This is a genomic window from Nonomuraea sp. NPDC003804, from assembly GCF_040610675.1.
Taxonomy (GTDB): domain Bacteria; phylum Actinomycetota; class Actinomycetes; order Streptosporangiales; family Streptosporangiaceae; genus Nonomuraea.
The window spans coordinates 1-54,763 of the sequence record NZ_JBEXMT010000012.1; the positions used below are offsets into that span (position 1 = coordinate 1).

The window sequence follows — 54,763 nt, forward strand, 5'->3', positions numbered from 1 at the left end:
GGTGACGGCGGCCAGCCGCTCGGCCCAGTACTCGCCGCGCTCGACGGTGTAGCGGGCCACCAGGCCGTCGAGGATCTCGTCCTTGTTGCGGAAGAACTGGTACAGCGAGCCGGGCGACATGCCCGCCCGCGCCGCCACCTGGTTCGTCGTGAGGTCGGGGTAGCCCACCTCGGCGATGACCAGCTCCGCCGCGTCGAGGATCTCGGCCATGCGCTTGAGGCCCCGCGCTTGGCGGCGTACCGGACGGTCGGCCATGCGAGCAGTTTACCGAGTTTCGTCGGCGACCAGCAGCGCCTCGGCGCCCACGGGCGTGAACCCCGCCGCCAGGAAGGCGCGCAGGCTGGCCGCGTTGCCCGGGGCGACCTGCGCCCACAGCGGCTCGTCGCACAGCGCGCGGGCCGCCGCGGCCAGCCTCCTGCCCACGCCGCGCCCTCGGTGGGCGGGATCGACCTCCACCGCGACCTCCCATCGCCCCGCCACGCCCCTGCCGATCACCAGCACGCCCTCCTCGCCGGCCCACACCCGTACGGCGTCGCGGTGCCGCATGGCGCGCGCCACGCGGGGATGGCCGTCGTCGGTGATCTCGGTGAGCCCGGCGGGTGGCGGCCCTGCCAGCGGCCGGGCGAGCAGGAGCGCGTCGAGGTTGTCGACCGTCCTGCCGGTCTCCAGCTCCAGCGCCCGCAGGAACGGCGGGTTCAGCGGCGCGGACAGGTCGCCGTCGGGCAGCCTGTCGCGCAGCCAGCCGTGGTCGAGGTCGGCGAAGACCACGCTGTGCGCGGTGAAGGCGATCACGCCCATGTCGCGGTGGCTGGGCTGCGGCACGATCGTCACCGTGCCGTCGGCGGGGGGAAGCCTGCCCGCCGCCACGCCGGACAGCAGCTCGGCCAGTGTCATCAAGGGTCCTGTCGTCGGGGACGCGGCATCCCCTCCTGATCTACCGCAATCCGCCGGCCGGGGAGTGCGGGCCGGCTTCAGAGGTCGAGGGACCAGACCTGCTCGACGACGTCCACCCCGTTCTCGACCGACGTCTCCTCCGAGTCCAGCCTGAAGCCCGCCGCCTGGTAGATCCGGCGCGCGCTCACCAGTGAGTCCCTGGTCCACAGCACGATCCGCTTGTACCCCGACTCCCGCGCGTGCCGCAGGCACTCCTCCACCAGCCGCCGCCCCAGGCCGAGCCCGCGCGCCGCGGGCTCCACCAGCAGCATCCGCAGCTGCGCGGTGGTGTCGTCCTTGTGCACGCAGAACACCGAGCCGACCGGCTCCCCGTCGATCTCGGCGATCCAGCCCGTGTCCCTGGCCGGGTCGTACTCGCTGACGATGCGCGCGACGACCTTCTCGAACTCGAGGCCCCAGCCGTACTCCTTGCCGTACAGCGCCGCGTGCCGCCAGACGGCCCATCCGAGGTCGCCCGTGCGCGGCGGCCTGATGACGTACGGCACGCGCGAGGCGGGCGCCTCCCGGCCGAGCGTCTTCCTGATCGACGACATCGCCGCGACGAGCCGTGCCTGCTCCTCCTCGCCGAGCCCGTCGAGCAACTGGCTGATCCGCTCGCTCTGGCGCCGGTCGAGCCCGGCGAAGGTGGTCGTGCCGGCCTCGGTGAGCCGGACGACCTGCTTGCGGGCGTCGCTCGAGGACCGCTCCCTGACGAGCAGGCCGTCAGCCTCGAACCTGGCCAGGATCCTGCTCAGGTATCCGGCGTCGAGGTCGAGCATGCGCCGCAGCTCGCCCGCCTCCAGCGCCGGCCCCTCGGCGCTGGCGAGCTCGAACAGCACCCTCACCTCGGTCAGGGAGTAGGGCGAATCGAGCATGCCGAGCTGCAGGACGCCGATCACCTTGGTGTAGAAGCGATTGAAGGCCCTGATCTCGGCGATCCTTGCCTCGGTCAATGAGTTCATTGACACAGTCAAGCATGAGAGGATGTCTGTTGTGAAGCACCTGTTCATTGGTGGATACGGTCCCGACATCGTGGTCGTAGGCAAGGACCTGGCCGTGCTCGCGCGCGCCGCGGCCCACAAGGCCTCCTTCCTGGCCTTCCATCCCGCGATGCCGGTGCTGTACGCCGTGGGCGAGGACGACCGCGGCACCGTGAGCGCCTACTCGGTGGCCGCCGACCGGCCGGCTCCGCTCGGCGAGCGCTCCAGCGAGGGCGGCCAGCCGTGCCATGTGGCCGTGCATCCGGGCGGGCGGTTGCTGGCGGTGGCCAACTACGGCGACGGCGTCGTCAGCCTGCACGAGCTCGACGAGAACGGCGCCTTCGCCGGTGAACCCGTCGTGCTCACCCACCACGGTTCAGGTCCGGTGTGGGAACGGCAGGAGCGGCCCCACGCCCACCAGACCGTCTTCCATCAGGACGTGCTGCACGTGTGCGATCTCGGCACCGACGAGATCCGCCGCTACGCGCTCGACGGCCGCGCGCTGGAGTCCGTGAAGCTGCCCGCCGGGATGGGCCCCCGCCACCTGGTGTTCGACGGCGACCGCTGCCACGTGGCCGGCGAGCTCGACGCCATGGTGCGCAGCTACGACAGCCACTGGAACGAGGTGGCGGCCGTCCCTGCCAGCCAGGCGCCGGGCACGAACTATCCCTCGCACATCGAGGCGGCCGACGACTACGTCTATGTCGCCAACCGCGGCCCCGACACGATCGCGGTCCTGCGCAGGACCGATCTGGCGCCGGTGACGGAGGTGTCCAGCGGCGGCGCCTGGCCCCGGCACTTCGCCATCGACGGCGCCGCCATGTACGTGGCCAACCAGACCGACGACGCGGTCTCCGTGCTGTCACTGCACGGCGGCCTGCCCCGGCCGACGGGCGGGCGCATCGAGGTGGTCGCGCCCGCCTGCGTGCTGCCCCGCTAGTCAGGCCTTGCCGAGGAACGCGCTCAGCAGCCGCCTGATCTCCGGCTCCACCGCCTCCTTGGTCACGCCCAGGCCGGTCAGCGCCGCCGTCGCGGGGCCCTCCTCCAGCGACAGGACGCCCAGCAGGATGTGCTCGGTGCCCACGTAGTTGTGGCCGAGCCGTAGCGCCTCGCGCAGGGTGAGTTCGAGCGCCTTGGTGGCCTGGGCGGAGAAGGCGACCATGTCGGGCGCGCCTGACCCGGCCGGCGGCGTCACCGCCTCCCGCACGGCCGTGGGGCTCGCCCCGAGCGTGACCATGATCTTGGCGGCGATGCCCTCGGGCTCGTGCAGGAGGCCGAGCACGAGGTGGCCGACCTCGATCTGGTCGTGCCCGCCGTCGCGTGCCTCCGCCTGGGCCTGGACGACCACGTGGCGGGCGCGCTCGGTGAAGCGGGCGTAGTTGCGCAGGTCCTCGGCCAGGGTGGGGCCGTCCTTCGACACGAACCGCTTCTGCGCGGCCTGCTTGCTCACGCCCATGCTGCGGCCGATCTCCGTCCAGGAGGCGCCCGAATGCCGCGCCTGGTCCACGAAGTGGCCGATGAGGTGGTCGGCGACGTCGCCGAGGTGTTCGCCGAGCGTGACCGCGTCGGACAGCTGGTCGAGCGGATCGCCGCCGCGGGTCTTGATCGCTGAGATCAGGTCGTCGAGCCTGACGGTGTTCTCCATGCGTCAACCATAGGTTGACGATAAAGGGTCGTCAACCGTTGGTTGACGCTCGGCTCGCCGCTTGCCGGTGAGCCCGCCGATACCCGTCCTGGAGCGGCACGCCGCGCCGCGGGCGCCGTCGGATGATCTCCTCCGGTGCGTGTTCGATCCGGCCAGGATGGGCAGGGAACTCCTCGTGACCACGCGACCCGATCCGCCCCTCCCCGGTGACGGCCGGCGCGGTCACGCCTGTCGTGCCCGCGTCCGGCGTCGGACCGCGCACGGCACCCGCCTTTTGGTCTAGACCATTGCCGGTACCAAAGGGCACAATGCGTTGCATCGGCGATACGTCGAAGGCACCGCCCCAGCAGTTTGGCCGTGAACCCCATCGGGAGGAACTTGCCATGCGTATTGGAGTGCTCACCGGAGGCGGCGACTGCCCCGGTCTCAATGCTGTGATCAGGGCTGTTGTTCGCAAGGGTGTCAGCGTTTACGGGCACGAGTTCGTCGGCTTCAGGGACGGCTGGCGCGGCCCCCTTGAAGGCGACACCATGCCGCTCGACATCCAGGCCGTGCGAGGGATCCTGCCGCGGGGCGGCACGATTCTGGGTTCGTCCCGCACGAACCCGATCAAGATCGAGGGTGGCGTCGACCGGATCAAGGACAACCTCACCGCGAGCGGGATCGACGCCTTGATCGCCATCGGCGGCGAGGACACCCTCGGTGTCGCCCGCCAGTTGTCCGACCGTGAGGTCAAGGTGGTCGGCGTGCCCAAGACCATCGACAACGACCTGTCCGGCACCGACTACACCTTCGGCTTCGACACCGCCGTCAACATCGCCACCGAGGCCATCGACCGGCTCCACACCACCGCCGAGTCCCACCACAGGGCGCTGATCTGCGAGGTCATGGGCCGTCACGCGGGCTGGATCGCGCTGCACGCGGGCATGGCCGGCGGTGCCAACGTCATCCTCATCCCCGAGAAGCCGTTCGACATCGACCGTGTCTGCGAGTACGTCGAGTCGCGCTTCCGCACGCGCTACTCACCGATCATCGTGGTCGCCGAGGGCGCCCACCCCCTCGAAGGCCAGATGACACTGCAGGCGAGCGAGCTCGACGCCTTCGGCCACGTACGGCTCGGCGGCATCGGCGAGATGCTGGCCAAGGAGATCGAGAAGCGCACCGGCAAGGAGGCCCGCACGACCGTGCTCGGCCACATCCAGCGCGGCGGCACGCCAACCGCCTTCGACAGGGTGCTGGCCACCCGGTTCGGGCTGCAGGCCATCGACGCGGTCCACGCCGGTGACTTCGGCACGATGGTGGCGCTGCGCGGCACCGACATCGTGCGCGTGGGGCTCGACGAGGCCACTTCGGAGCTGAAGACCGTCCCGGTCGAGCGCTACGAGGAGGCCGAGGTCTTCTTCGGTTAAGCGGATTGCAAGTGGCGGGCCGTACCGTGAGGGCAGAGCGGGAGACCGCTCCATTCCCTCCGGGTACGGCTCGCCCCCGATTGTCGCGGCCCATGATGAAGGGGGCGGGCCGTACCCGACGGATGCTGTCGCTCTCGCCGTCCCCGCAGGCCGGAGGGCCGGGAGAAACGCCGCGAGGGCCGCGGCGGATCCGGGATCGCCCCGGCCGCCGCGGCCCTCGCGTGCGGATGTCTCAACCCCGTGGGTGCTGCTGGGGCCGGCCGTAGGGCGCCTGCGTCCTCCTGGGGAGGGGGCCGCCCGTCTGTGGGGCGGCGCCGTACTCGGGTCTGCCGTACTCCGGCCGTCCCTGCTCGTTCAGCCCCTGCGCGGCCCGGCCGCGCTCCTGCCGCCCGTGCGCGGGCCGCCCCTGCTCGGGCAGGCCCTGCGGGGGACGGCCGCGCTGCGACCGGCCCTGCGCGGGCGGGCCCGCGGGCACGGGCGCGCGAAGGGTCTGGGCGCTCTCGGCCGCCTGGCGGCGCATCTCGAGGCGGGCCATCAGCTCGGCGTCCTCCTGCATCTCCGCCTGCGACGGAGACAGGATGACCATCAGCAGCATGGTCAGCGTGATGAGGCTGACCACCGTCATCAACGGCACGAGGAAGGACAGCGCGTCCGCGCCGGCCACGTGCCCGGATGCGGTGTGGAGCTGGACGCTCATCCCGAACATGCCCGTGTAGTGCATGCCGGCGACGGCGACACCCATGATCAGCGCGGCGCCGGTGATCGCCAGGGCCCGCCTGACGCGCAGGGTGAACCACAGGGCGACCGTCGCGGCGACGACCGCGATGACGACGGAGGCGCCCACGAACACCGGGTCGTAGGTGACGTGGGCCGACATGTTCATGGCGTACATGCCCATGTAGTGCATGGCGGCCACGCCGAGCCCGGTCAGCAGGCCGCCGCCGAGCAGGGCGAGCGCCTTGGCGCGGCCGAAGGAGACCAGAAACAGTCCCGCGCCGACCACGACGACGGCCACCAGCGCCGAGGCGACGGTGAGCGGGACGTCGTACCTGATCTCGGTGCCCTCGACGTCGAAGCCCATCATGGCGATGAAGTGCATGACCCAGATGCCGGTGCCGCCGATGGAGATGGCCGCGCCGATGAGCCATCGCGCACGCGAGGAGCCGGTCGAGGCGTTGGCCTGGGCGGTGAGCCGTAGGCCGAGCATCGAGCCCATACACGACATCACGTACGCGAGGATCGGCGTGAGCGGACCCTGGGTGAAATGATTCATGTTGTGACAATCCTTGCCATAGGGATCTTCCGGATTGTCGCAGCGCGTCTATCCCATTTGCATGGATAGCTCAACTATCTGTCAATCTCCTCTGTCGGAAACGTGAGAACCTCTCATGGGCGATGCCTTCTGGCGGGCGATCGCGGTCTTCAGGGTCGCGTCGCTGATCTACGCGGCGATGCTGATGCTCCAGCACGAGGGCTTCGCCCACCCGGTCGCCGGCTGGACGGTCATCGCGATCATGGCGCTGTGGACCGCGGCCGCCACCGTCTGCTACTCCGTCGAGGCCCTGCGCGGCTGGCCGCTGCTGACCGTCGACATGCTGGTGGCGCTGGGCTGCCTGCTGGCCACGCCGTACGTGCAGGGTTCCTTCCAGGGGCAGCTCGGCAGCATGCCGGTCCCCGCGATCTGGATCGCCGGCCCCGTTCTGGCCTGGGCCGTGTACGGCGGGCGCCGCCTGGGCGGGGTGGCGGCGGCGATCGTGGCGGGCACCGACCTCTGGGTGCGGATGGCGGGGCCCGGCTCCCCGATCCTGATCAACGGGGCGGTCCTGCTGTTCATGGCGGGAGTCGTCGTCGGGCACGTGGCGCGCCTCGCGGTACGGGCCGAGGAGCACATGCAGCGCGCCGTCGAGATGGAGGCCGCCCAGCGCGAACGCGAACGGCTGGCCCGCGGCATCCACGACTCGGTGCTGCAGGTGCTGGCGCTGGTCAAGCGCCGCGGTCAGGAGCTCGGCGGCGAGGCGGCCGAGCTGGGCAGGCTGGCAGGGGAGCAGGAGGCCGCGCTGCGCGAACTGGTCGCGGTGCGGCCCGCGCCGACGGGGTCGGCGGATCTGCGGGCGCTGCTCATGAGGTTCGGCTCGGCCCAGGTGACGATCTCCACGCCGGCCACGCCGCTGGTCCTGCCCACCGGCGTGGCCGAGGAGACAGCGGCCGCCGTACGGGCGGCGCTGGACAACGTGCGGGCCCACTGCGGCGAGCGGGCGCGGGCCTGGGTGTTCGCCGAGGAGGGTGACGGCGAGGTGACGGTCAGCGTGCGCGACGAGGGCCCCGGCATCGCCGCAGGACGGCTGGAGCAGGCGCGCGCCGACGGGAGGCTCGGCGTCGCCCAGTCGATCAAGGGTCGGGTGGCCGATCTGGGCGGCAGGGTGTCGATCCTGTCCACGCCCGGCGAGGGCACCGAGGTGGAGATCACCGTGCCCGCGCCGCTTCGCCGGCGGTCCTGAAGGTGACGGCCCTTAGAGTGACGGCATGGTGCGGGTGATGGTGGTCGACGACCATCCCATGTGGCGCGACGCGGTGGCCAGGGACCTGGCCGAGGCGGGGTACGAGGTGGTCGCCGCCGTGGGCGAGGGACGGCAGGCGCTCCGGGTGGCCGAGGCGGTCAGGCCCGACGTGGTCGTCCTCGACCTGCAGTTGCCCGACCTGTCGGGGGCGCAGGTGGCCAGAGGGCTGCCCGGGGTGAAGATCCTGGTGCTGTCGGCGAGCGCCGAGCAGGAGGACGTGCTGGAGGCGGTGAAAGCCGGCGCCTGCGGCTACCTGGTCAAGTCGGCCGGCCGGGAGGAGTTCCTCGACGCGGTGGCGCGGACCGCCGTGGGCGACGCGGTCTTCACGCCCGGGCTCGCGGGGCTGGTGCTGGGGGAGTACCGCCGGCTGGCCGCCGAGTCGCGCACGCGGCCGGAGGGTCCCCGGCTGACCGACCGGGAGACCGAGGTGCTGCGCCTGGTGGCCAAGGGGCTGTCCTACAGGCAGATCGCCGACCGGCTCGTGCTCAGCCATCGCACGGTGCAGAACCACGTCCAGAACACGCTCAACAAGCTCCAGCTCCACAACCGCGTCGAGCTGGTCCGTTACGCGATCGAGCAGGGGCTCGACGAGGACCTCTGACGGACGACCGCACGCCGGGCGGGTCTCGCCGCCGCGCGGCGGACTAAACTCGAGACGTCGCGGCGTTGCAGATGGGGCCGCGTTCCCACATTCCTCCCGGAGGTTCCCGCCATGACGATGTCCGCCCTGGGCGAGCCGTGCGTGCTGCTCAAGCTGGGGGAGATCGTCCTGAAAGGCAAGAACCGCGAGCTGTTCGAGCGCAGGCTCGTCGGCAACATCCGCGCCGCCCTGAAGGACTTCGACCTCAAGACCGATGTGCGCCAGCGCCACGGCGTCATCGCGATCTTCCTGCCCGAGGGCACCGGCGTCGAGGTCGCCGACCAGGTGGCCCAGCGCGTGACCGACGTGCCGGGCCTGGTGTGGATCCACCGCGCGTGGCGGGTCGCCAAGGACCCCGACACGGTCGTCAAGGCCGCGCTGGAGCTGATCAGGGACCGCGAGGAGGTCAGGCGGGGCGCCAGGTTCGCGGTGCGCTCGCGCCGCCGCGACAAGCGCTTCCCGCTGCGCTCCAACGAGCTCGACCGGCTGGTCGGCGGCACCATCAACGACACCTACGGCCTGCCCGTCGACCTGAAGAACCCCGAGCTGACCGTCTACATCGAGGTCGACCGCGACGAGGTCTTCGTCTTCACCGACGGGCTGCCCGGGCAGGGCGGCCTGCCGGTGGGCAGCAGCGGCAGGGCCCTGGTGCTGATGTCCGGCGGCATCGACTCGCCCGTGGCCGCCTACCGCATGATGCGCCGCGGGCTCCACGTCGACTTCCTGCACTTCTCCGGCATCCCCTTCACCACCTCCGAGTCGATCTACAAGGCGTACGCGCTGGTGCGCCGGCTCGACCGCTTCCAGGGCAAGTCGCGGCTGTGGGTCGTGCCGTTCGGCAAGGCGCAGCAGTCGATCAGGACCTCAGGGCAGGACCGGCTGGCCGTGATCGCCCAGCGCAGGCTCATGCTGAAGACGGCCGAGGAGGTCGCCCACCGCATCAGGGCGGGCGCGCTCGTCACCGGCGACGCGCTCGGCCAGGTCTCCTCCCAGACGCTGCAGAACATCACCGCCCAGGACAACGCGGTCGACCTGCCGATCCTGCGACCGCTGATCGGCTGGGACAAGACCGAGATCATGGCCGAGGCCCGGCGGATCGGCACGCTGGAGATCTCCGAGCTGCCCGACGAGGACTGCTGCAGCCTGCTGGCGCCCAAGCGCGCCGAGACCCGCGCCAAGATCGAGGACCTCAAGCTGATCGAGAAGCGCCTCGACGCGGAGGAGCTCGTGGTGCAGCTCGCCGACTCGATCCAGGAATACACCCTCTGACGGGGCCACCGGCCGCGGCGACGCCCATGCCCACGGGCATGGGCGAAGTCCGGGCCGCCCAGGGGTCAGTCCGTCAGAGGTCCGTCCCATCAGGGGGCGTCGCGCTCAGGGGGTGTCGACCTTGAAGGGATCGTGCTCGGCGAGGAGCTTGTCGAGGCGCGCCTGGTCGACCCGGTTGGTCATCGCGCTCAGCTCCTGCCGGTCGCGTACCACCTTGGCCAGCGTGAACGCCGACGTGATCACGTAAAGGACGCCGACGGTCAGGAACGCCCTGATCCATCCGGAGACCGGCAGGTAGGCCACGCCGATCGCCACGGCGGCGAGCGACGCGCCGAAGGACAGGACCGCCTGCACGTAGTAGGCGGTGGTCTGGGAGGGCTGGATCGGTTTGCTCATGGCTCGATGATGAGACGCCACGAGCGCCCGACACATGCGGAGAAATACTTAGTTACTCATGAGTACGGCAGGCGGTTCGTGGCGCGCCGGCCGTACCAGCCCTGAGCCCCCTGCCTGGTCAGACCGTGACCGCGTCGCCGGTCAGGCCCTTGCCCAGCAGGGCGGGGAAGGTCCGCATGGTCGCGGCCAGCTCGCGCAGGTCGCCGTCGACCAGGGCCTGCGGGCCGTCGCACAGCGCCTGCTCGGGGTGCGGGTGCACGTCCACGATGACGCCGTCGGCGCCGACCGCGATCGCCGCGCGGGTCAGCGGCAGCACCAGGTCGCGGCGGCCGCCCGAGTGGGACGGGTCGATGATGACCGGCAGGTGCGAGAGCCGCTGGGCGACCGGGACGGCGGAGACGTCCAGGGTGTTGCGGGTGGCGGTCTCGAAGGTGCGGATGCCGCGCTCGCACAGCACGATGTCGAGGTTGCCGCGCTGGGCGATGTACTCGGCGGCCATGAGCCACTCCTCGATGGTGGCGTTCATGCCGCGCTTCAGCATGACCGGCTTGCCCGCCGCGCCGACCGCCTGCAGCAGCGCGAAGTTCTGCGCGTTGCGCGTGCCGACCTGCAGCATGTCGGCGTAGGAGGCGACGAGGTCGACGTCGTGGGCGTCCACGACCTCGGTCACGACCGGCAGCCCCGTCTCCTCGCGCACGTCGGCGAGGATGCGCAGCCCCTTCTCCCCGAGCCCCTGGAAGGCGTACGGGGAGGTGCGCGGCTTGTAGGCGCCGCCCCGCAGCAGTGTCGCGCCCGCCGCCTTGGCCATCTGGGCGGCCTCGAGCGTCTGCTGCGGCGTCTCCACCGCGCAGGGCCCCGCGATGAGCGTCACGGTGTCGGGGCCGATCGGCACCCCGCCGACGTGCACGGTGGACCTGTCCGGGTGGTTCTCCCTGCTCACCAGCTTGTACGGCGTCGACACCCGCATGACGTCGCGCACCCCGCTCATGCCGCGTAGGTTGACGGCGCTGAGCTGCGTGACGTCGCCTACCAGCCCGATGATCGTGCGCTGCACCCCCCTGCTGACGAACGCCTCCACGCCTGCCGCCTGCACGAGGCCGACCACCGCCTCGACGTCGCCCTGCGTCGCCTCGGAGCCCATCACGATGACCATGTTCTCTCCTCGAAAATGACGAAGGCCCCGGGTCCTCATGGACCCGGGGCCTTCGTTCGCCTGTGTGCTAGCGCATCACCAGATGGCGAACGGTCCGATCGGGTCCGTCGCCATACCAAAACAGGAAGGTGATCCGCATAGTCCGGCAATAGTAGCGCATGCCGGAGACCTGACAAGCCAGGCACCGCGTCCGGGACGCCGCACCCGGGATGGGAGGATGGCCTGGAACACAGTCGGTGAGGGAGTGATCGTGGAGGAGTCGCGCCTGCCCCCAGGCCAGTACGTCCCACGCGGCCGACCCGTCATTCACTACGGCCGGGTGCCCCGCTTCAAGCCGGACACCTGGGACTTCCGGGTCTTCGGCGCGACGGCGTCGGGCGAGGAGCACCGCTTCACCTGGACGGACTTCGGGCGACTGCCCCGGACGTCGGTTCTGGCCGACTTCCACTGCGTGACCAAGTTCTCACTCATGGGCAACGAGTGGTCGGGCGTCACCCCGCAGACGATCATCGCGGCCGCGCCGCCGGCCGCCGGCGTCCGCCACGTGATGATCTGGGCGGAGTACGGCTACAGCGCCAACCTCAGGATGTCCGACCTGACCGCACCCGGCACGCTGTTCGCCACGGAGCTGGACGAGAAGCCGCTGGCGCCCGAGCGGGGCTTCCCGTTGCGCATCGTCGTCCCGCACCTGTACGCGTGGAAGAGCGTCAAGTGGGTGCGCGCGGTGGAGTACCTGGTCGAGGACAGGCGCGGCTTCTGGGAGGAACGCGGCTACCACAACGTGGCCGACCCGTGGAAGGAGCAGCGCTACTCCTACCAGGAGGAGCCGGGCGAGGGTCCGCCGCCCTAGCTCTCGCTCTGTTCCCGCCCGGACACGGTGCGTTGTTGGCTACCGTTACGCGCATGTCGACCACGGCTTGCGCGGTTCTGGCCGCCTTCGCGTTCGTCGCGGGGTTCGCCCTGGCCAGAAGGCGTCCCGTGCTCCCCGAGGGCCGCTGGAAGGGTGCGGCCACCTTCACCACGCTGCACGTGGCGGCGCTGGCGGCACCCGCGCTGCGGACCGGGCTGACACGGGAGTCGGCGCGCAGGGCCGTACGGCATCTGCGGGCGCTGCTCGGCACCTCGGCCGTCGCGATCACTTCCACGGACGCGGCGCTCGCCTGCGACGGGGCCTGCCCCGAGGAGGTGCTGGCGCACGCGCGCGCCTCGCTGGCCTCCGGGCGTCCGCACGTGTTCGCGGGCGAGCCGAACGGCGCGGTCGTGGTGCCGCTGACGGTCGAGGGCACGGTGGTGGGCGCGCTGGCCGCCTACGACCGGCAGGTGAGCGCGGCGCTGGTGCGCACGGTCACCGAAGTGGGCAGGTGGGTGTCGGGGCAGCTGGAGCTGGCCGAGCTCGACTCCTCCAGGCGGCGGGCGATGGAGGCGGAGCTGCGCGCGCTGCGCGCCCAGATCTCCCCGCACTTCGTCTACAACGCGCTGACCACGATCGCCTCGTTCGTCAGGACCGACCCGTGCCGGGCCCGCGAGCTCATCCTGGACTTCGCCGACTTCTCCCGCTACGCGCTGCGCAGGGCCCGCGACTTCACCACCCTGGCCGACGAGCTGACCTGCGTGGACCGCTACCTGCTGCTGGAGCGGGCCCGCTTCGGCGACCGGCTGCGCTTCAGCGTGCAGGTCGCGCCCGAGGTGCTGCCGGTGCCGGTGCCGTTCCTGTGCCTGCAGCCGCTGGTGGAGAACGCCATCAAGCACGGCATGGGCGGCCGTGACGGCACCGGCGAGGTCAGGATCGTGGTCCGCGACGCCGGCCCCGAGGCGCACATCACGGTCGAGGACGACGGCACGGGCATGGAACCCGAGACCGCCCGCCGGCTGCTGGACGACGACCCGCACCGCGGGGGCGGCGGCATCGGCCTGGCGAACGTGGACGTCAGGATGCGGCAGATCTACGGCGAGGACTACGGCCTGGTCGTGGAGACCGGCGTCGGCGCCGGCACCAAGGTGAGGCTCCGCGTCCCCAAGAGCCACCATAGCTCTTTGTAGTCAAATCTTTACGCAAAGCTGGCGTGTCACTTGTGACGTGCGCGTTCTTGAGGCAGCGTAAAGGTCATGCTACGCGTGCTGGCCGTCGACGACGAGGTCCCCGCCTTGGCGGAGCTGGCCTACCTGCTCCGTCAGGACGCCAGGGTCGAGCATGTCGCGACGGCCTCGGACGGTGTCACGGCGCTGCAGGACATGGTGCAGATGATCGGGGCGGGAGAGCGGCTCGACGGCGTCTTCCTCGACATCCGCATGCCGGGGCTCGACGGGCTCGACCTGGCCCGGCTGATCGGCGGTTTCCCCAGTCCGCCCCGGCTGGTGTTCGTGACCGCCCACGACGACTGCGCGGTGCAGGCCTTCGAGCTCGAGGCGGTCGACTACCTCCTCAAGCCGGTGCGCGCCGAACGCCTCGCCGAGACGGTGCGCAGGCTCGAGGCGGCCGCCGCCCCCGCCGCCGACCACGGCTGTGACGACGTCATTCCGGTCGAGCTCGGCGGGGTCACCAGGTTCGTGCCGCAGCAGGCGGTTTGGTACGCCGAGGCCAAGGGCGACTACGTGCGCCTGCACACGCCGGACGGCGGCTACCTGGTGCGCATGTCGCTGGCCGCGCTGGAGCGCCGGTGGGCGGGCGCGGGCTTCATCAGGGTGCACCGCAGCACGCTGGTGTCCGCCCGCCATGTCAGCGAGCTGCGGTTCGACGGCGGCCGGGTGACGCTGACCGTCGGCAGGGAGACGCTGCCCGTCAGCCGCCGCCACACCAGGCAGGTCAGGGAGCAGCTGGTGCGGCAGTATAAGGCGTTCACGTGAGCGGCAGGCGGGTGCTCGTGGTCAGGCGGCCCACTCGTCGGCGCGGTCCCCGGCGGCGTGCCCTCGTGCCGCGGGCCCCCGTGCCGCTCGCCTCGGACGGCCCCGTCAGCGACGCGCGGGTCAGGGCGCTCATGGGCAGGCAGGCCAGGATCGCGCTGGCCACGGTCGCGGCGGTGCTCGCCGCGCTGGTCGCCCTGCCGCTGCTGACGGCGCGGGGCGACTGGCTGGTGGTGACGATGGCCGTCCAGCCGCTGTGGGTGGTGCTGGCCGTGCTCCAGCTCAGACGAGCGGAACGCGCGGAACGCGACAGGTGAGCGGCGGCAGCGTCGCCGCGTCGGCGGTCGGCATCGCGTTCGTGGTGGTCATCTCGGTGGTCGTCGGCGTGGTACGGCCGCGGCGCTACACCAGCGCCGCGGAGTTCTACGTGGCGGCGCGGACCGTCCGGCCGTGGTGGAACGGGGCGGCGATCAGCGCGGAGTTCACCTCGGCCGCGGCCTGCCTGGGGCTGGCCGGCCTGATCGCCCTGCACGGCGCGTCGGCGCTGTGGTACCCGGTGGGCGCGGCGGCGGGCTACGTCGTCGTCATCGCCCTGGTGGTGGCGCCGCTGCGCCGTTCGGGCACCTTCACGCTGCCCGACTTCGCCCAGTGGCGGCTCGGGTCGGTCGCCCTGCGCAGGTTCGCCACCTGGCATGTGCTGGCGATCGGCCTGCTCTACCTCGTCGCCCAGCTCCACTCGGCGGGGGTGGTGCTGCGCGTGCTGACCGGGATGCCGACGTGGACGGGCTGGGTCTCGGTCACGCTCGTCTCGGTCGTCGTCACGCTGGCCGGAGGCATGGGCAGCGTGACCAGCGTGCAGGCGGTGCAGTACTGGCTCAAGCTGGTCGTCTTCACCGGGGTCGCGCTGGTGCTGTGGTGCGCCTGGCGGTGCGGGGGGCGGGGCGGGGCGCGGGCGACGGCGGGGTTGGAGGGGTTCGAGGGGTTGGCGGCGCCGTACGGGGAGGCGCTGGCGGGGGCGGGCGAGCCCTCGCTGCCGGGTGTGCTGGCCGTGCTGCTGGTGTGCGCGCTCGGCACCATGGGGCTGCCGCACATCATCGTGCGCGTCTACGCCAACGGCGACGCGCGCGCCGCGCGGCGCTCGATCGTGGCCACCCAGGTGCTGCTCGGCGTCTTCTTCCTGGTGCCGCCGCTGTACGGCATCCTCGGCCGGGTGCACGTGCCCGGCGCCCGCGAGGAGGAGGTCGTGCTGCTGCTGCCCGGGGCGCTGCTGCCGGGGACGGCCGGAGACGTGCTGACCGGGCTGCTGGCCGCCGGGGCCTTCGCCGCCTTCCTGGCCACCTCCTGCGGCGTGCTGGCCGCCGTGAGCGGCGCCGTGTCGGCCTGCGTGACGCGAGCGGGCGTGGGCGCCTTCCGCTTCGCCACGGCCGCCGTGGCGCTGGCGGCGCTGACCCTCACCTCGCTCACCACCCCCGCCACCTCCGTGATCGGCGTGCTGTTCGGGTTCTGCCTGTCGGCGGCGACCTTCTGCCCGTTGCTGGTGCTCGGCATCTGGTGGCGGCGGCTGACCGCCGCGGGCGCCGCAGCCGGGCTGGTGGTGGGCGGCGGGCTCACCGCGGCCCTCGCCGCCGGCGACCTGGCAGGCGTGAAACTGGGGGCGGTGTCCGTGTATCACATGGCGTTCACCGTGCCGCTCGCCTTCGTCGCGATGGTGGTGATTTCCCTGGTCACACCAGGTCGGGTACCTATGGGGGTGGATCGGATGATGGCCAGGATGCATCTGCCCGAACAGATCGCGGGCCCCGCCGAGGACCACTCGTCGCCCGGGACCGACCGCTCGTCGCGGCAACACTCTCCGTACATCGATGACTACTAACCGTTTACCGAGCTGTCGCCCAACGGGGTTTCAGCTGCAAGATCGCGACCGTAGTGTTTCCGCATCGGAGAGCCACTCCGCCGCATCAGAGAGACGAGCCACCCGGCTCATACGGGCCTGATGCGCGGATCCCTCCGGTGACCTGCCGGTCACCGAACGGTGGTCGGGCCCTTTACCGGGGGGTAGGGCCCGCACGCCGTAGACGTGAAGGGGCGCCCGCTGTGGCCGCGTGCTGAACCGCGATCCGGCCATACGGGGGCGGCCGGATCGCGCGAGCGGCGCGCCCCTTTACGTCTCCACAGGCCCGGCGGAGCTCAGGAGTCGCGCAGCTTCTTCAGCAGCTCGATGTCGTCGCGGTGCTTGTCGGCCTTGCCCGGCGTCTCGATGCAGATCGGCACACCCGCCACCGCCGGGTGCCGCATCAGGTCGGCGAACGGCTGCGCGCCGATGTGGCCCGCGCCGATGTTCTCGTGGCGGTCCTTCTTCGACCCGCACACGTCCTTGGAGTCGTTGGCGTGGATCAGCTTCAGCCGTCCCGGCGCGATCCGGTGGAGGGCGTCGAAGGTCTGCGTGACCCCGTCGGTGGCGGCCAGGTCGTGGCCCGCCGCGAAGGCGTGGCAGGTGTCGAGGCAGACGCCGGCCTTGGGATGCCAGTCGAGCGCCGCCAGGTAGGGCTCCAGGTCCTGGACGGTGGCGCACAGCATCGCGCCCTGGCCCGCCATCGGCTCCAGCAGCAGGTCGGGGCCGTCGTCGGGGATCTCCTCCAGCAGCGGCAGCAGGTGCTCGCGCAACTGGCGCAGCGCGTCGTCGCGGGACTGGCTGACCGCCGAGCCCGTGTGGACGACCACGCCCCTGGAGCCGGTCTCGACCCCGCGCCGCAGCGTGTGGCGGGTGACGGCGATCGAGTTGGCCAGCGTCTCGGGGCTCGGCGAGCCGAAGTTGACCAGGTAGGGCGTGTGGATGAAGGACAGGACGCCGGACTCGGCCAGCTTGGCGTCCTCCTCGGGTCTGCCCGCCGCCAGGGCCCAGCCGCGCGGGTTGGTGACGAACACCTGGACCATCTCGGCGCCGATCTCGGCCATGTACTTCAGGCCGCCCGTGGCCAGGCCGCCGGTGACGGAGACGTGTCCGCCGATGAGAGATGTAGCGCTCATGATGGGGCCAGTCTAGGCGCACGCGGTGACATCCCAGGTGGGAGTCAGTGCCAGGGCACCTCGGGGGAGCGGTAGAAGGTCACCGACTGCGCCTGCCAGCGGGGCGCCTGGGCGGCCAGCCGTCCCCGGTAGTCCTCCCAGGAGCGGGCGGCGGCGGGCGACCAGCCGATCTCGGCGATGCCGGGCAGGCGCGGGTAGGCCATGTACTCCAGCGCGTCGGGCGTCTCCAGTGTCTCCGTCCACAGCGGGGCCTCGACGCCCAGGATGTCCTTCTCGGTCACGCCCTCGACGAGGGTGGCCGGATCCCACGCGTAGCTGTCGCCGACCTCGACCAGGCCCGCCCAGTCCAGGCCGTAGCCGGTACCGGCGGTGTACTTCATGTCCAGGTAGGAGCGGTCGGCGGGCGACATGATCAGCTTGGCCCCCCTGGCCACGGCCGCCACGGCGCGGTCGGGCTCGCGGGGGTTCCAGTGCTGGGCCACCTCGCCCGAGGTCATCTCCGCCCAGCCGGTCAGGCGCTTGCCGTACGTGTCGACGATCTGGTGGGCGCGCGTGACGAACTTCTCGTAGTCCTCGGGGTCGGTGCTGTGCGCCTCGTCGCCGCCCAGGTTCAGGTACGGCCCCGGCGTCAGCGCGGCCACCTCGCGCACGACGTCGTCGAGGAAGCGGTAGGTGACCTCCTTGCTCGTGCACAGCGAGCTGAAACCCACCTCCCTCCCCCTGTACGGCTCCCGCGCCCTGCCGTCGCAGTTGAGCTCGGCGTAGGCGGCCAGGGCCGCGTTGGTGTGCCCGGGCGTGTCGATCTCGGGCACGACGGTGACGAACCGCTCGGCGGCGTAGCGCACGATCTCGCGGTAGTCGTCCTGGGTGTAGAAGCCGTCGGCCGCCAGGCGGGGCCAGCTCTTGATCTCGATGCGCCAGCCCTGGTCGTCGGTGAGGTGCAGGTGCAGGTGGTTGACCTTGTAGGCGACGGCCAGGTCGATGTAGCGCTTGACCTGCTCGACGGTGAAGAAGTGGCGGGCGACGTCGAGCATGACGCCGCGGTAGGGAAAGCGCGGCCGGTCCTCGACGCGGACGCCGTCGATCGTCCACGGCCCCGGCTGCGGGCCGGTGCTCTCGACCTTCGGGGGCAGCAGCTGGCGGAGCGTCTGCACGCCGCGGAACAGGCCCTCGGGGGTGGCGGCGGCCAGCCGTACCCGCTCGGGGGTGACGTCGAGGGTGTAGCCCTCCTGGCCGAGACCGCCCGCCGGGGGCCGGCTCGTCACCTCCAGGGTGATCTCCGCCTCCTGCCGTACGACGGGCAGCGCGTAGCCGGTGGCCCTGCGCAGCAGCCGGGCCAGCCCTTCGGCGACGGGCACCCCGCCCGCCTCGCGCACCCCGATCCGCGCGCCGGCGTCCAGGGTGAAGCCGCCCTCGCTCGCCCGCACGGAGACGGGCAGCGGGACCAGGGCCGGGCTCGTCGGGTCCGGCGCGTCGGCCGTGCACCCGGCGGCGAGGGCGGAGGCCGTCATGAGCGCGGCGAGTCGGCGGTGTGGCAACGGGCCCTCCCAAATTGTAAGGTTTCTTTACATATATCACCTACTGCAGGCGGAGGGCGAGGAAGAAGTCCACCCGGTCCTCCAGGCGCGACAGGTCCCTTCCGGTCAGGTCCTGGATGCGCTGGATGCGGTAGCGCAGGGTGTTGACGTGGACGTGCAGCAACTCCGAGCACCTGGTCCACGAACCCGAGCACTGCAGGAAGGCCTCCAGCGTGCCGACCAGGTCGGCCTTGTGCACCTGGTCGTAGGAGCGCAACGGGTCGAGCAGGCGCACCCTGAACATGTGGCGGACCTCGTCCGGCACCGACGCCAGCAGCAGGACGTGCGTCGCCAGCTCGTCCTGGCCCACGACGGCGTCGGGTCCGGGCTTGCCCTCGGCCATCCGGCGGGCGTACCTGGCCTCCTCGACCGCGCCGCGCAGGCCCTCGACCGGGGCCGTGCCGCTGACGCCCACGGTCAGGCGGGCCCCGGCCAGCCCAGGGGCCAGCTCGCGCACGGCGGCGCGGACCCGCTCGGTGAGGCCGGGATCGTCGCAGGGCACGAGCGCGAGCGCCTCCTCGCCGACGATGCCGATCGCCAGCGGAGTCAGGCGGTCGCCCGGCGGCGGGCCGGTGCCCCCGGGCGTGGCCGCGTAGAGGATCTCCTTGACGACGGCGCGCAGCTCGGCGGGGCGCAGCGCGCCGTGCGCGGCGGCGGCCAGGGCGACGTAGCCCGGCGCCCCCGCCAGGCCGGTGACCTCCAGCCGGGGCAGGATGTCGCTGGGCCTGCCCTCGGTGACCACCAGGCGCACCAGTTCCTGGGCGATGCGCCCCTCCGGGCTGAGCCGGTCGTCCAGCCTGACCCGCTCCAGGGCGGCGACGGCGGCCAGCTCGCCCGCCAGCGCCTGACGCTCCTCCGGCCAGTCGGTGAAGCAGCCCTCGACCGCGACGAACCAGTCGGCCACCCTGGAGGTGGTCTGCTCGTCCACGGGGAAGATCGAGTACCCGTTCCGCGAGCAGGGCAGCCGCTTGACGGTCAGGAAGGTCCTGGCCATGGCGGCGGCCGTGTCGCGGTCCAGCGGGCTCGAGCCCGACACCAGGCGCCCCGACGAGGTGAGGACCCAGCACCGCATGCCGAGGTCACGCCCGATCATCTCCAGGACGGGGTCGAGCCCCGCCCCCGAGACGAGCTGGCGGTGCCGGTCGAGGACCGCGGTCACGTCGGAGGCCCTGGCCGTGGACAGGTGCCGCACGATGTGCTCGGTCACCTCGGCGAACGACAGCGCCTGCGGCACGTGGAAGAGCGGCATCCGATGCCGGCGGCAGGCGTCGACCAGGTCGGCGGGCAGATCGCCGCTGCGCGCCTCGCAGGCGCCGAGCCCCGAGGCGCCGGCTCTGGCCAGCGCCCTGACGAAGGTTTCGCTGTCGGCGGGCGCGCGCCGCCAGATCAGCCCGGTGAGGACCAGCTCGCCGCCGCTGAGATAGCGGCCCGGATCGAGCAGGTCGGTGGTGACGACCCACCTGATGGGCCGCTCCAGATCGTCGTGACCTGCCACGACGGACAGGCCCAGCTCGGTCATGCCGAGCAACGCGTTGAGCCGCATGCACTCGGAGGGTAACCGATGGGTGAACGGGACGTGCATTGGAGCATGACACGAAAAGACCTGGCCAACCCCCCGCGCACTTCGGAGTTCTTGCTGCTGGACCGGGGACATCAGCGCTGTGTGTACTCGTGACATGTCCAACCTCAACGCCCTCAGCGCCGGCGAGGCGGAGGCGGAGCTGCTGACCTGCTGCGCCTCCCGCGCCTTCGCCCGCGAGGTGGCGGCCCGGCGTCCCTACGCGGACCTGGCCGAGCTGACCGCCGCCGCCGACGCCGCCGTCCGTGCCCTGGGCTGGCCGGACGTCGAGGAGGCGCTCGCCGCCCACCCGAGGATCGGGGAGCGGGTCCAGGGCGCCGGCCGCGAGTCCGCCTGGAGCAGGCAGGAGCAGTCGGGAGTCGAGGACGACCTGCGCGAGGCGCTGGCCGAGGGCAACCGCGCCTACGAGGACAGGTTCGGCCACGTCTACCTGGTGTGCGCCACCGGCCTGTCCGGGCAGGAGATGCTCGCCCGGTTGAAGGAGCGCCTGGTCCACGACCCCGCCACCGAGCGCGAGGTCGTGCGGGACGAGCTGGCCAAGATCACCAAGCTGAGGGTGGCGCGGATATGAGCTTCTCGACGCACGTGCTCGACGCGGTCACGGGACGACCCGCCGCGGGCGTCCACGTACGGCTGGAGCACCAGGGGCAGGTGGTGGCGCAGGGCCGTACGGACGACGACGGCCGGATCAAGGGCTGGAACCCCGGAGCGGGCGTGCACCGCGTGGTCTTCGACACCGGCTCCTACCTCCAGGACACCTTCTACCCCGAGGTGGTCATCACCTTCACGATCGCCGACCCGGCCGAGCACTACCACGTCCCCCTCCTGCTCAGCCCGTTCGCCTACTCCACCTACAGAGGGAGCTAGATGTCAGTCATCCTCGGACCCAACCGGTACGGCAAGGCCGAGACCAGGCTCGTCCGCGTCGTCCGCGACGGCGAGGTCCACCATCTCAAGGACATCAACGTCAGCAGCTCCCTGTCGGGCGACATGGCGGCGGTCCACCTGACCGGCGACAACGCCGCCGTGCTGCCCACCGACACGCAGAAGAACACCGCCTACGCCTTCGCCAGGAAGTACGGCGTCGACCAGATCGAGGACTTCGCGCTGCTGCTGGCCAGGCACTTCGTCGACACCCAGCCGACCATCCACCACGCGAGGGTGGAGATCGAGGAGTACGCCTGGGAGCGCATCGGCGGCGGCCACTCCTTCGTGCGCGGCGGCAGGGAGGTGCGCACCTGCGTCGTCCACCACGACCGCGACGGCCGCACCAGCGTGGTCTCGGGCCTGCGCGACCTGGTCGTGCTGAACTCCACCGGCTCGGAGTTCCACGGCTACATCGTCGACGAGTACACCACCCTCCAGCCGACCACCGACAGGATCCTGGCCACCGCGGTGGCGGCCCGGTGGCGGCACGCCGCGCCCGGCGCCGACTTCGGCAAGTCCTACACCGAGGTGCGCCAGTGCCTCCTGGACGCCTTCGCCGAGACCTACAGCCTGTCACTGCAGCAGACGCTGTACGCGATGGGGCGGCGCGTGCTGGAGGCCAGGCCCGAGGTGTGCGAGGTGCGCTTCGCCATGCCCAACAAGCACCACTTCCTGGTGGACCTGGCGCCGTTCGGGCTGGACAACGACAACGAGGTCTTCCATGCCGCCGACCGGCCCTACGGGCTGATCGAGGGCAGCGTGCTGCGAGACGACGCGCCGGACGCGGCGTTCGCCTGGGAGTGAGACATGGACTTTCTGCGGCCCACCACGTGGGCGGAGGCGCTGGCCGCCAAGGCCGACCAGCCCGAGGCGGTGCCCGTCCAGGGCGGCACCGACGTGATGGTGGAGATCAACTTCGACGTGCACCGGCCCGCCGCGCTGCTCGACCTCAACCAGGTCGGCGAGCTCCAGACGGTCGAGCTGGTCGACGGGATGTACCGGGTGGGCGCGGGCGTGCCGTACACGCGGATCATCGAGGAGCTGCCCGGCGCGCTGCCCGGGCTCGCCCAGGCGGCGCGGACGGTCGGCTCGCCGCAGATCCGCAACCGCGGGTCGGTCGGCGGCAACCTGGGCGCGGCCTCGCCCGCCGGTGACAGCCACCCTCCGCTGCTGGCGGGGGACGCCGTCATCGAGGTGGAGTCGCGCGACGGCGGGGTCAGGATGATCCCGGCGCCCGAGTTCTACCTGGGCGTCAAGCGCAGCGCGCTGCGGCCCGACGAGCTGATCAGGGCCTTCCACATGCGGCCCGCCGAAGGACCGCAGTACTTCTCCAAGGTCGGCACCCGCAACGCCATGGTGATCGCGGTGTGCTCGTTCGCGGTGGCGCTGCACCCGTCGCGGCGCCGGGTCGGCACCGGGATCGGCTCGGCCGCCCCGACGCCGCGCCGCGCGCTGGAGGCGGAGGAGTTCATGGCCGCCGAGCTCGACTGGGACGCCCGCCTCGACCCGGCTGTGCTCAAGCGGTTCGGCGAGCTGTGCGCCGCGGCGGCGTCGCCGATCGACGACGTGCGCGGCACGGCCGACTACCGCAGGCACGCGATCGCGGTCATGGCCCGCAGGACCCTGACGTGGGCCTGGAACGACTACCGGAAAGCGAGGGCCGCGTGATGCGCGTGAACTTCACCGTCAACGGCCGCACCGAGGCCGTCGACGACGTGTGGGAGGGCGAGAGCCTGCTCTACGTGCTGCGCGAGCGGGTGGGCCTGCCGGGCTCCAAGAACGCCTGCGAGCAGGGCGAGTGCGGTTCGTGCACGGTCTACCTGGACGGCACGCCGGTCTGCTCGTGCCTGGTCGCGGCCGGCCAGGTCGAGGGCCGGGAGGTCCGCACGGTCGAGGGGCTGGCCGACGGCGACCGCCTCGACCCCGTCCAGGAGGCCTTCGTCGAGTGCGGCGCCGTCCAGTGCGGTTTCTGCACGCCCGGCCTGATCGTGCAGGCGCACGACCTCATCCAGCGCAACGACCGGCCGACCGACGCGGAGATCCGCGAGGCGCTGGCCGGCAACCTGTGCAGGTGCACGGGCTACGAGAAGATCCTCGACGCCGTACGGCTGGCCGCCGCCAGGAAGGCGGCGCAGCCGTGATCATCGAGAACGTCCGCATCGCGCCCGTCGTCGGCCCCGAGATCGAGTCCGGGTACATCAGGATCGAAGGGGACACGATCGCCGAGGTCGGCCGCGGAAGGCCGGCCGAGGACGGCGACGCCGAGCGGATCGACGGCACCGGCTGCCTGGCCACGCCCGGCCTGGTCAACACCCACCACCACCTCTACCAGTGGGCCTCGCAGGGGCTGGCCCAGGACGCGACGCTGTTCGAGTGGCTGGTGGCGCTCTACCAGGTGTGGGCCGCGATGGACGCCGAGGTGGTGCACGGCGCGGCCACGGCGGGGCTGGGCTGGCTGGCCCTGTCGGGCTGCACGACCTCCTCCGACCACCACTACGTCTTCCCCAAGGGGCGCGGCGACCTGTTCGGCGCCGAGATCGAGGCGGCCCGCGCGGTCGGCATCAGGTTCCACCCCGCGCGCGGGTCGATGGACCGGGGACAGTCGCAGGGCGGCCTGCCGCCGGACGTCGTGGTCGAGCGGCTCGACGACATCCTCACCGCCACGCAGGAGGCGATCGACACCTACCACGACCCCTCCTTCTCCTCCAGGCTGCGGATCGCGGTGGCCCCCTGCTCGCCGTTCTCCGTCAGCGCGGAGCTGATGACCGAGGCCGCCTCGCTGGCCCGGGCGGCGAACGTGCGCCTGCACACCCACCTGGCCGAGACCCTCGATGAGGACGCGCACTGCCTGGAGCAGTTCGGGATGCGGCCGGTCGACTACATGGAGAAGCTGGGCTGGCTCGGGCCGGACGTGTGGTTCGCGCACACCGTCCACCTCAGCGACGGCGACATCGACAAGTTCGCCAGGACCGGGACGGGCTCGGCGCACTGCCCCTCGTCCAACGGCCGGCTCGGCGCGGGGATCGCGCGGGTGTCGGAGATGCTGGCCCGCGGCGCCACCGTGGGCCTCGGCGTCGACGGCAACGCCTCCTCCGAGCTGACCACGATGGCCGGCGAGATGCGCCAGGCGCTGCTGTTCCAGCGCGCCCGCTACGGTCCCACCGCGCTGACCGCCAGGCAGGCGCTGGAGATGGCCACGCTCGGCGGCGCCCGCAACCTCGGCAGGCAGGACGAGCTGGGCTCGCTGGAGGCGGGCAAGCTCGCCGACATCGCGCTGTGGCGCGTGGACGGCGCGTTCGACTCGGCCGTCACCGACCCCGTGTGCAGGCTCGTCTTCGGCCCCAGGCAGCCGCCCCTGGCCAGGCTGCTGGTCGGCGGCCAGACGGTCGTCGAGGACGACGAGCTGCGCACGGTGCCGCAGGACGTGGCGGGCAGGGCCGGGGCCGACGCGCACCGCAGGCTGCTGCGCCTGGCGTCCGAGCAGGGATTCAGCGCCGCCAAGGAGGTTCACGCGTGACCGGCTCCCGACAGAGCACACCGCTGAGAGCGCCGCACGAGATCACCGCGCCGGGACAGGGCCGGGTGGGCGACAGCCCGCTGCGGCCCGACGGCACCCTCAAGGTCAAGGGCGAGTTCGCCTACTCCTCCGACCTGTGGATCGACGGGATGCTGTGGGGCGCGACGCTGCGCAGCCCGCACCCCCGCGCCCGCATCGTCTCCATCGACACGTCCGCGGCACTGGCCCACCCGGGCGTGCACGCCGTGCTCACGCACGAGGACGTGCCCGGACGCAAGCACTTCGGCCTCGACCTCACCTGGGACCAGCCGGTCCTGGCCATCGGCGAGGTACGCCACCAGGGCGAGCCGATCGCGCTGGTGGCCGCCGACCATCCCGAGATCGCCCGCAGGGCGCTGGAGAAGATCGCCATCGAGTGGGAGGTCCTGGAGCCGCTCCATCGGCCGGATCCTCACCGTCGACGGCCTCGGCGCGGTCATCGGCGGTGGCACAGGGGCCTCGGCGAACACCGTCGTCGTCGAGTCGGCCGCCGGGGTGGGGGAGGGCGCTCGCACCGGCCTCGCCAGCCTCGTCACCGGAGCCCTGTTCGGCTTGGCGATGTTCCTCACCCCGCTGGCCGCCGTGGTGCCCGCGCAGGCGGCCGCGCCCGCGCTGGTGCTGGTCGGCGCGCTCATGATGACCGCGGCCCGCAAGATCGAGTGGGACTCCCTCGACCCGGCGATCCCCGCGTTCCTGACGATCGCGCTGATGCCGTTCACCTACTCCATCACCAACGGCGTGGGAGCGGGCGTCATCGCCTACACCGTGATCAAGGCCGCGCGCGGCCGCTTCGACGAGATCCACTGGCTGCTCTGGGTGATCAGCGCGATCTTCGTCGGGTACTTCGGCATCGGCTTCATCGAGGGCCTGATCGGCTGATGTTCGAACTCCTGGAGCAGATGCGGGCATGGGCCGCCACCGGCAGGCCGTACGCCGTCGCCTCCGTCGTCTCGACCACCGGCAGCGCCCCCCGCCCCGCGGGCGCGGCGCTGGCGGTGTCGGCCGACGGCGAGGCCGTCGGGAGCGTCTCCGGCGGCTGCGTGGAAGGCGCCGTCTACGAGCTGTGCCTGCGGGTCGCCGCCGACGGCGTCCCCGTCCGCCAGACCTTCGGCTACAGCGACGACGACGCCTTCGCCGTGGGCCTGACCTGCGGCGGCATCATCGAGGTGCTCGTCTGGCCCAGCCCCCGCCTCCTCGAGCGGGTACGGCAGGGCGAGCGGGTCGCGCTGGCCAGGACCCTCGACGGGACGGCCGGCGCCGTCGTCGTGTGGCCCGACCGGCACGAGGGCGGCACGGGCGACGACGAGCTCGACGCGGTCGTCGTGGCCGAGACCAGGGCGATGCTCGACGCGGGCCTGACCGGCGTGCGCGAGGTGGGCTGCGGCGAGCGGCGGGTGGAGGTGTTCGTCGAGTCGCACACGACGCCGCCGCGGATGCTGATCTTCGGCGCGATCGACTTCGCCGCCGCGCTCACCAGGGCGGGCCGCCTGCTCGGCTACCACGTCACCGTCTGCGACGCCCGCCCGGTCTTCGCCACCAGACGGCGCTTCCCGGACGCCCACGACGTGGTCGTGGACTGGCCGCACCGCTACCTTGCGGGCACCGAGGTGGACTCCCGCACAGTCGTCGCCGTCCTCACCCACGACGCCAAGTTCGACGTGCCGCTGCTGGAGGTGGCGCTGCGGACGAACGCGGCCTACGTGGGGGCGATGGGCTCCCGCCGTACGCACGCCGACCGGCTGCGGCGGCTGCGCGAGCAGGGGCTGACCGAGCAGGAGCTCGGCAGGCTGCGCTCGCCCATCGGCCTCGACCTGGGCGCAAGCACGCCGGAGGAGACCGCGGTGTCGATCGTGGCGGAGATCGTCGCCGCCCGCCGCGGCGGCAGCGGCCTGCCGCTGTCGCGGACCGGCGGGCCGATCCACCGGTTCAGCGACGACCGGAGGGGTCTTCGCGCAGCGCGCGTTCCAGCGGAGTCCTGAAGCGCGGGGTCACCGTCACCCCGTCCAGCCACGTCGTGACAGCGGCGGCGGCCCGCTCGACGGCGGCCCGCGCGTCGGAGCCGGCGTCCTCCAGCAGCCGCCACACCACCTCGCCGTCGCCGCGCTGTCCCCAGCCGCCGACGACCGCGCCGTTCCACCACACGGTCGGGCCGACGTTGCCCGACCGGTCGAACAGCTCGGCCCTGTGCTCCCGCGGGAGGTACCAGTCGCGGTGCTGCCAGCCCATCGGCGTCGGGTCGAGGGCCGGCAGCAACGCCGCCCACGGCTCCGGATCGCCCGCCTCCAGGTCGTCCGGCAGCAGGTGGCCCGTCGCGCCGTCGTCGAGCTCGACCGGGACCGCGCCGACCGCGTGCAGAGCCTTGCGCACGTCGCCGAGCGACCAGCCGGTCCACCACTTCAGATCCGCCTCGGTGCCGGGGCCGTAGGACCACAGCCACCGGCGCACCAGCTCGGCCTGCGCCTCCCGCACGGTCAGGACCGGCATCTCGGGCGCCAGGGCCCACCGGTGCTGTCCGCTGACCCAGGAGCCGGCGGGCCGCCCCTGCCTGACGATCAGGCCCTCGGCCGCCATCAGGAACAGCAGCCTGGTGCCCACACCCTGTTTGGCCTCGTACGGCTTGCCCGGCGCGTAGACGATCTGCTCGCGCAGCTCCGGCACCAGCTCGCCCAGCCGGGCCGCCGTCGCCTCGCCGTGCTCGCGCAGCGCCGCCAGCACCGCGCCCTCGACCCGTGCGATCCACGCGCCGTCGAAGCCGCCGCCCCGCTCGAAATGCTGGAGGAGTTGCCTGCGCTCCTTCACGGCGACCGCCAGCGCGCTGGAGTGGTGGATGACAGGAGCCAGCTCGCGCCGCACCACGAAGATCGTGCGCCGCATGCCCGTCATCCTGACCAGCGTCCTGTCCTCATACAGGGCCCGCTCCATCGGCCCCGGTCCCGGCGTGCCGGTGCGCGCCGCCGCCGACAGGAACACCGTCGCGGGGTCGGTGCCGTGCAGCGCCACCACCGCCCCGGCCGCCTCCTCGACGCTGCGGCCCCGCTCGGCGAGCAGATGCCTGACGCCCAGCCGGGCACGGCGTTGTGCCGTCGTCATGCGCATGATCGGAGCATATGGGGTTGGACCAACACACAATCCCGCCCCGCTGTCGGCCCCGCAGCTTCGGACGTCCTGCCGGTAGACCCGGTGGAGGGCGGGTGTGTCTACTGGTTGGCACACCAGGTACCGCGCTGCCGTACGGCAGAACTACGGGCCTCTCCCCACGAGAGGAGCCTGCGATGGCCCTGATGTTCCTCAACGGCGGCGCGATGCGAGGCGGACCGCTGCACCACCTCCTCGACGGCGCGCCACTCGTCGCCCAGATCGACACGGCGCCCAAGTACCGGTTCTACTCGGTCGGCGGGCGCTGCCCCGCGCTGGTGCCCGTCGCGCACGGCGGCGCCGCCATCGCGGGCGAGCTGTACGACGTGGACATGGACGTCCTGCGCGACCGCCTGCTGCCGGCCGAGCCGCCCGAGCTGGAGCTCGGGGTGATCGAGCTGGCCGACGGCCGCTCGTCCCTGGCGATGGTGCTGCGCAGGCCGATCACCTCGCACGTTCCGCTCATCGACATCACCTCGCAAGGAAGGTGGGTTTCGTGAGGTTCGACGTCAACTGCTCGATCCTGTTCACCCAGCTCCCGCTGCTCGAACGCCCGGCCGCCGCCAAGGCCGCCGGCTTCGACGCGGTCGAGTTCTGGTGGCCCTTCGACACGGCCGTCCCCGACGACAGGCAGGTGGACGCCTTCATCGACGCGATCAGGAACGCGGGCGTGCGGCTCGTCGGCCTGAACTTCGCCGACGACATCCCCGAGGGCGGGCGCGGGCTCGCCGGTCGCCCCGGCGACGTGAAGAGGTTCAGGGACAACCTCGACGTGGCCGTCGGCATCGCCGGACGGCTCGGCTGCCAGGCGCTCAACGCCCTGTACGGCAACAACGCCGACCCCGACCTGGCGCTGGAGAACCTGGCCCTGGCCGCCCGCAAGGCCGCGGCGATCGACGCGGTCGTGCTGGTCGAGGCGCTCAACGCCTACGAGTCGCCGACCTACCCGCTCGTCTCCGTCAAGGCCGCGACCGACGTGATCGAGGCGGTGGGGCGGCCGAACGTGCGCTTCCTCTGCGACCTCTACCACCTGGCCCGGATGGGGGAGGACCTGCGGGCCGCGCTCGCGCACCCGCTGACCGGGCACGTCCAGATCGCCGACGCCCCCGGCCGCGGCCGTCCCGGCAGCGGCACCCTGCCGCTGGCCGAACTACTGCAGGTCCCCGTGCAGGTCACGCTCATGGGCAAGGGTTCCATCCCCGACGACCACCCGCTCCACAGCGGGATGACCGGCATCCAGACCTCCCAGCGGTACGGCAACGCCTCCTTCCTGGAGTCCGACCTCGTGCTCGCCCTCGGCGCCCGCTTCGGCGACCGCCACACCGGCGCGCTCGACGTCTACCGCGGCGAGCGCACGTTCATTCACGTCGACATCGAGCCCACCCAGCTCGGCAAGGTCTTCGAGCCCGACCTCGGCATCGTCTCCGACACCGGGCTGTTCCTGCGGGCGATGATCGACCTGGTGAAGGCGCGCGGCATCACCCGCGCCCCCAGCGCGTGGGTCGAGCGCGTGCGCGACCTGCGCAGGACGCTCACCCGGCGCGAGGACTTCGACGACATCCCCGTCAAGGCGCCCCGCGTCTACAAGGAGATCAACGACTTCTTCGACGAGGACACCTACTTCGTCACCGCCATCGGGCTCTACCAGATCTGGGGCGGCCAGCACCAGAAGGCCTTCAAACCGCGCCGCTACCAGGTGTGCGGCCAGGCGGGCCCGCTCGGGTGGGAGATCCCCGCGGCGATCGGCGTCAAGAAGGCCGCGCCCGACGCGCAGGTGGTCGGCGTGGTCGGCGACTACGGCTTCCAGTACCTGGTCGAGGAACTGGCCGTCGCGGCGCAGTACGACGTGCCGTTCGTGCTCGTCATGCTCAACAACGAGTACCTCGGCCTGATCAGACAGGCGTCGCTCCCGTACGAGATGAACTACCAGGTGGACATCCACTACGACGAGTACGGCACCGACAACGTCAAGATCATGGAGGCGTACGGCTGCGCGGGCGTCCGCGTCTTCGACCCGGCCGAGATCAGGTCCTCGCTGGAGTGGGCGACCAAGGAGGCCGCACGCACGTCCCGGCCGGTGCTCGTGGAGATCATGATCGAGCGGGAGGCGAACACCCCGCACGGCCTGTCCATCGACGCCGTCCGCGAGTTCGAACCGCTTCCCGCCGAGGTGTGATGATGGGTCATCGCAGGCACGCCCTCCTGCCCGCTCGCACCGGGCAGGAAGGCGTGCCAGCCCATTCTTCATCATCAGGCTGGGAGTGTCGCAGTGGTTGAGCATGTTCTTGTCGCCCCTGACAAGTTCAAGGGGTCGCTGACGGCGGCCGAGGTGGCCGCGCGGGTGTCGGCGGGCCTGGGCGTCTCCACCGTCGAGCTGCCCGTCGCCGACGGCGGTGACGGCACCGTCGACGCCGCTGTGGCCTGCGGTTTCACCCGTGTCACCCGGGAGGTGACCGGGCCCACGGGCACGCCCGTGACGGCCTCCTACGCCTTCCTGCCCGCCGCCCACGGCGACGCGGGCCCGCCTGCCGTCGCGGTCGTCGAGCTGGCCGAGGCGTCGGGGCTGCGCCGGCTGCCCGGCGGGCCCGAGCCGCTGACGGCCACCAGCCGCGGCACCGGCGAGCTCGTCGCCGACGCCGTACGGCGCGGCGCCCGCCGGATCGTGCTCGGCCTGGGCGGCAGCGCCTCGACCGACGGAGGCGCGGGCATGGTCCAGGCGCTCGGCGCCCGCCTGCTCGACGCCGGCGGACAGGAGCTGGGCGCCGGCGGGGCGGCGCTGCGCGAGCTGGCCAGGATCGACCTGTCCGGGTTCGCCGACCTGTCAGGCGTGGAGTTCGTCGTCGCGAGCGACGTCGACAACCCGCTGCTCGGCCCGCACGGCGCCGCCGCCGTCTACGGACCGCAGAAGGGCGCGACACCCGGTGACGTCGCCGTCCTGGAGGCCGCGCTCGGCCGGCTGGCCGCCGTCGCCACCCAGACCCACGGACTGGTCGGCGCGGTCGAGCACGACGGCGTCCCGCGCCCCATGGGCGTCGCGGGCGCGCCCGGCGCCGGCGCGGCGGGCGGGGTGGGCTTCGCCGCCCTCGCCTTCCTGCGCGCCGAGATCCGCCCCGGCATCGAGTACCTGCTGGACCTGCTCCGCTTCGACGAGCAGGTCAAGGGCGCGCGGCTGGTCGTCACCGGCGAGGGCTCGCTCGACGGGCAGTCGCTGCGCGGCAAGGCGCCCGTCGGCGTCGCCCAGGCCGCGGCGAAGGCCGGTGTGCCCGTGGTCGCCGTCTGCGGTCGCCGCACGCTCACCGACGAGGAGCTCCGGGCGGCCGGCATCGAGGCGGCCTACGCGCTCACCGACATCGAGCCCGACCCCGCCCGCTGCATGGCCGAGGCGGGCCCCCTTCTGGAGCGGCTGGCCGCCCGGGTCGCCGCCGACCGGCTGAGCTGATGCGCACCACCTCGCGGAAAGGCAGCAGATGACCGGTTACGAGCTCGTCATCCGATCCCGCAGGGCCGTCACGCCCGACGGCGAGCGGCCCGCTGCCGTGGCCGTACGGGATGGGAAGATCGTGTCCCTGCACGCCCACGACGCCGCCCTCGACACGGCCGAGGACGTCGACCTCGGCGACCTGGCCCTGCTGCCCGGCCTGGTCGACACCCACGTGCACGTCAACGAGCCCGGCCGTACCCACTGGGAGGGCTTCGCCTCCGCCACCAGGGCGGCCGCGGCGGGCGGGGTGACGACGATCGTCGACATGCCGCTCAACTCGCTGCCGCCCACCGTCACGGCCGACGCGCTGACCGTCAAGCAGGAGGCGGCGCGCGGCCAGTGCTACGTGGACGTGGGCTTCTGGGGCGGGGCGGTCCCCGGCAACCTCGACGACCTGTACCCCCTGCACGAGCGCGGCGTCCACGGCTTCAAGTGCTTCCTGTCGCCCTCCGGTGTGGAGGAGTTCCCCCCGCTGACCCCCGACCTGCTACGGCAGGCGCTCAAGGTCGTCGCCGGGTTCGACGGGCTCATGGTCGTCCACGCCGAGGACCCGTCGCTGCTGCGGGAGCCGGCCGGGCCGAGCTACCCGGAGTTCCTGCGGTCGCGGCCGGGGGCCGCCGAGCGGCGCGCCGTCGAGCGGGTCATCGAGCTGGCCAGGCGGACCGGCGCCCGCGTCCACATCCTGCACGTCTCCAGCGCCGACTGCCTGGAGCCGCTCGCGGCCGCCCAGCGCGACGGCGTGCGCGTCTCGGCGGAGACCTGCCCGCACTACCTCACGCTCACCGCCGAGCAGGTCCCCGAAGGCGACACCGCCTTCAAGTGCTGCCCGCCCATCCGCTCGGCCGGCAACCGCGACCGCCTGTGGGCCGGGCTCGCCGACGGCGTGCTGAGCTGCGTCGTGTCCGACCACTCGCCGTCGACGGCCGACCTCAAGCTGCCCGACTTCGCCGCCGCCTGGGGCGGCATCGCCTCCCTCCAGCTCGGGCTGGCGGCGGTCTGGACCGAGGCCGTGGCCCGCGGGCACGGCCTGGCCGATGTGGTGCGCTGGATGTCGGCCAACCCGGCCGCGCTGGCCGGCCTCCACGGCAAGGGCGGCCTGGTTCCCGGCGGCGACGCCGACCTGGTCGCCTTCGACCCGGCCGCCGACCTCACCGTCGACGCCGCCGCCCTCCACCACAAGAACCCCGTCACCCCCTACCACGGGCGCACCCTCAAGGGCGCCGTCCGCGCCACGTGGCTGCGCGGCGTCCCCTTCGACGTCACCGCGCCGCCGCGGGGCGTCTTCCGCTGACCTAGCATCGAGACCGAGCAGGAGAGAGAGCGAACCGCATGCCGGACTTCACCACCCTTCCCGACCTGGCCCTGCGTACCGTGGGCGGCTCCGTCGTGGCCGCCAGCGACGAGTCCTTCGCCGAGAAGGAGAGCCTGATCAGGCCCGGCCGTCCCGGCTTCCAGGCCGAGACGTTCGGCAACAAGGGCCAGGTGTACGACGGATGGGAGACCCGGCGCCGCCGCGAGCCCGGCCACGACTGGGCCGTCGTGCGCCTCGGCATGCCCGGCGTGATCCGCGGCGTGGTGATCGACACGGCCTGGTTCAAGGGCAACTACCCGCCGCACGCCTCGGTCGAGGCCTGCGCGGTCAGCGGCCACCCGAGCCCGGCCGAGCTGGCCGAGGCGACGTGGGTGGAGATCGTCCCCAAGGCCGACCTGAAGGGCGACGCCGAGCACGCCTTCGAGGTCTCCGACGAGAGCCGCTACACCCACGTCCGGCTCAACATGTTCCCCGACGGCGGCATCGCCCGCCTGCGCGTGCACGGCGAGGTCCGCGCCGACCTGTCGGTGTACGAGGGGCTGGGCCTCGACCTGGCGGCGCTGGCCAACGGCGCGGTCGTCACCGCCTGCTCCGACGAGTTCTACTCCGCGCCGAACAACGTCCTGGCCCCCGGCCTGGCCCGGCACCAGGCGGAGGGCTGGGAGACCGCCCGCAGGCGCGACGGCGGCAACGACTGGCTCGTCATCCGACTGGCGGCGCCCGGCGTCGTCAAGGTGGTCGAGCTCGACACCACCAACCTGCTGTTCAACGCGCCCGGCGCGGCGTCCGTGCAGGGCAGCCTGGACGGCGAGACGTGGTTCGAGCTGCTGCCGAAGACGCGCCTGCAGCCCGACACGCCGCACCGCTTCCGGCTGGAGGAGGCGCGTCCGGCCGCCTACGCGCGCGTCGACATCTACCCCGACGGCGGCCTCGCCCGCGTTCGCCTGCTCGGCACGCTCGCCTAGCCGTCACGCGGGGCGCGGCGGCGGGGGCCCGCCCGCCCCTGCGGGGCCGGTCACCGGCTCGCCATCAACAGGGTCCAGCGCTGGCGCGTGTAGCCGACGCCGACGTAGGCGTAGCCGCAGTTCAGGATGTTGGCCTTGTGCCCGGGGCTGGCCATCCATTTCTTCACCACCTCGGCCGCCGTGCCCCTGCCTCTGGCGATGTTCTCGCTCCACGCGGCCGGCGGGGTGAAGCCCGCCGCCTCGAGGCGCTGGCCGGGCCCGAGGCCGTCGGGGGAGGTGTGGCCGAAGTAGTTCCGGGCCGCCATGTCGTCGGAGTGGCTCACGGCGGCGTCGCGCAGCCGCGGGTCGGGGGTGAGCGGCTCGCAGCCGGCGGCGGCGCGTGCCTCGTTGGTCAGCCTGACGACCTCGTCGGCCATCTCCGCCTCCGGGCTGTCGAGCCGGTCGAGGTCGTAGAGCGTCTTCCAGCCGCCGCAGTGCTGGGCGACGCGGCCGTCGGACTGGCAGGCCCGCACCCGCATGCCCTTCACCCGGGTCACCTCGAAGCCGAAGGTCCGCGCCACGTCGCCGCACGCCGTCGCGGTGTACGCCGTGCTCCACCGCCCGGTGGTGGTGGCGAGGGCCTGGAAGACCACCCGCGCGCACCTGCGCCGCGTCTCAGCCGAGTTGTCGAGGTCGCGGAGGATCACGGCGGCCCTGGCGTCGGTGTCGCCGTCGGTCGAGGCCCTCACCATGATCGTGCCGCTGGCCTCGGCCAGGCCGTTCGCCGAGGAGACCGAACCCCAGGAGCTGGGCATGTCCGCGATGTCCGCGATGTCCGCGGTGCCCGCGACGGGCGGCGGGGCGGCCGGGACGGTCGCGGCGGTGGCGATCCCGGGAACCGACAGGACCAGCGCCCCCACGGCGGCCGTCGCGAGCAACCCCGGTGTCGACTTCGTGCTCATGCTTTCTCCGGACAGCCCTCCCCCCTCCGGCCCCCTGCCGGATCCCGGGCTGTGGTGACCACCGATATCGCGTGCCGCTTGCACGTCACCTGCAGCCCGCAGAACGCGTCCTTGCAGGTCACAGACACCGTAGGCGGCGGCGGGCTCAGGGGACGAGCCTGGCCTGGTGCCGCGGCGGCAGCGTGAGCCTGCGCAGCGACAGCCGGGGCTCGCCGGGCCGCCACGCCGCCACGAAGCCGGCGTAGTCCGTCTCGGCGGGCATCACCCGGTCGGTCGTCACGAAGTCGCCGGTCAGGACCAGCCGTCCGTCGCGGCTCCACGCCATCGCGGTCGACTTGAGCGAGGCGGGCACCGGCATCGACGGCAGTCGCGTCCACGTCCGCGCCCGCACATCCAGCACCTGCACGTCCAGGTACTGGCGTGGTCCCGGCCAGGCCGGATCGGCGAACCAGAGCGCGATCAGCCGCCCGTCCGGGCTGACCTCGGCGGTGGACGGGCTGCCCCCGGTGACAGGGGAGGGCAGCGGCGTGCGGCGGCCGGCCGCCGGCTCGACCAGGGACAGCCGGGACGCCCTCGAGACCAGGACGAGGTCGCGGGTGACGGCGTGCACCCGCTCCTCGGCGAAGACCTCCTCGCCCGTGGTCCTGTCGAGCAGCCGGGCGCGCTCCTGGGCGGCATACGACAGCAGGCCCTGCGGGGTGTCCTGGGCGGGAGCGCGCGAGCAGGCGATCGGCAGGACAGGGCCGCGCTCGCGACCCCGGAAGTCGAGCGGGCGCAGGCGGCAGCCGTCGTCGCCGCGCGCCCGCTGGAGCACCCACACGCCCTTGCCGTCGGCCGCGGCGAAGGCGGACGACACCGCGCCGCCGAGCGGGCGGGCCCGGTCACCGGACAGCAGGAACAGGCGGCCCTCGGCGGAGGGGTCGGCGGGCGTGGTCACGACCAGCTCGCGGGTGCCCGCGGTGAAGGACCAGGCCGGCCGGCCGTCCGGCAGGCCGCGCAGCTCGGTGCGTACCCGCGAGTCGACGTCGAACCTGAAGGCGCCGCTGTCGCCGGTGACCAGCAGCCGCAGCCCGCTGCCCGGCGGCAGCGGACGGCCGGAGACGGGCGGCATGGGGTCACGGGGGCCGCGCCCGGGACCGTCCGTCCCGGGAACCCCCGACGCGCCGGGCGCGCACGGGCCGGGATCGCAGGGGCCGGCCGTACGGGCGGAGGACGCGGGGACGGCGGGCGAGCATCCCGCGGCGGCGGCCAGCACAGGGACCAGCACGGCGACCAGCACGGCGACCGGCACAGCGGCAGGCACAGCGGCCGGCACAGCGGCCGGCAAGGAGGTCTGTCTCACGCTCCTTCTACCGCGCTGGGCCGCCACGGGTTCCGGCCGCTCAGCGCCAGATCGTCACCGTGGTGCCGGAGGGCCGTTCCTCCCCGGGCATCGGGCGCTGGAAGCGAACCTGCTCGCCGTTGGTGAGGTTGCGCACCCGCACCCGGTAGCCCTGCTGCTGCAGCTCGGTCGTGGCGTCACGGACGCTCTTGAACACCACGTTGGGGACGATCTTGAACTCGGCATGGTCGTCGGCCTGGCCGTTGCGCTTGCCGAACCAGTCGAGCCAGAGGCCGCCGCATCGTGAGACCGTGATGCTGGTCATCGTGCCGGGGTCGACCTCGGCCTTCGGCCGGGGGTTCTGCGAGATGACCTGGCACGGCTCGGCGTCGTCGTCGACCTCGTTGACCTGCACCTGGAAGCCCTGCTGGGTCAGGAACGCGGCGGCCTCGTCCTTGGACATGTCGCCGACGTCGGGCATCACCAGCCCGGCGCTGAGCACCAGGTTGATGCGGGTGCCCTCCTTGACCCGGTCGCCGATGCTCGGCCTGGTCTGCGTCACCAGACCGCGCTGCACCTTCGGGTTGGCGATCTTGGTGACCTTGCCCACCTTGAGGCCCTGCTCGGCGAGCTTGACCGCCGCGTCGTTCTGGCCCAGGCCCTCCACGTTGGGCACGGTCACCCGCTTGGCGCCGAGCGAGGGCACGAGCGTGATCGTCTGGCCGATCTCCGCCTCGGTCTGGGCGACGGGGTCGGTGCTGATCACCTTGCCCTCCGCCACCTTCTCGTCGTACTGCCCCGGCGCCTCCTTCACCAGGAAGCCGTTCTTGGCGGCCTCGCTCTTGGCGGCCGAGACGCTGATGCCGACGAGGTTGGGCACGAGCGCGTACTTGCTCTGCGCGAAGTACCATCCGGTCAGGCCGACCGCGACCACCATCAGCCCGGCCAGCGTCACCAGGAACCAGTTCGGCCGGAAGCCCCGCCGGCGCGCGGGGGGCTGGCCGGCCTGTACGGCGGGCGCGGTCAGCACCTCGGTGCGGGAGACCACCAGCGTCGGGTTCGGCGCGGCCGCCGCCCTCGGCTGCGGCTGCGACGGTTGTGGCTGCGACGGCTGCGGCTGCGGCTGCGAGGCGTTGGGCACGGCGTGCTGCCCCGTGGAGTAGGGCGGGATGGACTCCCGCGGCAGCATCCGGTGCGTGTCGACGGCCGCCACCAGCATCGCCGAGGCGTCGGCGGGGCGGTTCTCGGGATCGCGCGCGGTCGCCTGCGCCACCAGCGTGTCGATCAGCGGCGGCACGTCGGGCACCACCGACGAGGGCGGCGGGACGGTGTCGTGGACGTGCCGGTAGGCGATCGACATCGGCGTCTCGCCGTCGTACGGCTGGCGGCCCGTCACCAGCTCGAACAGCATGATGCCCGCGGCGTAGACGTCGCTGCGGACGTCCGCCCCTCCGGTGGTGACCTGCTCGGGCGACATGTAGCCGATCGTGCCGATCATCACGCCGGTGCGGGTCTGGTTCGTCGCCTCGATCGCCCTGGCCAGGCCGAAGTCGACGACCTTGACCCGGCCGTCGTCGGTCAGCAGGACGTTCTCCGGCTTCATGTCGCGGTGGACCATGCCCTGCTGGTGGGCGGCGCCGAGCGCGGCCAGCACCGGGATCATGATCTCCAGCGCCTCGCGGGCGGGCAGCCTGCCCCGCGAGCGCAGCACGTCGCGCAGCGTCTTGCCAGGCACGTACTCCATCGACAGGTACACCACGTCGCCGTCGGTGCCCTGGTCGAACACGTGCACCACGTTGGGGTGGGACAGGCTGGCCACCGACTTGGCCTCGCCGATGAACCTGCGCACGAAAGCGGGGTCCTCGGCCAGCGTGCGGTGCATGACCTTCAGCGCGACCGTGCGGTCGAGCCGGATGTCGAGCGCCAGGTAGACCGTCGCCATCCCGCCCCGGGCGATCCGGGACTCGATGCGATAGCGCCCGTCGAGCAGTCGCCCTACGAGGGGGTCCGCGATCGTCGTGTCCACCTGGCCGAGTTTACGGGCGATTCGCCCCCCGCATGGCCCGACAGTCCCAAACCGATGCCCGTTTGATTCCTGATCTGGGAAGGCGGCGCGAAGCCTGCCCGGAGGTCACGTCCCACCGGTGCTCTGCGCCCACCGCGGACCCACGGCCCCACGGCCCCCCGTGGCGCGGGGGCCGTGGCGGACCCCGCGCGGATCAGGGGGTCATCGGGGAGGACGCCTCGGCGTAGCGGCGGCGCGGGATCCGTCCGGCCTGGCGCGCCAGCCGCCCGGCCTCCACGGCGGACCGCATCGCCGCCGCCATGAGGTCGGGCCGCCGCGCCCTGGTGACCGCCGTCGCCAGCAGCACCGCGTCGCACCCCAGCTCCATCGCCTGGGCGGCGTCGCTCGCCGTGCCGATGCCCGCGTCCAGGATCACCGGAACCGACGCCGCCTCCACGATCAGCTCGATGTTGTGCGGGTTGCGGATGCCGAGCCCCGAGCCGATCGGCGCGCCCAACGGCATCACCGCCGCGCACCCCGCCTGCTCCAGCCGCCGCGCCAGCGCCGGGTCGTCCCCGATGTACGGCAGGACCACGAACCCGTCGGCCACCAGCCGCTCGGCCGCGTCGAAGGTCTCGATCGGGTCGGGCAGCAGCGTCCGCTCGTCGCTGATGACCTCGAGCTTCACCCAGTTCGTGCCGAGCGCCTCGCGGGCCAGCCGCGCCGTCAGCACCGCCTCGCCCGCCGTGAAGCAGCCCGCCGTGTTCGGCAGGACCTTGATCCCGCGGGCGCGCAGCACGTCGAGCACCGACCCCTTGGCCCCGGGGTCGAGGCGGCGCATGGCGACCGTGGTCAGCTCGGTGCCGGAGGCGGCCAGCGCCTGGTCGAGCACCTCGAGGGAGGGGGCGCCGCCGGTGCCCATGATGAGCCGGGAGCCGAACTTCTCCCCGGCGATGATCAGCTCATCCACCCTGCACCGCCGTGAGGATCTCGACCCTGTCGCGGTCGGCCAGCGAGGTGGTCTCCCACGTGCCCCTGGTGACCACCTCGTCGTTGACCGCCACGGCGACACCCGTCGTCTGCGCCGTCAGCCGCTGGACGGCCTGGGCCACCGTGGTGCCGTCGGGCACCTCGTGCGCGGCCCCGTTGATCGTCACGTGCATCAGTCACTTCCTTGTCCGGCTGTCTGGAACCGCTGCGGCGCGCACAGGGCGGCCAGCTCGCCCTCCTCGCCGTGGAGGATCGCGGTGGTGAGCGGGGCCAGCAGCACGCCGCCCCTGTGGTGTCCGGTGGCGACGGTGAGGCCGGGGCCGTACGGGCCGATCAGCGGCAGGTTGTCGGGGGTGCCCGGCCGCAGTCCCGCCACGACGTCGGCCACCTGCAGCTCGGTGATGCCGGGGACCAGTTCCCTGGCGTCGCGCAGCAACTCGTACAGGCCGCCCGCGGTCACCGTGGTGTCGAAGCCCAGCTCCTCCTGGGTGGCGCCGACGACGAGCTCGCCGTCGCCGCGCGGCACCAGGTACACGGGCGAGCCGTGGACCACGCCGCGCACGCAGGTGCCGAGCAGGGGGGACGGCGAGCGCAGCCGCATGATCTGGCCCTTGACCGGGCGTACCGGCAGGTCGGTCAGCCCGCCGCTCCACGCGCCGGCCGCCAGCACCACCCGCTCGCCCGTCAGCACATCGCCCGAGGCGTCCGAGGCGTCCGAGGCGTCCGCGCGCCCGCCGTCCGAGGCGTCGATCGGCCTGCCGTTCGGGGAGTCGGCCCGCCCGCCGTCCGTGGCGTCCGCCGGAACGTTCCCGGTGGCGGCCGAGGGCGGCTCCAGCCGTACGCCCACCACGGCCGAGCCGTCGCGGACCAGCGCGGCCACGCGCCGCCGCACCAGCGCCACCCCCGCCTTCTCCAGCGCGGCCAGCAGGGCCGCGGTGACGCGTCGGGGGTCGACCCAGGCGTCACCCTCGGCCAGCACGCCGCCCCTGACCGACGGCGCCAGCATCGGCTCCCTGCGGCGGCACTCGCGCCCCGTCAGCCGCCGCACCGGCAGCCCGAGCTTGTCCATGAACACGGCGAGCTCGTCCAGCGCCGCCAGGTCGTCGGTGTCGAAGGCGACGTCCAGCGTGCCCTGGGTGCGGTAGTCGAGCCGCAGCCCGCTGTCGGCCTCCAGCTCCGCGGCGAAGGCGGGCCAGCGCTCCAGCGCCGCCAGCCCCAGCCTGAGCAGCGACTCCTCGGTGTAGGAGACCTCGCTGACCGGGGCCAGCATGCCCGCGGCCGCGTGGGAGGCGCCACGCGCCGGGGCCGGGTCGATCACCGTGACACGCGTGCCCGCGCGCGCCAGACGCCAGGCGACGGACAGGCCCACCACGCCGCCGCCCACGATCAGATGCATCTCGCTCCCTTCGCCGGCATGACCCGGATCAGGTGTCTTGCGGTCGAAGGCCCGTCACAGCCTTCCTCTCAGCCCGGTACGGCCGGACTCCCGCGCGTCTTCCGCGAACAAGCCTACTCAAGGCCCGGACCCTGGTGACCGGCGCCGGATTGGTTATGGTCTGAGCGTGAATCATGTCGTGGTGGTGGGCGCCGGACTGGCAGGCATACGCAGCGTCGAGGCGCTGAGATCTCGTGGATTCAGCGGCAGGATCACGCTGGTCGGCGAGGAGCGGCACCGGCCCTACGATCGTCCGCCCCTGTCCAAGGCGGTGCTGCTCGGCACGGCCGACTCCAGCTTCGTCGACTCCGACCTCGAGGCCATGCGGGTGGAGCACCGGCCGGGGGTGTCGGCCAAGGGGCTGCGCGCGGGGGTCCTGGAGACGACCGAGGGCGAGATCGCCTACGACGGCCTGGTCATCGCCACCGGGGCGGAGCCGATCAGGCTGCCCGGCGAGGGTCGCCAGCACGTGTTGCGCACCCTCGACGACTCCCTGGAGCTGCGGGCCCGCCTGGTGGCCGACGCCAGGGTCACGGTCATCGGCGCGGGCTGGATCGGCGCGGAGGTGGCCACGGCCGCCCGTACGGCCGGCTGCCGGGTCACCGTCGTGGAGGCGGGCCCCGCCCCGCTCGCGCACGTGCTCGGGCCCGAGGTGGGCGGCGACACCGTCCCCTGGTACGAGGGCATGGACCTGCGGCTGGACACCATGGTCGCGGCCGTGGAGGAGGGCGGGGTGCGCCTGGTCGACGGCGACTTCGTCGAGGCCGACGTGGTGGTGTCGGGCATCGGCGTCCGCCCGGCCGTCGAGTGGCTGGCAGGCTCCGACATCGACCTGCACAACGGCGTCGTCACCGACGAGCATCTGCGCACCTCCCTGCCGAACGTCGTGGCCGTCGGCGACTGCGCGGCCTGGTGGTCGCGCCGCTTCCACACCAGGCTGCGCGTGGAGCACTGGGACACCGCGCTCAACGCCCCCGAGGTCGCCGTGGCCACGCTGCTGGGCGACGAGGCGGTCTATGATCCTGTGCCGTACTTCTGGTCGGAGCAGTTCGGCCACATGGTGCAGTACGCCGGCCACCATGCCGGCGCGCGCCTGTTGCGCCGCGGCGATCCCTCGGCGGCCAAGTGGTCGGTCTGCTGGTTGACAGACACCGACAGGCTGGCCGGGGTGCTGACCGTCAACAGGCCACGCGACCTCGTCCAGGGCCGTAGGATCATCGAGTCAGGACAGCGACTCGACCCCCTACGCCTGGAAGATCCCGAGGTCGGGATACGTGACTGTGTAGTTTGAAGCCGGATGCGATGTGGTAGTGGTGGATTCGTGACGCTTTCTGTTGCGCAGATAGACCGGGAAACCGACCAGCTCGTCGCCGAGTGGCTGACGCTTCCCGAAGTGGCCGACCGCCTCGCCCTCTCGATCGGGCGGGCCAAGCAGCTCCTGAAGGACCACAAGCTCCTCGGCGTACGGCGGGGCGCGGGCGGCCCCCAGGTCCCCGCGGTGTTCCTCGAGGGCAGGGACGTCGTGAAGGGCCTGCCGGGCACGCTCACGCTCCTGCTCGACGCCGGCTACGACGACGCCGAGGCGTTGCGCTGGCTGTTCACCCCGGACGAGTCGCTGCCCGGCTCGCCCATCGACGCGATCAAGGCGGGTCGCCATACCGAGGTCAAGCGGCGTGCCCAAGCGCTCGGTTTCTGAAGCCCGTCTCTACCTCTGCACCGACGGCCGGAGGAAGCGCGGCGACCTGGCCGACTTCCTCGACGCGGTGCTGTCCAACGGCGTCGACATCGTCCAGCTCAGGGAGAAGGGCCTGGAGGCGCGCGAGGAGCTCGCGCTGCTGGAGGTCTTCCGCGAGGCGTGCGACCGTCACGGCGCGCTCCTGGCGGTCAACGACCGGGCCGACATCGCCTTCGCCGCCCGCCCCGACATCCTTCACCTGGGCCAGGACGACCTGCCCGTGAGCGTCGCGCGAGAGATACTCGGCGACGACATCCTCATCGGCAGGTCCACCCATTCGACGGCGGAGGCCTCGGCCGCCGCCGTCGAGGAGGGCGTCGACTACTACTGCTGCGGGCCGACCTGGCCCACCCCGACCAAGCCAGGCCGGCCGGCGCCTGGACCCGCCCTGCTCAGGCACGCGGCGGGGCTCGGCGACCGTCCGTGGTTCGGCATCGGCGGCATCGACCTCGGCAACCTCGACGAGGTCAGGTCGTACGGCGTCAGCCGCGTCGTGGTCGTCAGGGCGATCACCGAGGCGGACGACCCCGGAGCGGCGGCGGCCGAGTTCGCCAAGCGGCTGGGCCGGTAGGTCCGCGACCGCCGCGGCCCGTCAGGTCTTGCGCGAGGTGGCGGCCACCGCCAGTTCGGCCAGGGCGGCACGGGCCTCGGCGGTGATCGGCGCGTCGTCGAGCGAGGCGAGAGCCTCCTCCAGGTACGTGCCGATCATCTTCTCGCACGCCTCGAGCGCGCCGCTGGCCTCGATGACGCCGCGCAGCTTGGCGACGCCCTCGGCGTCGAGGCCGGGGTCGCCGAGCAGCCTGCGCACCGTCGCGGCGTCCTCGGGCGTGGCCGCGGCCAAGGTGCGGGCGATGAGCATGGTGCGCTTGCCCTCGCGCAGGTCGTCGCCGGCGGGCTTGCCGGTCTCCAGCGGGTCGCCGAACACGCCGAGGATGTCGTCGCGCAGTTGGAAGGCGATGCCGACGCGGTTGCCGTACTCGACGCACAGCTCGTCGATCCACGGCGCGCCGGCGCCCGCGGCCAGCATCAGGCCGAGCCTGAGCGGCTGCTCCACCGAGTACTTGCCGCTCTTGTAGAGCGCCACCCGCAGGGCCGACTCGAAGGTGTTCTCGCCGTGGGCCTGCTCCAGCAGGTCGAGGTACTGGCCGCACATCAGCTCGGTGCGCATGTGGTCGTGGAAGGGCTGGGCGACGGCCAGGTGGGGCAGGTCGCACGAGCGCCACATCTCGCCCGACCAGATCAGCAGCAGGTTGCCCAGCAGGACCGCCGCGCCCTCGCCGAACTGCTCGGCCGAGCCGTACCAGTCGCTCTTCTCGTGCAGGTGCTGGAAGCGGCGGTGCGCCGAGGGCATGCCCCTGCGCAGGTCGCTCTTGTCCATGACGTCGTCGTGCACCAGCGCGCTGGCCTGCAGCAGCTCCAGGGAGGCCGCCGCGACGAAGATGCCGGGCTCGTCGGAACCGCCCGCCGCACGCCACCCCCAGTAACAGAAGGCGGGACGCAGCCGCTTGCCGCCCGCCAGCAGCTCTCTGGCCGCGTTGAGCAGGGGGGCGAGGTCGGGGCCGCTGACCACGGCACGTTGCCGGTCGAGGAACTCCCCGAGGGAGCGATCCACCTCGGTACGGAGGGTGTCCAGGCTCATGCCATGAGAGTAACGGGCTGTAGCCGACGTTTCGATCTCCCGCTCCCGTCACATGGACGTGGCCACGTCGCCCGCGTCCGTACCGGTAGCCTTGGATTATGGCTCTGGGTCGACCCTCCGTCCTTCCCGATCGCGTCCCCACCGTTCGCGATCTCCTCGCCTCTGGCGGCCGCTCCTTCTCCTTCGAGTTCTTCCCCCCGAAGAACGAGGAGGGCGAGCGCCAGCTCTGGCGGTCGATCAGGGAGCTCGAGGCACTGCGGCCGACCTTCGTGTCCGTCACCTACGGCGCGGGCGGCTCCACCAGGGACCGTACCGTCGACATCGTCGAGCGGCTGGCCCACGAGACCACGCTCACCCCTGTGGCGCATTTCACCGCGGTCAACCACTCGGTCCGCGAGCTGCGCCACCTCGTGGGGCGCTTCGCCGACGCCGGGGTGCGCAACATCCTGGCCGTGCGCGGCGACCCGCCGGGCGACCCCAACGGCGACTGGATCCGCCATCCCGAAGGCGTGCTCTACGCCGAGGAACTCGTCAAGCTGATCCGCCAGGCCGGAGACTTCTGCGTCGGCGTGGCCGCCTTCCCCTACAAGCACCCGCGCTCGCCCGACACCGAGAGCGACACCGAGTACTTCGTCAGGAAATGCTCGGCCGGGGCCGACTACGCCATCACCCAGATGTTCTTCCGGGCCGACGACTACTTCAGGCTCAGGGACCGGGTGGCGGCGCGCGGCTGCGAGACGCCGATCATCCCGTGCATCATGCCCGTCACGAAGATGAGCACGATCGCCAGGTCCGAGCAGTTGTCGGGCGCGCCGTTCCCGCCCGACGTCGCCGCCCGCTTCGAGGCCGTCGCCGACGACCCGGCCGCGGTCCGTCGGCTGGGCATCGACCACGGGGCCGAGCTGTGCCAGCGGCTGCTCGACGAGGGCGCCCCCGGCATCCACTTCATCACCTTCAACCGGTCGAGCGCGACGCGCGAGGTGTTCCAGCTGATCCAGCCGGCCGCCCTGTCGGCCTGATCCCGCCGCCGCGCCCGCTCAGCGCGGGGGCAGGGGCAGGGGCGTGCCCGCGATCGCGTAGTGCTCGTACCCGCCGGGGAAGACGAACTGGGTGAGCAGGTCGGTGAAGCCCACCGCCCGGTAGAGGTGCCGGGCGGCCGTCGGCTGGTCGTGCGTCGACAGCACCGCCGACCGCTCGGGACGGCCCTCGCACAGGGCGTGGATCAGCGCCCTGCCGATGCCCTTGCCCTGGTAGTCGGGGTGCACGTGGATCTCGGCCACCTCCAGCGAGTCGCCCAGCCAGGCGTCGGCCACCTGGAGGCCCGACTTCTCGGCGAGCGCGCGGTAGACCACGTCGTGCCACCACTGCCCGGCCTGGCCGTGGAACCCGTAGGCGAAACCCGCGGCCCGGCCGTCGGGCAGTTCGGCGAACAGGCAGCGGAAGGCCGGGTTGGCGCCGTGGCCGCGCATGATCGCCTGCCGCCCGGCGAGCTGGTCGGCCGGCGGCTTCATGGCGGCCGTGTAGATGCCCATCACCGACTCGAGACGGTCGGTGAACTCCGCAGATCCGGTGCCGCGGATGGCTATCACTCGACTTCGACCGCCGTGCCGCCGGTGATGCGCAACAGCTCGTCGAAGGTGGTCGGGAAGACCGTGTGCGGGTGCCCGCCGGCGGCCCAGACCTGGTCGTGCTTGTCCAGCCACGTGTCGACGAAGGTGCGGATGGGCGCCGGATGCCCGACCGGGGCGACCCCGCCGATCGGCTGGCCCGTCGCCTCGCGGACGAACTCAGGGGTGGCCCTGCGCACCCGCTCGACCCCCGCCGTGCGGGCGACCAGCTCGACGTCCACGCGGTGGGCGCCGCTGGTCAGGACCAGCAGCGGAGCGCCGTCAGCGGCGAAGATCAGGCTGTTGGCGATGGCGCCCACCTCGCACCCCAGCTGCGCTGCCGCCGCGGTGGCCGTCGGCGCCGACTCGGGCAGCACCACGATCTCACCCGTCGCGCCCAGCTCACGCAGCGCCGATGCGACACGAACAGCGTTGGGGTGCAAGAACTTTTCCGGCATGCGCCCACTCTAAACAGATTGACCCAGGAATTGCCGGTCCATGGTGGTGCGCTAGGGTCCTTTGATTCGATTGTTAATTATTTGAGGGGATGGATGGCATGGGAGCTCGGCGCCGGCTCGGCCTGGCTGCTCTCTTGACGGTGGGCACCGTCGTTCTCTCAGCGTGCGGCACGGCCGCCACGCCGCAGCCCGCGGCCGTGGTCATGCGCGCCCCCGCGCCCGTCACGTCGCCCGCCGCGGCGCCCGTGACGGCGCCCGTCACGTCGCCCGCCACGTCGCCCGCCACGGCGGCCGGCGCGATGGCGCGGGTGGAGCGGACCGTCACCGCGCCGGACAAGACGCTGAAGCTCGGCTCGAAGGGCTCGGCGGTCGTGTGGCTGCAGAAGCGGCTCCGGGAGCTCTCCTACCTGCCGGGCAAGGCCGACGGCAGGTACGGCGGCAGCACGCTGGCCGCCGTGTGGGCGTTCCAGAAGGTCAACGGGATCAGGCCGACCAGCACGGTCGGCAGGCGCACCTGGGACGCGCTGGAGAACCCGAAGCAGCCGCAGGTCCTGGTCAAGAACGGCAAGCCGACCAGGGTCGAGGTCAACCTGACCAAGCAGATCCTGGTCTACTACGTCGACGACCAGGTGAAGCTGATCTCCCACACCTCGTCGGGCAGCGGCGTGCCGTACTGCGAGACGGCGGTCTGGCAGGGCAAGTCGCAGCGGTTCTGCGGGTCGGCGACCACGCCGACGGGCGACTACAGGACGACGTGGCGGGCGAAGGGCTGGCACAAGTCGTACCTGGGCCAGCTTTACAACCCGATCTTCTTCAACGGCGGCATCGCCTTCCACGGCGCGCTGTCGGTGCCGCTGTACCCGGCCTCCCACGGCTGCGTGCGGCTGCCGATGAACGTGGCCGAGGTGCTGCCCGGAATGCTCGGCAAGGGCGTGCCCGTGCACGTCCGGGGCCGTTTCAGGCGCTAGCGAGGAGGTCCTGACCCCGGTCGGTGGTCGTAGCCGATCAGCGACCGGGTGTCGGGCCGGCCGGGTTTCAGGCGGATCGTCTCGTGGTGCCGAGCGAGTCGAGACCGCCGGCGACGATCCGCGCCGCCGCGCGTACCGCCGCCCACGCCTCGGCGTACGGCTCGCCCCTCGACAGGCTCATGACGGCCGCCAGCTTCGTCGCGCCCACCATCGCCCCCACCGCGGCAGCAGCCGCCACGGGGTCCAGCTCGTCCGGGTAGGCCGCGCACAGCGCCTCGGCCGTCCGCCGCTGGCTGTCGAACAGCAGGTGGAGCGCCCTCGCCTGGAGCGCGGGGACCGTCATCACGAGCTGGAAGCGCTCGCCCCCGAGGCTCCTGGCCAGATCGTCCTCCCAGGTCGCGCCCGTCTCGACCACCCGCAGCAGCAGCTGCGCCACCGACTCTCCCGGCCGCCGCGCGGCCACCATGGCGAGAGTCCGGTCGAGGCGCTCCCCGGCGTCGAAGAAGACGATGTCCTCCTTGCCGGCGAAATAGCTGAAGAACGTGCGCGTCGACACCTCGGCGGAGGCGGCGATCTCGGCGAGCGTCGTCTGCTCGAACCCCTTCTCGGCGAACAGCCGCATCGCGCCCTCGACGAGCGCGCGCCTGGTCCTTGCCTTCTTGCGCGCCCGAAGTCCTGCCATATCCGTCATTGAAGCAATGTAGTGCACTGATGGAAATTTTGCATGCGATGAGGTTTTCTGGAGGGTAGTCGATCACGTCGATCTCACGAAGGAGCGCGACATGAGCTACCCGATGACCCGGCAGCGCAGGTTCGACCCGCCCGACGAGCTCTTCGACGACCCGGCGCCGGTGCGGCCGCTGACCTTCGCGGACGGACACCAGGGCTGGCTCGTGACGGGACACGCGGCCGGCCGGGCCGTCCTGGCCGACCCGAGGTTCAGCACCGTCCCCCGGCGGCTGCACCCGCTGCTCGCCTCGCGGCGCGTACCCGAGGGGGAGGTGCCGCCCGGATTCTTCCTCCGCATGGACGCGCCCGAGCACACGCACTACCGGCGCCTGCTCACCGGGCAGTTCACCGTGCGCAGGATGAACCAGCTCAGGGCGCGCATCGAGGAGATCACCGCGGCTCGCCTCGACGACATGGAGCGCGCGGGGCCGCCCGTCGACCTGGTGCGCACCTTCGCGCTGCCGATCCCCTCGCTGGTGATCTGCGAGCTGCTCGGCGTGCCGTACGACGACAGGGAGCAGTTCCAGCGCGACACGACCGAGCTGCTGCGGCTGGCGAACTCGCCCGAGCAACTGACGGCCAAGGTCGGCGACCTGATCACGTACGTCTACACGCTGGTCGCGCGCAAGCGGGCCGAGCCGGGCCACGACATGCTCACCGGGCTGGTCGACAGCGGCGAGCTGAGCGACGACGAGATCGCCGGCATGGGGTTCCTGCTGCTGGTGGCGGGTCACGAGACGACCGCCAACATGCTGGCGCTCGGCACGTTCGCGCTGCTGCAGCACCCCGAACAGCTGGCGCTCGTCCGTGACGATCCGTCCGTGATCGACAACGCGGTGGAGGAACTGCTGCGCTACCTGTCGATCATCCACTTCGGCGCGACGCGGGCCGCCGTGGAGGACGTCACGATCGAGGGCACGCTCATCAAGGCGGGCGACTGCGTCGCGGTGTCCATCCCGGCCGCCAACCGCGACCCCGCCCGCTATGCTGACCCTGCCGTCCTCGACGTGCGGCGGCCCGCGGGCGGGCACCTGTCCTTCGGGCACGGCATCCACCAGTGCCTCGGGCAGCAGTTGGCCAGGATCGAGATGCGGGTGGCCTACCCCGCGCTGCTCGGACGCTTCCCCGCGCTGCGGCTCGCCGTCCCCGTGGACGCGGTGCCCATGCGCTCGGACATGAGCATCTACGGCGTGCACGCACTGGAGGTGGCGTGGTGAAGGTCAAGGCCGACAGGGACGTGTGCATCGGCGCGGGCATGTGCGTGCTGACCGCGCCGCTGGTGTTCGACCAGGACGAGGAGGAGGGCCTGGTCGTGCTGACGTCGGCAGAGGTGCCGCCGGAGGCCGAGGAAGCCGTGAGCCGCGCGCTCACCCTGTGCCCCTCCGGCGCCATCACCCGCGTCGATCCGTAGGCGGCCTTCGGTCCTCATGGCGCCGGTCCGAGGGCGCCCTCGGCCATCGCGCCGATCTGTGGGCGCCCTTCGCGAGTTCGTCGCGCCGACCGGTCATCGCCCTGTGGGCGCCGTCGTACCGGCGACCCGAGGAGCCCTTCGACGTCATCGCCGCACCGATGTGGGGAAGTCCCATAGGTGGTGCCATCGCCGCGGCGATGCGCGGAGACCCGCAGGTGGTGGCGCCGCCGTGCCGAGGCGCAGGAGTCCTCGGGCGGCATCGCCCGCGTCTCTCGGCGGCCCCTCCAGCGGCCTCTTGGCGTACTTCCAGCGATCTCCCGACGATCCCTCCCGGCCTCTTGGCGTGCCTCCAGCGATCTCTTGGCGGTCGCCTCCGGGGCCTCTTGGCGTACCTTCGGCGATCTCTCGACGATCCCTCCCGGCCTCTTGGCGCGCCTCCAGCGATCTCTTCGCGTCCCTCAGGGGCCTCTTGGCGGTCCTCGTGCGGCATCGCCCGGTGTTCCGATCGCTCCGCGTGTCGCGCTCGCCCCGCAGGTCAGGCCCCATGATCGAACCTGTGTTCGCCAATCGGTTGACATTCAAGGTCATCGAAATTATGTTCGACGGAGTGACGTGAGACTCGCGGCTCGCGTCGAAGAACCTGGTCGCGGGCTCCCGCCACCCCCATGCGGGGCCCGCGGTCGGGTTCCACGGGCGAAAGGCTCGTCGTCGGCGGAGACGAGCGGGCGCGCCTTGACCGGACGGGGAGAGGGGAAGCTCCTCGTCCGGTCGCCCGGCGGAAATGTCGGTGGCGTCTGCGAGTGTTGGCTCCACCGACGGAGACGCCGGGAGCCGCCACGACCCCTCAAAGGAGGCTGGCATGACGACAAGGCTCAGCGACACGCACGGGCCCCGACTGTCGCCCGCAGTCAGGGCGCACCTCACCGAGTCACGCACCTGCTTGGCCGACGCCGTGACGGCCCGTACCCCCGCCACCCGCTACGTCGCCGCCCACCTCGCCGCTCTGCGCGCGGCGGCGGCGATCCTGGCCGCCCGGCCCCGTCCGATGGAAGGGCGCAGGCGCCGGCTGCGCAGTGCCTGGGAGCTGTTGCCCGAGGTTGAGCCCAGGCTCGCCGAGTGGGCCGCCTACTTCTCCGTCAGCGCCGCCAAGCGCGCGGCCGCGGAGGCGGGCATGGTGCGCGGCGTGACCCTCGCCGACGCCGACGAGCTCCTGGCCGAGGCCGAGACGTTCGTGTCCATGGTCGAGGAGATCCTCGGCGTCGCCGGGCAGCCCGCCCTTCCCGTCAGCGTCCCGCTGGCGGGCTGAGGGCCGCACACCCGGTCTCAGTCGCGGCTGGTCGCGTCATTCTCGTCGGTGGGAGGATGAACGCCCAGCCGGCCGTCCGGCTCGATCCCTCCGCGAGCCGGACCTCCCCCTTCCACCCCACGCGTTCACGCCCGCTCCCGCTCTCCGTGCGCTCGTCCTCCCGCACACAGTGGTCTCCGGTGTCATGAGGCGCTGAGCGTCATCCGGTCCCGCGCACCATCTGCTTGAACTCAGGGCAGGCGACGAGCGGGTCGTGCGTGCACGAGGCCGCGTGGCGCAGGCTGTTACGCATCCGGGTGAGCTGCGCGATCCGGTCGTCCAGTTCGCGCGCCTTCTCGGCGATCCGGTCGCGCAGTGCCTCGTCGGACGGCTTGGCGTCCAGCAACCGGCCGATCTCGCCCAGGGAGAACCCCGCGCTCCTCGCGCAGGCGATCAACGCCAGCCGGTGGAGCGTGTCCGGCTCGTACGCGCGCCTAAGCCCGTTGCGCCCGGTCGCCCTGATGAGCCCCTTGCGCTCGTAGAACCGCAGCGCCGAGGCCGCCAGCCCCGACCGCTGGGCCACCTCGCCGATGTCGAGCAGCATTCTTCGCACCCCTTGACTTGAACTGCGCTTCAAGTCGCAGTCTAGGGGCATGACGAAAGTTCACCATCTGAACCTTGCCTCCATGCGCACCGTCGAACCCACCTGCGACGGGCTCGCCCCCGCCCCCGCCGTCAGCCACGCCCTGCTGGTCGAGACGGACGCCCACGGTCTCGTCCTGGTCGAGACGGGCCTCGGCGTCGACTCGGTCGAACAGCCGGAGGAGGTTCTCGACCCGGAGTGGGTGGAGCTGGTCGCCCCGAGCCTCGACAGGGGCGAGACCGCGCTCCGCCGGATCGCCGACCTCGGCCACGATCCCGCCGACGTGCGCCACATCGTGCTCACCCACCTCGACGTCGACCACGCGGGCGGGCTGCCCGACTTCCCCCAGGCGACCGTCCACGTGACGGCGGCCGAGCACGCGGCGGCGATGGCAGGGGCGCCGAGCCGCCGCTACCGTCCCGCGCACTGGTCGCACGGCCCCCGCTGGGAGCTGTACGCCACGGGGGAGTCGCGCGAGGAGTGGTACGGCTTGGCGGGCGCCCAGCCGCTGCGCGGGCTGTCACCGGACTTCCTGCTGGTGCCGCTCGGCGGTCACACGGTGGGGCACGCGGCGGTGGCGGTCAGGGACGGGGACGGCTGGTGGCTGCACGCCGGCGACGCGTACTTCTACCACAAGGAGATCGACCCGGCCGGGCCCGAGTCGCACCCGCTGTTCGACATCGTGCAGCTGGACTCGCAGGTGGACGGCGAGCTACGGGTGGCCAACCAGGCCAGGCTGCGCGAGCTCGTGCGCGACCACGCCGACGAGGTGCGGGTGTTCTCCGCGCACGACCCGTGGGAGTTCGCCCGGCACGCGACACCCGCCTGACGCGCCCCGCCCCCGCCCTGGCCCGCGACGGTCTCGACCCCGCGCCCCGGTCCCGCGCCCGGCCCGCGACGGTCTCGACCCCACGCCCCGGTCCCGCGCCCCGGTCTCGTGGTCCGGTCCCGCGCCCCAGCCCTACGGTCGGGCCCGCGACGCCCTGGTCCCGCGCTCCGGCCCTACAGTCGGGCCCGCGACGTCCTGGCCCCATGGCCCGGCTCGGGCCCGGCCCCACGCACAGCTCAGCCCCGCGCTCCGATCTCACCGGCCGGTCCCACAGCTCGGCCCCCGTGCTGCGGTCTCACGGCCGGCCCTGCGCTCCGGTGCCACGGACTCGCTCCGCGATGGCGCTGGGCGGAGGGCCGGGAGTTGGGCGGGCCGCGTCTGACCGGCGCAGGCAAGGGCTATCCACCCGCCGCGGCCATGCCCCAGCGTCCGGCGCCGAGCAACTGCAGGTGGTGGGTGTGGAAGGGGTGCAGCGTGCGGCGATGGCCCACGCTGACGAACATGCACCGCGGTAGGCGCTCGCGGATCAGCTGGTACAGCGTGTGTTCGAGCCCCTCGTCGACAGCGGACGTCGCCTCGTCGAGGAAGGCCAGGCTGGGCCGGGTCAGCAGGATCCTGGCGAACCCGAGCCGTTGCTGCTCGCCCGGCGAGAGCGTGCGCGCCCAGTGCGCCTCGTCGTCGAGGCGGTCCTCCAGGTGGCCGAGCTGGACCGAGCGCAACGCCTCGCGGGCCTGCTCCTCGCCGATGCGGTGCGCGGGCTCGGGGTAGGCCAGCGCGGTGCGCAGGTCGCCCAGGGGCAGGTACGGCTGCTGCGACAGGAACAGCGTGTGAGGCCCCGCGGGGCGGCGGACGACGCCGTGAGCGTGCGGCCACAGGCTGGCCAGGCTGCGCAGCAACGTGGTCTTGCCGCTTCCCGAGGGTCCTCTGACCAGGAGGGCCTGCCCCGGGCTCATGCTCAGGGTCAGGTTCTCGATCAGCGGCTGGCTGTTGGGGCGCCACACCTGGAGGTCCTCGATCTCCAGTGCGTCGGGCCGGTTGGTGAAGGCGGGTCCGGACAGGGCGCGCGACTCCTTGTTGGCGTCCGTCAGCGCCGTGAGCCGGTCCAGTGTCGCCCGGTAGGCGGCGAAGCTCTCGTAGGAGTACCTGAAGAAGGACAGCGCTTCGTGCACCTGGCTGAAGGCGTCGGCCGTCTGGGTGACGTCGCCGAGCGAGATCGCCCCGTGGAAGAAGCGCGGCGCCTGGATGATGAACGGGAACACGATCGAGGCCTGGGACACCGCGCCATTGAACGCCTGGAGCCGCAACGACCGTTTGGCGTACTGCCAGGCGTTCCCGATGACCGAGCGGAACCTGGTGGCCAGGGTGGTCCGTTCCACCTCCTCACCGCCGTAGAACGCGATGTTCTCGGAGTTGTCCAGCAGGCGCATCAGCGCGTACCGATAGGAAGCGGACAACTTCTCTTTCAGGAAGGTGAGCTGGATCAGCGGGCGGCCGATTTTGAAGGCCATGAACGAGGCCCCGATCACGTAGGCGTAGGCGAGGAGGACCATCGCCCTGGGCACCTCGTACCCGAAGATCGTCATCGGTCCTGACAGCGTCCAGAGGACGGCGGTGAACGACACCAGCCGCAGGGCGGCGCGGACGGCGTCGAGCGACAGGTCGTAGGACTGCTCGACGAACTGCGTGATGTCCTGCTCGATGCGCTGGTCGGGGTTGTCGACCGGGGTCGCGACGAACCTGCCCCGATGGTAGGCGCGGCCGTCCAGCCAGTCGGCGACCGCGCGGTCGTTGAGCCAGTCTCGCCAGTGGATGATCAGCCGCTGCGTGATGAGGTAGGCGAGCTGGCTGCTGACGACGTAGATCGCCGCCAGGACCGCGAACACGATGACATGGAGCCAGAACATGTCCGGGTCCATCGCCTGCAACGACGTGAACAGGCCGTTGGTCGCGTAGGAGGCGAGCACTTCCAGGCGCACCCCGACGACCGTCAGCCAGAGCACCAGCAGCATGGCCAGGAACGGCCGCAGGCTGGCCCACGTGCGGCCGGGCCGGAAGTACGGGAAGGCCAGCAGCCGGAACTGCCGCCCCCAGCGCGTGTAGCGGGTCAGCAGCGGGACCGCCAGGGCGCCGCCGAGGACGATGCCGCCGAAGGTCACCGCGGTTGATGTGAACGACGTGAGCCATTCGTGCTGCCAGTCCATGGATCTGTCCAAAAAGTCCTATATGTGCCTCTATTGGCAGATTTATAGGCAGGACAGCTTGCCGCTCGCTTTCATGCGGGTAACCACGCGTCGGCGGGCGAACGGGTTCCGGAATGGCGCCGAACCATCGCTCTCACGACCACAGGCCGGTGAGCTCCAGTGCGTGTTCGGGGCTGGTGGCGTACCGGACGCCGGGGAGAGGATGGCCTTGCTCGTCGAGCACCTGCCAGCCACCGAGCCGCACGACGGGCACCCGCCCCTTGCGCATCGCCAGAGCGAGCTCCGACAGCGTGCCCCACGAGCCGCCGACCACGATGACCGCGTCCCCGCAGTTGACGATGACGCCGTTGCGTGCCTCGCCCATGCCGGTGGGCACCACGATCGTCAGGTGCGGGTTGGCGCCCTCCCGGTCGGCGCGCGACAGGATGCCCACGACCGTTCCGCCGGCGGCCCGCGCTCCGGCGGCGACCTCCTCCATGACCCCCGCGTAGCCGCCGCACACCACCACGGCCCCTCGCTCGGCGAGCAGCCGGCCCAGCTCGCGGGCGTTGTCCCGGTCGGCGGCCGAGCACTCTCGCGGCCCGCACACCGCGACCTGAACGGCCATGTGTCCCTCCTTCACCGGCACCACGGGCGGTGGGGGAGTCTGGTGCGGGGGTCTCGGGCCGGGGCGCGCCGCCGGAGACCGACGAAAGGGGCGCCTCCGATCACCGGGAAGCGCCCCGCCCGCGCCTACGGGAGCGTCAGAAGGACTCGACGGCCCTGCGGGCCTCCGCGTCCAGCACACCCCAGCTGATGAGCTCCTCCGTCAGCTCACTGGGCGACTTGTCATAGATCACGGCAAGCGAGCGCAGGTCTTCCTGGCGGATGGAGAGGACCTTGCCGTTGTAGTCGCCGCGCTGGCTCTGAATGGTGGCCGCGTAGCGGGCCAGCGCGCCGGCCTTCTCCTTGGGCAGCGTCGCCAGACGCTCCAGGTCGATCACAAGCTTCGGCGTCGGCCCGAGAGGGCTGGGCGCTGCACCCCCCGGCAGCAGCTCCGAGACCGGCACGCCGTAGAAGTCGGCAAGTTCGGCAAGCTTCTGCACCGTCACCGCCCGGTCGCCACGCTCGTAGGAACCCACGACGACGGCCTTCCAGCGTCCACGCGACTTCTCTTCGACTCCGTGCAGGGACAAACCCTGCT

Annotated in this window: 57 protein-coding genes, 1 pseudogene and 1 riboswitch (1 of these 59 cut by a window edge); of the genes and pseudogenes, 33 read left to right on the plus strand and 25 right to left on the minus strand. The window is 72.2% G+C overall.

Annotated features, from left to right (window positions below; all coding sequences use genetic code 11):
- From ABZX22_RS17995 to ABZX22_RS18005, 3 genes are all read right to left on the minus strand, one after another.
- Positions 1-255 (minus strand): helix-turn-helix domain-containing protein (locus ABZX22_RS17995; RefSeq protein ID WP_354910070.1); only part of this gene is annotated, 255 nt, incomplete at its 3' end.
- Between the two features lie 9 nt (positions 256-264).
- Complete coding sequence (locus ABZX22_RS18000; RefSeq protein WP_354910073.1) at positions 265-894, minus strand: GNAT family N-acetyltransferase; 630 nt, start codon at positions 892-894, stop codon at positions 265-267.
- 77 nt (positions 895-971) lie between these two features.
- Positions 972-1,895, minus strand: coding sequence for a helix-turn-helix domain-containing GNAT family N-acetyltransferase (locus ABZX22_RS18005; protein ID WP_354910075.1), 924 nt, complete (start codon positions 1,893-1,895; stop codon positions 972-974).
- 22 nt (positions 1,896-1,917) lie between these two features.
- On the opposite strand from ABZX22_RS18005, the gene ABZX22_RS18010 reads away from it, so the two are divergent.
- Complete coding sequence (locus ABZX22_RS18010) at positions 1,918-2,853, plus strand: beta-propeller fold lactonase family protein (RefSeq protein WP_354910077.1); 936 nt, start codon at positions 1,918-1,920, stop codon at positions 2,851-2,853.
- Here the strand turns inward: ABZX22_RS18010 and ABZX22_RS18015 are convergent, their stop codons facing one another.
- Entirely contained in the window at positions 2,854-3,558 is a 705-nt protein-coding gene (locus ABZX22_RS18015; protein WP_354910079.1) for a Clp protease N-terminal domain-containing protein, read from the minus strand.
- 383 nt (positions 3,559-3,941) lie between these two features.
- Between ABZX22_RS18015 and ABZX22_RS18020 the strand changes: the two genes are divergently transcribed.
- Positions 3,942-4,967 (plus strand): 6-phosphofructokinase, encoded by a 1,026-nt coding sequence (locus tag ABZX22_RS18020; RefSeq protein WP_354910081.1) that lies wholly within the window; start codon positions 3,942-3,944, stop codon positions 4,965-4,967.
- Positions 4,968-5,199: 232 nt separating this feature from the next.
- Here the strand turns inward: ABZX22_RS18020 and ABZX22_RS18025 are convergent, their stop codons facing one another.
- Positions 5,200-6,240 carry an MHYT domain-containing protein gene (locus ABZX22_RS18025; protein ID WP_354910084.1) on the minus strand — a complete coding sequence of 347 codons (1,041 nt, stop codon included), beginning with the start codon at positions 6,238-6,240 and terminating at the stop codon, positions 5,200-5,202.
- 115 nt (positions 6,241-6,355) lie between these two features.
- Here ABZX22_RS18025 and ABZX22_RS18030 point away from each other — a divergent pair, with 115 nt between their 5' ends.
- From ABZX22_RS18030 to thiI, 3 genes are all read left to right on the plus strand, one after another.
- Entirely contained in the window at positions 6,356-7,465 is a 1,110-nt protein-coding gene (locus ABZX22_RS18030; protein ID WP_354910085.1) for a DUF5931 domain-containing protein, read from the plus strand.
- A 25-nt stretch (positions 7,466-7,490) separates the two neighbouring features.
- Complete coding sequence (locus ABZX22_RS18035) at positions 7,491-8,126, plus strand: response regulator transcription factor (RefSeq protein ID WP_354910087.1); 636 nt, start codon at positions 7,491-7,493, stop codon at positions 8,124-8,126.
- Positions 8,127-8,237: 111 nt separating this feature from the next.
- Positions 8,238-9,434, plus strand: a complete 1,197-nt coding sequence (gene thiI, locus ABZX22_RS18040) for a tRNA uracil 4-sulfurtransferase ThiI (protein WP_354910088.1) — start codon at positions 8,238-8,240, stop codon at positions 9,432-9,434.
- A 105-nt stretch (positions 9,435-9,539) separates the two neighbouring features.
- Here the strand turns inward: thiI and ABZX22_RS18045 are convergent, their stop codons facing one another.
- Together ABZX22_RS18045 and aroF are read right to left on the minus strand one after the other, a co-directional pair.
- Positions 9,540-9,830, minus strand: coding sequence for a YiaA/YiaB family inner membrane protein (locus ABZX22_RS18045; RefSeq protein WP_354910090.1), 291 nt, complete (start codon positions 9,828-9,830; stop codon positions 9,540-9,542).
- A gap of 118 nt (positions 9,831-9,948) precedes the next feature.
- Complete coding sequence (aroF, locus tag ABZX22_RS18050; protein ID WP_354910092.1) at positions 9,949-10,983, minus strand: 3-deoxy-7-phosphoheptulonate synthase; 1,035 nt, start codon at positions 10,981-10,983, stop codon at positions 9,949-9,951.
- Positions 10,984-11,200: 217 nt separating this feature from the next.
- Between aroF and ABZX22_RS18055 the strand changes: the two genes are divergently transcribed.
- The 5 genes from ABZX22_RS18055 to ABZX22_RS18075 all read left to right on the plus strand — a co-directional run bounded on the left by ABZX22_RS18055 (position 11,201) and on the right by ABZX22_RS18075 (position 15,697).
- Entirely contained in the window at positions 11,201-11,833 is a 633-nt protein-coding gene (locus ABZX22_RS18055) for a molybdopterin-dependent oxidoreductase (protein ID WP_354910095.1), read from the plus strand.
- A 53-nt stretch (positions 11,834-11,886) separates the two neighbouring features.
- Positions 11,887-13,023: a histidine kinase gene (locus ABZX22_RS18060; RefSeq protein WP_354910097.1), complete on the plus strand. Its 1,137-nt coding sequence runs from the start codon at positions 11,887-11,889 to the stop codon at positions 13,021-13,023.
- Positions 13,024-13,089: 66 nt separating this feature from the next.
- Positions 13,090-13,827 carry a LytTR family DNA-binding domain-containing protein gene (locus ABZX22_RS18065; protein ID WP_354910099.1) on the plus strand — a complete coding sequence of 246 codons (738 nt, stop codon included), beginning with the start codon at positions 13,090-13,092 and terminating at the stop codon, positions 13,825-13,827.
- Positions 13,824-14,141 carry a hypothetical protein gene (locus ABZX22_RS18070; RefSeq protein WP_354910101.1) on the plus strand — a complete coding sequence of 106 codons (318 nt, stop codon included), beginning with the start codon at positions 13,824-13,826 and terminating at the stop codon, positions 14,139-14,141. The genes ABZX22_RS18065 and ABZX22_RS18070 overlap by 4 nt, the downstream gene beginning before the upstream one ends.
- Entirely contained in the window at positions 14,138-15,697 is a 1,560-nt protein-coding gene (locus ABZX22_RS18075; RefSeq protein ID WP_354910103.1) for a cation acetate symporter, read from the plus strand. The genes ABZX22_RS18070 and ABZX22_RS18075 overlap by 4 nt, the downstream gene beginning before the upstream one ends.
- A gap of 314 nt (positions 15,698-16,011) precedes the next feature.
- Here ABZX22_RS18075 and ABZX22_RS18080 read toward each other — a convergent pair whose 3' ends face one another.
- Genes ABZX22_RS18080 through ABZX22_RS18090 form a run of 3 tightly spaced genes read right to left on the minus strand, consistent with a single transcriptional unit; the run spans position 16,012 to position 19,971 of the window.
- A complete protein-coding gene (locus ABZX22_RS18080) occupies positions 16,012-16,851 on the minus strand; it encodes a deoxyribonuclease IV (protein ID WP_354910105.1) in 840 nt (279 codons plus the stop codon).
- Positions 16,852-16,895: 44 nt separating this feature from the next.
- Positions 16,896-18,389 (minus strand): beta-N-acetylhexosaminidase, encoded by a 1,494-nt coding sequence (locus ABZX22_RS18085; protein WP_354910108.1) that lies wholly within the window; start codon positions 18,387-18,389, stop codon positions 16,896-16,898.
- Positions 18,390-18,429: 40 nt separating this feature from the next.
- Positions 18,430-19,971 (minus strand): PucR family transcriptional regulator ligand-binding domain-containing protein, encoded by a 1,542-nt coding sequence (locus ABZX22_RS18090; protein WP_354910111.1) that lies wholly within the window; start codon positions 19,969-19,971, stop codon positions 18,430-18,432.
- A 133-nt stretch (positions 19,972-20,104) separates the two neighbouring features.
- On the opposite strand from ABZX22_RS18090, the gene uraD reads away from it, so the two are divergent.
- The 9 genes and pseudogenes from uraD (at position 20,105) to ABZX22_RS18135 (ending at position 26,469) form a co-directional block, all read left to right on the plus strand.
- Complete coding sequence (gene uraD / locus ABZX22_RS18095; RefSeq protein ID WP_354910114.1) at positions 20,105-20,578, plus strand: 2-oxo-4-hydroxy-4-carboxy-5-ureidoimidazoline decarboxylase; 474 nt, start codon at positions 20,105-20,107, stop codon at positions 20,576-20,578.
- Positions 20,575-20,874: a hydroxyisourate hydrolase gene (gene uraH, locus ABZX22_RS18100; protein ID WP_354910116.1), complete on the plus strand. Its 300-nt coding sequence runs from the start codon at positions 20,575-20,577 to the stop codon at positions 20,872-20,874. The genes uraD and uraH overlap by 4 nt, the downstream gene beginning before the upstream one ends.
- Complete coding sequence (gene pucL, locus ABZX22_RS18105) at positions 20,875-21,738, plus strand: factor-independent urate hydroxylase (protein ID WP_354910119.1); 864 nt, start codon at positions 20,875-20,877, stop codon at positions 21,736-21,738. It begins immediately after the preceding gene.
- Between the two features lie 3 nt (positions 21,739-21,741).
- A complete protein-coding gene (locus ABZX22_RS18110; protein ID WP_354910122.1) occupies positions 21,742-22,602 on the plus strand; it encodes an FAD binding domain-containing protein in 861 nt (286 codons plus the stop codon).
- Positions 22,602-23,075 (plus strand): (2Fe-2S)-binding protein, encoded by a 474-nt coding sequence (locus ABZX22_RS18115; protein WP_354910514.1) that lies wholly within the window; start codon positions 22,602-22,604, stop codon positions 23,073-23,075. Before ABZX22_RS18110 ends, ABZX22_RS18115 begins: the two co-directional genes overlap by 1 nt.
- A gap of 2 nt (positions 23,076-23,077) precedes the next feature.
- Positions 23,078-24,451, plus strand: coding sequence for an 8-oxoguanine deaminase (locus tag ABZX22_RS18120; protein WP_354910517.1), 1,374 nt, complete (start codon positions 23,078-23,080; stop codon positions 24,449-24,451).
- A 23-nt stretch (positions 24,452-24,474) separates the two neighbouring features.
- Positions 24,475-24,888, plus strand: a pseudogene (locus tag ABZX22_RS18125) (xanthine dehydrogenase subunit D); the annotation flags it as partial.
- Between the two features lie 40 nt (positions 24,889-24,928).
- Positions 24,929-25,369, plus strand: a complete 441-nt coding sequence (locus tag ABZX22_RS18130; RefSeq protein ID WP_354910520.1) for a solute carrier family 23 protein — start codon at positions 24,929-24,931, stop codon at positions 25,367-25,369.
- Complete coding sequence (locus ABZX22_RS18135) at positions 25,369-26,469, plus strand: XdhC/CoxI family protein (protein WP_354910522.1); 1,101 nt, start codon at positions 25,369-25,371, stop codon at positions 26,467-26,469. Before ABZX22_RS18130 ends, ABZX22_RS18135 begins: the two co-directional genes overlap by 1 nt.
- Here ABZX22_RS18135 and ABZX22_RS18140 read toward each other — a convergent pair.
- The gene (locus tag ABZX22_RS18140) at positions 26,417-27,586 is read right to left on the minus strand and encodes a winged helix DNA-binding domain-containing protein (protein ID WP_354910124.1); all 1,170 of its coding nucleotides are present in this window, start codon (positions 27,584-27,586) and stop codon (positions 26,417-26,419) included. The genes ABZX22_RS18135 and ABZX22_RS18140 overlap by 53 nt on opposite strands.
- A gap of 176 nt (positions 27,587-27,762) precedes the next feature.
- On the opposite strand from ABZX22_RS18140, the gene ABZX22_RS18145 reads away from it, so the two are divergent.
- The 5 genes from ABZX22_RS18145 (at position 27,763) to alc (ending at position 33,383) form a co-directional block, all read left to right on the plus strand.
- Positions 27,763-28,125 carry a gamma-glutamylcyclotransferase gene (locus tag ABZX22_RS18145; RefSeq protein WP_354910127.1) on the plus strand — a complete coding sequence of 121 codons (363 nt, stop codon included), beginning with the start codon at positions 27,763-27,765 and terminating at the stop codon, positions 28,123-28,125.
- The gene (locus ABZX22_RS18150) at positions 28,122-29,801 is read left to right on the plus strand and encodes a thiamine pyrophosphate-dependent enzyme (RefSeq protein ID WP_354910129.1); all 1,680 of its coding nucleotides are present in this window, start codon (positions 28,122-28,124) and stop codon (positions 29,799-29,801) included. Before ABZX22_RS18145 ends, ABZX22_RS18150 begins: the two co-directional genes overlap by 4 nt.
- Before the next feature lie 93 nt (positions 29,802-29,894).
- Positions 29,895-31,064, plus strand: a complete 1,170-nt coding sequence (locus tag ABZX22_RS18155) for a glycerate kinase (protein ID WP_354910130.1) — start codon at positions 29,895-29,897, stop codon at positions 31,062-31,064.
- A gap of 28 nt (positions 31,065-31,092) precedes the next feature.
- Positions 31,093-32,397 (plus strand): allantoinase AllB, encoded by a 1,305-nt coding sequence (gene allB, locus ABZX22_RS18160; RefSeq protein WP_354910133.1) that lies wholly within the window; start codon positions 31,093-31,095, stop codon positions 32,395-32,397.
- A gap of 38 nt (positions 32,398-32,435) precedes the next feature.
- The gene (gene alc, locus ABZX22_RS18165) at positions 32,436-33,383 is read left to right on the plus strand and encodes an allantoicase (protein WP_354910134.1); all 948 of its coding nucleotides are present in this window, start codon (positions 32,436-32,438) and stop codon (positions 33,381-33,383) included.
- Positions 33,384-33,433: 50 nt separating this feature from the next.
- Here the strand turns inward: alc and ABZX22_RS18170 are convergent, their stop codons facing one another.
- From ABZX22_RS18170 to ABZX22_RS18195, 6 genes are all read right to left on the minus strand, one after another.
- A complete protein-coding gene (locus tag ABZX22_RS18170; RefSeq protein WP_354910136.1) occupies positions 33,434-34,324 on the minus strand; it encodes a CAP domain-containing protein in 891 nt (296 codons plus the stop codon).
- A gap of 145 nt (positions 34,325-34,469) precedes the next feature.
- Positions 34,470-35,666, minus strand: coding sequence for a hypothetical protein (locus ABZX22_RS18175; protein ID WP_354910138.1), 1,197 nt, complete (start codon positions 35,664-35,666; stop codon positions 34,470-34,472).
- A 40-nt stretch (positions 35,667-35,706) separates the two neighbouring features.
- On the minus strand, positions 35,707-37,671 hold the full coding sequence (gene pknB / locus ABZX22_RS18180; RefSeq protein ID WP_354910140.1) for a Stk1 family PASTA domain-containing Ser/Thr kinase: 1,965 nt from the start codon (positions 37,669-37,671) through the stop codon (positions 35,707-35,709).
- Positions 37,672-37,864: 193 nt separating this feature from the next.
- Entirely contained in the window at positions 37,865-38,620 is a 756-nt protein-coding gene (locus ABZX22_RS18185; protein ID WP_354910143.1) for a thiazole synthase, read from the minus strand.
- Complete coding sequence (gene thiS, locus ABZX22_RS18190; RefSeq protein ID WP_354910146.1) at positions 38,613-38,813, minus strand: sulfur carrier protein ThiS; 201 nt, start codon at positions 38,811-38,813, stop codon at positions 38,613-38,615. Before thiS ends, ABZX22_RS18185 begins: the two co-directional genes overlap by 8 nt.
- On the minus strand, positions 38,813-40,036 hold the full coding sequence (locus ABZX22_RS18195) for an FAD-dependent oxidoreductase (protein ID WP_354910147.1): 1,224 nt from the start codon (positions 40,034-40,036) through the stop codon (positions 38,813-38,815). Before ABZX22_RS18195 ends, thiS begins: the two co-directional genes overlap by 1 nt.
- A riboswitch (TPP riboswitch) is annotated at positions 40,025-40,140 on the minus strand. Its footprint overlaps the gene before it by 12 nt.
- 62 nt (positions 40,141-40,202) lie before the next feature.
- Here ABZX22_RS18195 and ABZX22_RS18200 point away from each other — a divergent pair.
- Genes ABZX22_RS18200 through thiE form a run of 3 tightly spaced genes read left to right on the plus strand, consistent with a single transcriptional unit; the run spans position 40,203 to position 42,381 of the window.
- The gene (locus ABZX22_RS18200; protein ID WP_354910150.1) at positions 40,203-41,366 is read left to right on the plus strand and encodes an FAD-dependent oxidoreductase; all 1,164 of its coding nucleotides are present in this window, start codon (positions 40,203-40,205) and stop codon (positions 41,364-41,366) included.
- Positions 41,367-41,396: 30 nt separating this feature from the next.
- Positions 41,397-41,771 (plus strand): Rv2175c family DNA-binding protein, encoded by a 375-nt coding sequence (locus ABZX22_RS18205; RefSeq protein ID WP_354910152.1) that lies wholly within the window; start codon positions 41,397-41,399, stop codon positions 41,769-41,771.
- A complete protein-coding gene (thiE, locus tag ABZX22_RS18210; RefSeq protein WP_354910155.1) occupies positions 41,749-42,381 on the plus strand; it encodes a thiamine phosphate synthase in 633 nt (210 codons plus the stop codon). Before ABZX22_RS18205 ends, thiE begins: the two co-directional genes overlap by 23 nt.
- 21 nt (positions 42,382-42,402) lie before the next feature.
- Here the strand turns inward: thiE and ABZX22_RS18215 are convergent, their stop codons facing one another.
- The gene (locus tag ABZX22_RS18215; protein ID WP_354910158.1) at positions 42,403-43,449 is read right to left on the minus strand and encodes a polyprenyl synthetase family protein; all 1,047 of its coding nucleotides are present in this window, start codon (positions 43,447-43,449) and stop codon (positions 42,403-42,405) included.
- Between the two features lie 98 nt (positions 43,450-43,547).
- Between ABZX22_RS18215 and metF the strand changes: the two genes are divergently transcribed.
- The gene (gene metF / locus ABZX22_RS18220; protein WP_354910160.1) at positions 43,548-44,468 is read left to right on the plus strand and encodes a methylenetetrahydrofolate reductase [NAD(P)H]; all 921 of its coding nucleotides are present in this window, start codon (positions 43,548-43,550) and stop codon (positions 44,466-44,468) included.
- Positions 44,469-44,486: 18 nt separating this feature from the next.
- Here the strand turns inward: metF and ABZX22_RS18225 are convergent, their stop codons facing one another.
- Positions 44,487-45,038 carry a GNAT family N-acetyltransferase gene (locus tag ABZX22_RS18225; protein WP_354910162.1) on the minus strand — a complete coding sequence of 184 codons (552 nt, stop codon included), beginning with the start codon at positions 45,036-45,038 and terminating at the stop codon, positions 44,487-44,489.
- Positions 45,035-45,514: a YbaK/EbsC family protein gene (locus ABZX22_RS18230; protein ID WP_354910163.1), complete on the minus strand. Its 480-nt coding sequence runs from the start codon at positions 45,512-45,514 to the stop codon at positions 45,035-45,037. The genes ABZX22_RS18225 and ABZX22_RS18230 overlap by 4 nt, the downstream gene beginning before the upstream one ends.
- A gap of 140 nt (positions 45,515-45,654) precedes the next feature.
- Between ABZX22_RS18230 and ABZX22_RS18235 the strand changes: the two genes are divergently transcribed.
- Entirely contained in the window at positions 45,655-46,482 is an 828-nt protein-coding gene (locus tag ABZX22_RS18235) for a peptidoglycan-binding protein (RefSeq protein ID WP_354910165.1), read from the plus strand.
- 67 nt (positions 46,483-46,549) lie between these two features.
- Here ABZX22_RS18235 and ABZX22_RS18240 read toward each other — a convergent pair whose 3' ends face one another.
- Entirely contained in the window at positions 46,550-47,164 is a 615-nt protein-coding gene (locus ABZX22_RS18240; protein ID WP_354910168.1) for a helix-turn-helix domain-containing protein, read from the minus strand.
- 100 nt (positions 47,165-47,264) lie between these two features.
- Between ABZX22_RS18240 and ABZX22_RS18245 the strand changes: the two genes are divergently transcribed.
- From ABZX22_RS18245 to ABZX22_RS18255, 3 genes are all read left to right on the plus strand, one after another.
- Positions 47,265-48,428, plus strand: coding sequence for a cytochrome P450 (locus ABZX22_RS18245; RefSeq protein WP_354910170.1), 1,164 nt, complete (start codon positions 47,265-47,267; stop codon positions 48,426-48,428).
- Positions 48,425-48,622 (plus strand): ferredoxin, encoded by a 198-nt coding sequence (locus ABZX22_RS18250; RefSeq protein ID WP_354910523.1) that lies wholly within the window; start codon positions 48,425-48,427, stop codon positions 48,620-48,622. The genes ABZX22_RS18245 and ABZX22_RS18250 overlap by 4 nt, the downstream gene beginning before the upstream one ends.
- Positions 48,623-49,481: 859 nt before the next feature.
- A complete protein-coding gene (locus ABZX22_RS18255) occupies positions 49,482-49,928 on the plus strand; it encodes an SAV_6107 family HEPN domain-containing protein (RefSeq protein ID WP_354910171.1) in 447 nt (148 codons plus the stop codon).
- Positions 49,929-50,127: 199 nt separating this feature from the next.
- Here the strand turns inward: ABZX22_RS18255 and ABZX22_RS18260 are convergent, their stop codons facing one another.
- Positions 50,128-50,511, minus strand: a complete 384-nt coding sequence (locus ABZX22_RS18260) for a MerR family transcriptional regulator (protein ID WP_354910174.1) — start codon at positions 50,509-50,511, stop codon at positions 50,128-50,130.
- Between the two features lie 82 nt (positions 50,512-50,593).
- Here ABZX22_RS18260 and ABZX22_RS18265 point away from each other — a divergent pair, with 82 nt between their 5' ends.
- Positions 50,594-51,379 carry an MBL fold metallo-hydrolase gene (locus ABZX22_RS18265; RefSeq protein ID WP_354910177.1) on the plus strand — a complete coding sequence of 262 codons (786 nt, stop codon included), beginning with the start codon at positions 50,594-50,596 and terminating at the stop codon, positions 51,377-51,379.
- A gap of 398 nt (positions 51,380-51,777) precedes the next feature.
- Here ABZX22_RS18265 and ABZX22_RS18270 read toward each other — a convergent pair whose 3' ends face one another.
- The 3 genes from ABZX22_RS18270 to ABZX22_RS18280 form a co-directional block, all read right to left on the minus strand.
- Positions 51,778-53,580 carry an ABC transporter ATP-binding protein/permease gene (locus ABZX22_RS18270; protein WP_354910179.1) on the minus strand — a complete coding sequence of 601 codons (1,803 nt, stop codon included), beginning with the start codon at positions 53,578-53,580 and terminating at the stop codon, positions 51,778-51,780.
- A 133-nt stretch (positions 53,581-53,713) separates the two neighbouring features.
- Positions 53,714-54,187: a TIGR00725 family protein gene (locus tag ABZX22_RS18275; RefSeq protein ID WP_354910181.1), complete on the minus strand. Its 474-nt coding sequence runs from the start codon at positions 54,185-54,187 to the stop codon at positions 53,714-53,716.
- Between the two features lie 136 nt (positions 54,188-54,323).
- Positions 54,324-54,763 carry the 3' portion of a transcriptional regulator gene (locus tag ABZX22_RS18280; RefSeq protein ID WP_026214021.1) on the minus strand. Its footprint extends 55 nt past the window's final position, so only the last 440 of its 495 coding nucleotides appear in the window; its start codon lies off the right edge, out of view; its stop codon occupies positions 54,324-54,326.

What these genes read in the sequence shown, in the direction of transcription:
- ABZX22_RS18260 (WP_354910174.1), bottom strand. Translation starts at nt 50,511, where the DNA reads ATGCTGCTCGACATCGGCGAGGTGGCCCAGCGGTCGGGGCTGGCGGCC.
- thiS (WP_354910146.1), bottom strand. Translation starts at nt 38,813, where the DNA reads ATGCACGTGACGATCAACGGGGCCGCGCACGAGGTGCCCGACGGCACC.
- alc (WP_354910134.1), top strand. Translation starts at nt 32,436, where the DNA reads ATGCCGGACTTCACCACCCTTCCCGACCTGGCCCTGCGTACCGTGGGC.
- ABZX22_RS18195 (WP_354910147.1), bottom strand. Translation starts at nt 40,036, where the DNA reads ATGCATCTGATCGTGGGCGGCGGCGTGGTGGGCCTGTCCGTCGCCTGG.
- ABZX22_RS18090 (WP_354910111.1), bottom strand. Translation starts at nt 19,971, where the DNA reads ATGCGGCTCAACGCGTTGCTCGGCATGACCGAGCTGGGCCTGTCCGTC.
- ABZX22_RS18245 (WP_354910170.1), top strand. Translation starts at nt 47,265, where the DNA reads ATGAGCTACCCGATGACCCGGCAGCGCAGGTTCGACCCGCCCGACGAG.
- pucL (WP_354910119.1), top strand. Translation starts at nt 20,875, where the DNA reads ATGTCAGTCATCCTCGGACCCAACCGGTACGGCAAGGCCGAGACCAGG.
- uraD (WP_354910114.1), top strand. Translation starts at nt 20,105, where the DNA reads ATGTCCAACCTCAACGCCCTCAGCGCCGGCGAGGCGGAGGCGGAGCTG.
- ABZX22_RS18045 (WP_354910090.1), bottom strand. Translation starts at nt 9,830, where the DNA reads ATGAGCAAACCGATCCAGCCCTCCCAGACCACCGCCTACTACGTGCAG.
- ABZX22_RS18255 (WP_354910171.1), top strand. Translation starts at nt 49,482, where the DNA reads ATGACGACAAGGCTCAGCGACACGCACGGGCCCCGACTGTCGCCCGCA.
- uraH (WP_354910116.1), top strand. Translation starts at nt 20,575, where the DNA reads ATGAGCTTCTCGACGCACGTGCTCGACGCGGTCACGGGACGACCCGCC.
- aroF (WP_354910092.1), bottom strand. Translation starts at nt 10,983, where the DNA reads ATGGTCATCGTGATGGGCTCCGAGGCGACGCAGGGCGACGTCGAGGCG.
- ABZX22_RS18015 (WP_354910079.1), bottom strand. Translation starts at nt 3,558, where the DNA reads ATGGAGAACACCGTCAGGCTCGACGACCTGATCTCAGCGATCAAGACC.
- ABZX22_RS18275 (WP_354910181.1), bottom strand. Translation starts at nt 54,187, where the DNA reads ATGGCCGTTCAGGTCGCGGTGTGCGGGCCGCGAGAGTGCTCGGCCGCC.
- ABZX22_RS18215 (WP_354910158.1), bottom strand. Translation starts at nt 43,449, where the DNA reads ATGAGCCTGGACACCCTCCGTACCGAGGTGGATCGCTCCCTCGGGGAG.
- ABZX22_RS18060 (WP_354910097.1), top strand. Translation starts at nt 11,887, where the DNA reads ATGTCGACCACGGCTTGCGCGGTTCTGGCCGCCTTCGCGTTCGTCGCG.
- ABZX22_RS18010 (WP_354910077.1), top strand. Translation starts at nt 1,918, where the DNA reads ATGTCTGTTGTGAAGCACCTGTTCATTGGTGGATACGGTCCCGACATC.
- ABZX22_RS18270 (WP_354910179.1), bottom strand. Translation starts at nt 53,580, where the DNA reads ATGGACTGGCAGCACGAATGGCTCACGTCGTTCACATCAACCGCGGTG.
- ABZX22_RS18035 (WP_354910087.1), top strand. Translation starts at nt 7,491, where the DNA reads ATGGTGCGGGTGATGGTGGTCGACGACCATCCCATGTGGCGCGACGCG.
- ABZX22_RS18025 (WP_354910084.1), bottom strand. Translation starts at nt 6,240, where the DNA reads ATGAATCATTTCACCCAGGGTCCGCTCACGCCGATCCTCGCGTACGTG.
- ABZX22_RS18135 (WP_354910522.1), top strand. Translation starts at nt 25,369, where the DNA reads ATGTTCGAACTCCTGGAGCAGATGCGGGCATGGGCCGCCACCGGCAGG.
- metF (WP_354910160.1), top strand. Translation starts at nt 43,548, where the DNA reads ATGGCTCTGGGTCGACCCTCCGTCCTTCCCGATCGCGTCCCCACCGTT.
- ABZX22_RS18080 (WP_354910105.1), bottom strand. Translation starts at nt 16,851, where the DNA reads ATGAGCGCTACATCTCTCATCGGCGGACACGTCTCCGTCACCGGCGGC.
- ABZX22_RS18145 (WP_354910127.1), top strand. Translation starts at nt 27,763, where the DNA reads ATGGCCCTGATGTTCCTCAACGGCGGCGCGATGCGAGGCGGACCGCTG.
- ABZX22_RS18110 (WP_354910122.1), top strand. Translation starts at nt 21,742, where the DNA reads ATGGACTTTCTGCGGCCCACCACGTGGGCGGAGGCGCTGGCCGCCAAG.
- ABZX22_RS18170 (WP_354910136.1), bottom strand. Translation starts at nt 34,324, where the DNA reads ATGAGCACGAAGTCGACACCGGGGTTGCTCGCGACGGCCGCCGTGGGG.
- ABZX22_RS18020 (WP_354910081.1), top strand. Translation starts at nt 3,942, where the DNA reads ATGCGTATTGGAGTGCTCACCGGAGGCGGCGACTGCCCCGGTCTCAAT.
- ABZX22_RS18055 (WP_354910095.1), top strand. Translation starts at nt 11,201, where the DNA reads ATGGCCTGGAACACAGTCGGTGAGGGAGTGATCGTGGAGGAGTCGCGC.
- ABZX22_RS18230 (WP_354910163.1), bottom strand. Translation starts at nt 45,514, where the DNA reads ATGCCGGAAAAGTTCTTGCACCCCAACGCTGTTCGTGTCGCATCGGCG.
- allB (WP_354910133.1), top strand. Translation starts at nt 31,093, where the DNA reads ATGACCGGTTACGAGCTCGTCATCCGATCCCGCAGGGCCGTCACGCCC.
- ABZX22_RS18240 (WP_354910168.1), bottom strand. Translation starts at nt 47,164, where the DNA reads ATGGCAGGACTTCGGGCGCGCAAGAAGGCAAGGACCAGGCGCGCGCTC.
- ABZX22_RS18140 (WP_354910124.1), bottom strand. Translation starts at nt 27,586, where the DNA reads ATGCGCATGACGACGGCACAACGCCGTGCCCGGCTGGGCGTCAGGCAT.
- ABZX22_RS18005 (WP_354910075.1), bottom strand. Translation starts at nt 1,895, where the DNA reads ATGAACTCATTGACCGAGGCAAGGATCGCCGAGATCAGGGCCTTCAAT.
- ABZX22_RS18000 (WP_354910073.1), bottom strand. Translation starts at nt 894, where the DNA reads ATGACACTGGCCGAGCTGCTGTCCGGCGTGGCGGCGGGCAGGCTTCCC.
- ABZX22_RS18115 (WP_354910514.1), top strand. Translation starts at nt 22,602, where the DNA reads ATGCGCGTGAACTTCACCGTCAACGGCCGCACCGAGGCCGTCGACGAC.
- ABZX22_RS18265 (WP_354910177.1), top strand. Translation starts at nt 50,594, where the DNA reads ATGCGCACCGTCGAACCCACCTGCGACGGGCTCGCCCCCGCCCCCGCC.
- thiI (WP_354910088.1), top strand. Translation starts at nt 8,238, where the DNA reads ATGACGATGTCCGCCCTGGGCGAGCCGTGCGTGCTGCTCAAGCTGGGG.
- ABZX22_RS18065 (WP_354910099.1), top strand. Translation starts at nt 13,090, where the DNA reads ATGCTACGCGTGCTGGCCGTCGACGACGAGGTCCCCGCCTTGGCGGAG.
- ABZX22_RS18030 (WP_354910085.1), top strand. Translation starts at nt 6,356, where the DNA reads ATGGGCGATGCCTTCTGGCGGGCGATCGCGGTCTTCAGGGTCGCGTCG.